We start from the raw sequence: 57,671 nt of genomic DNA, 5'->3' as shown, positions 1-57,671 counted from the left end.
TGAAACGTAACGCAACAGCCGTATGGAACGGATCGGGCAAAGAAGGTAACGGAACACTTACCACCCAGAGCACAGTTTTAAACCAAACGCAGTATTCATTCAACTCCCGTTTTGCAGAGGGTGTGGGCACTAACCCGGAAGAACTGGTAGCTGCTGCACATGCCGGCTGCTTTACCATGAAGCTGAGTTTTGTACTGGGTGAAGCCGGTTTTACTCCAGAATCGCTGGAAACCCAGTGTTTCATCAATTTTGAGAACGGCGCTATTACCAATTCTCATCTGGTATTAAAAGCAAAAGTACCTGGTATTAATCAGGAGCAGTTTGATACTGCTGTGGCAGATGCTGAGAAAAACTGCCCTATCAGCAAACTGCTGAACACTGATATTACGGTGGAAGCCTCATTGGTGTAGGAATTCAAAAGTGAAAATTCAAAAGTCAAAATTCAAAACGGATAACATACTCCATTTGACTTTTGACTTTTGAATTTTGAATTATGACTTATTTCTTACACCAAATAGCTTCTGATAAACCATGCCCACTTCTCATGCTGCTCCATCAGGCCGGTAATAAAATCGGCGTTGCCTTTATCATGATTATCTTCCAGTTTGTCTATATCGTTGCGCAGTAAACGGATGATAGTTTCATGATCGTCCAGCAGGTTTTGCAATTGTTTGCGTTGATCGTTGGTGTATTCTTCTTCCAGCAGGCTGGTTACCTGTAAAAAATCCTTAAGGCGGCCCTGCGAGTAATGGCCCAGCATACGGATGCGTTCTGCTACGTTATCAAATACATCATCCAGCTCGTTGTACAGGCGCTCATAAAACTCGTGCATGGCCAGAAAGTTTACACTTTCAATGTTCCAGTGGTAGTTGCGGGTTTTGGTGTACAGTACAAATTCGTCGGCCAGAACCCTTCCCAGAATTTGTGAGGATGTCTGTTTCTGTTCTTCCGTTAATCCAATATTTGCCTTCATAAGAAAAATGTTTTTGTCTCTATAAAGTAGTAATACGGAATACGTCACAAACAACAGGCCGAAATGTGTTGACTGTTAATGTAGCAGGGAGGCCAGTTGTAACAATTCCTCCTGTTTGTACTGGTTAATGGGAGAGGAGAAGCAGCGCGAAAGCTCTTTCAGCAGCAGCTCAATAATGTCTACGTGATTATAGGGTTTGAAATAATCAGGCTGCGGTATGGTGTCTGTTCTTTTGAAGTAATGTTCCAGATCGTTATGGCTGAATGCCTGGCCGGTTTTACCATCTACATAAAAATGGATTTTATGTTGCGGATTGCCTTTGAAGGTGGAGGCATCGTAATCGGTGTGGAAAAATGCCAGCACAAACTGGTTGGGTACATGAATGGCTTTTACCATAATATCCAGTTGTTCTGCCAGTATCAGATACAGAATACCGTTAGATACGGAGTTGCCTTTTTTGTTCTGTAATACCTGATGGATAAAAAAATGATCGGGATTGGTATAATCCAGATCGGCCCCTTTTAAACTGTAGTAGTTGTAAACAATGCTGGAGATAACATGTGCCTGCTCCAGCGGGGTGAGGTAGCTGTTCAGTTCCAGCCAAACGTTGCGTCTGATCTTTTCCATTTCCTGTAATACAGGGGCAGTATGCAGATCGGGATACTGAAACTTGGCAACCAGTAAGGCTCCAAAGAGTAAATCGTGATAGGCACTGTCGCGCCATTCGGTAAGATCGTTCACCAGATCGCTGTAATGGAGGCGGTGAATCAGCATTTCAATCCTTTCCTGAATATCTTCCCGGGGCGAGTTTTCCCACAGGTTTTCCAGGTTGGGAATAATGTTCCGGCCATAATGGACAATCCGCTGCGACACCGATGTAAAAACCTCTTCATCGGGATCATCGATCAAGTTAAACAGCGCAGATATTTCTCTGTTTTCCTCCATAAGCCAGAACACACTTTATGATATACAAACTACGTATTTTTTTGATAATAATGCTAAATTAAGTTATCCAGTCATGTGGATAAGGGGGATGGTTTTCATACGATGTGTGTATGTTTTTAAAACCCGGTTTTCTATACACAGAAGGGAACATTGTAACACCCTTTCGGTAATATTGTTCAAATCCTTTACAATGAAAAACCGAGTAACACTCGCTCTGTTACTGTGTGCCCTTACCACAGTAGTACATGCCCAATTTTACAAGTCAGTATTACCTGCGCCGGCAGGGTTTAACAACGCCCTTGAAAAAATTGTACTTGATTTCCGGTACGATTACAAAACCATCCAGGGCCAGCAGTTATCCCGCGAAACCGAGGTGGAAAGTTACACATCGGCGGTGCAGTTACCCGGGGCAAAGGAGTGTGTTATTACACGTTTCCATTCCAAGCAGGATACTACCGCCAGCTGGCAGGGAGTTATGTACCGGGGTGACAATTACAAAGAAGCGGTACGGGTGTACAAAAGTCTGGTACGCCAGGTAAAGAGAAGCCAGATGCAGTGGCTGGATAACAGTGCAGTGTATTTTCTGGGCGATCTGGAAGAGCCGAAAGAAGAGGTGGGTTTTGCCAATACCGTTTTATCGCTGGATGTGGCCGATGCGGTGTACCGCCAGTTTGTGGCAGAAGTGGAATTATCGGGCAACGATGTTGACTGGACTGTTACGCTGAACTTTCACAAAAAGCGCGACGACCGCGAGCAGTAGTTATTTACTCAGTAACATAACTGCAATCAGAATTCCTGCAATCAGAATGGCTGCAGGAATTTTATACCGGTTCCACAGCCACTGGTTCTTTTTTTCCGAAAGGCAGTTTTGAATAGCTGCCTCTGTTTCGGGCATCACCGGCGTGATGGATTGTAACAAAGCACTTACCTCCTGTACAGCAGTGTACGACAGCAGGTAGGTGCTTTGTAGTATATTACTCACCACGGCACTGTTGGCATGTACATCGCCTGTTTGCTGCAGCAGTGTAATATGCCGCGGGTTCAGTACCTGTACTATCTGTGCATACAGCATATCCTGGTTAATGCGAAAGGGATCCTGACTGCTGTATTTTTTAAACAGGCGTATACTCTGCTGTAACACATCATCTGCACTAATGGCCGTTATGGTATTGGTTTTATGATAGGCATTGTAATACTGGTAATGCCAGGCTTCCCTTTTCTTTTTATCTCCCAGCACTTCCCATGCTTCTTTAATTTCCCGGAAACGGGTAGCGGCAAACGGGTTGTCTGCATTTTTATCGGGGTGGAAGCGCAACGCAAGGGCCCGGTAGGCTTTCCGTATTTCATCGGTGCCTGCGGTTGGTTTTACTTCCAGTATACGGTAATAGTCTTTCGTAATCATGAGTTTACCGGCCCTTAATACGCAGTTTTACAAACTTACGGGTTAATTGTGGGTATGTGGTTATCTTTAGGCGTGATGAGGCGGAAATTACGGATAGGCGCAATAGCAGCGGGCTGCTGGCTACTGGCAGCTTTGCCAGGCAGCATACGCGCGCAGCAAAATACCCTTACGTTACAGTTGCTGGCCCGTGCCGGGCAGCAGGCGCTTACTACAGAAGATTCCTGCACCAATGCCGCCGGCGAAACCTTTGCCGTACGCAACTTCCGCTATTACCTTTCTCACATACAACTGGCTGGTGCCGATGGCCGGTATTATGAAGCAGCAGAAACTGCGGCCTATCTGGCAGATATGCGCGACAGCAGTTCGCAGCAGATTATGCTTACCACCAAAGGGCCTGTACAAAGCATCCGTTTTTTACTGGGGGTAGATAGCATGGCGAATGTAACCGGCGTACATACCGGTACGCTGGACCCTGCAAAGGGCATGTTCTGGACCTGGAATAGCGGCTACATCATGGCGAAGCTGGAGGGCAGAAGCCCGCAGTCTACCGCACCGGGCCGCAATTTTACCTATCATATTGGTGGTTATAAAACGGGGCAGCAAACTGCCCGTTGGATTACCCTGCCCGTAACCGCTACACCTGCAAACCGCCTTGTGCTGGCAGCAGATATTTTACAATGGTTTGGTGGCAGCGCTGGTGTAACTATTGCCTCGCATCCCGTATGTCACGAGCCGGGACCGCTGGCAGTAGCCATTGCCGATAATTACACACGTATGTTCAGTGTGGTGAAAGAGGGGGAGCAGCAGCCATGAAATTGCGTGTATTGCTGCCGGTATTACTGGCGCTGATAGTGGGTGGCAGCTTTATAGCACAGTATGGCCCACGGCCTGAAATTACCCGCGTACCTTTTCCGCAACCGAAAGGCTGGCCAAAGCCTTTATACGATTTTAAAGCCAACCCGCTAAGCAAGGAAGGTATTGAACTGGGGCGCAGGTTATTTTATGATGGCCGGCTGAGCAAGGATGGCAATTTTCCCTGCGCCAGCTGCCATCAGCAGTTTGCAGCCTTTACTACTTTCGATCATAACCTGAGTCACGGTATCAATAACAATCTTACCACCCGTAACGCACCGGGCCTGTTTAACCTGGCCTGGCAGCGGGAGTTTATGCAGGATGGCGGTGTAAATCACCTGGACCTGCAACCGCTGGCTCCTTTAACGGCACCCAATGAAATGGGGGAGGAAATAGACAGTGTACTGGTAAAGCTGCGTACAGATAAACGTTATAAAAAGATGTTTGCTGCGGCCTTTGGCGATACGGCTGTTACCACACAACGCATGACCAGGGCTTTAAGCCAGTTTATGCTTACCATGGTAAGTGCCAACAGCAAATACGATAAGGTAATGCGTGGTGAAGCGCAGTTTAATTTGCCGGAGCGCCTGGGCCATGGCATTTTTCAGCAGAAGTGTGTAGCCTGCCATCCGCCGCCGTTGTTTACCGATTTCAGTTACCGCAACATAGGCATACCGGATGACCCTTTTAACAGCGATAAAGGCCGTATGAAGATTACAGGTAAAAGTACAGATTCGTTGAGTTTTCGGGTACCCAGCCTGCGTAACGTAATGATTACGGCACCTTACGGGCACGATGGCCGCTTTTTCAGCATGATAGAAGTAATGGAACATTACCGGAAACGGCTGAAAGTAATGCCTGCTACCGACAGCCTGATGCGTAAAGGAATTCCCTTATCCAACTTTGAAATAGGACAGCTGACCGCTTTTCTGTACACCCTTACCGACAGTAGTTTTATTGCCAACCCCCACCTGGCCGCTCCGGCAGATATTACGGTGCCAGTGGCTGCGGATGCTGCTGACCATCAGAGAGTTCGCTAATTGTTGTTCGGTATAAAGAAGGCATGGCACAGATTTTGGCTGTGACACTTCAACAACAATCACTCTTAAAAGAATAACTATGAAAGCACATCACGTGTTGCCCATTGCAATGACAACTTTGTTATTTGCCTGTAACGGAATTCTGGATCAAAAAGAAGAACATACTACGGATACGGTAATACAGCCGGTATTAATTGATACCTCAAGCGGCCCTGTTGCTACAAAAGATACTACACAACCTGTGTTTAATATCAACAGCATTCCTGTAAGCGCGCAGGACCTGGGTACTTTTCCTTTTTTCAATGCACCGGAAGGTTATAAGTACCAGAACGCAGATACCAAAGATTTTGATAAGCAATATCTGGCTGTAAATGGTAAGCTGATTCCTTTTGAAGGCAAAGTGTTTAATGCCGATCTGGATATTGACAACGCTAAAAACAAGGGTAAGTTTAATGCACAGTTGCTTGCCAAAAGCTACGACAAGGTAATTGTAGAGCTGGGCGGCGTAAAGCTGAATGCAGTACCTGTTGCTACGGAAGAGATGGATCGTATTGGTAAGGATGAACTGGTTGCTAAAAAATCAGGTTATGCGCTGGACTATAATGGCAGAGATATTCACACCTATGTTATCCGTCAGAAAGATGCAGAGGTATGGATACAGTTTTCTTTACTGGATGGTGAAAGCGGCAGAATGACCATTTTACAGAAAGGTGATATGGAAACACTGAAGATTACGCTGATGAAAGCAGATGACCTGAAGAAAGAAATTGATGCTACTGGTAAAGCCATTCTGCACATCAACTTTGATACAGATAAAACCAGTTTTGGTAAAGAAGGCGATGATGCGGTTACAGAAATTAAAAAGCTGTTACAGCAGGATGGAAACCTGAAATTATCTATAGAAGGCCACACCGATAACACTGGTAATGCCGCTAAAAATAAACAACTGTCGCTGGCCCGCGCCAATGCGGTAATGAATGCACTGGTAAAAGCAGGCATACGTAAAGACCGTTTAAAAGCAGTAGGCTATGGCTCAGAAAAACCGGTGGTAGATAACAACACCGATGAGGGTAAAGCGCAGAACCGCCGTGTAGAACTTGTGAAGTTGTAACCAGGTCAGTTGTACTGACACAATCCAGAGCGCCCCGGCAACGGGGCGCTTTTTTTACGCAAGAGGCCTGCCGTTACCGGCAAGCCCCTTTTCAAACAAAACAACTTGTATTTCCCCTACAAGACACTTGTGTGTCTGACGTTGTTAGTACTCATATTTCCAATGGAAACTAATCTGCTCAATGGACAGATTGTTGTGCCAGCCGGATAAGCCCACCAGTCTTGCGTTAAGCCCATCCGCCAGGTCTCCTGTAAAATGCGCTTTCTCTTTAAAAGTGGGATACGGGAATATATCCGGCCATTCTATGCCGGCTGGTTCTCCGGCTTTGGTGCCGGCTCCTATACGGTTTCCTTTATTGGTATGTAACCACAGACTTTCTACCACAAAGCCCATGTATCCCAGCGTGCCCGAAATGTATTCATCTGCTTTTTCATTCAATATCAGTTCGCTGAAATTTCCTGATGTTTTACCTGCTGTGGTATGTGGCAGACCTCCCTGGTAGGTGAGTCGTAACCCCCTCAGTTCATTGTTTTCATGATAGATGGTAATGCTGCGTATTACCGCATTTGCAGGGCTTGCAAAAGCGCTGGTTTGTTTTATACCGCCAAAGGCACCTACCGTTCTTTCAACTGTTTGGGTTACATATTTTTTTGCATCAGGGTCAAAGTTGTGCCATAAGCGTGCCTGCGCAGTCACTACTTCCAGTTCTGTTTCAAATTGGTTTTTTACCTGTTTTCTGCGGTTAGCAACGGCTTCGTCTGCCAGTGCTTCAAATTCTTTTCTGATGTGTTCTGTGGCGCTGTTATAATGCCATGCCATTGCCCAGCCGTCAAAGGCATCTTCCACCTGTTTAATTACCCCGGTGCTCATTGGAATCAGCGTGGTATTTACCGGTTTAATCAAATCTAACCGGTTCTTTAATAAACTGCTTTCTGCTTCTTTTACCGCAGCGGAAAGCTCACGTATCATATCTTTCAGCAGCTTCAGATTTGTATTATGGTCTGCTGCTCCGGAAGGTTTTCCGGCAATGTCTTCATATTCTACAGCCAGTTGATATTTAAGGCTTAATAATATAGAACCGTAGCTTACCAGATAAGGAAGTACGTTGGGTTTGCCAACAAACATGTCCAGATTGTGCTGCGCCGATGTAATGGTTTCTGTTAGCTTCCGGGCTTTTTCTTCACCTTTCTCATAGGCATCAAAATCCTTCACGTTTCTAAGCAGGCCTGCAATCTGATCTCTTAAATCATTCAGCTGTTTACGCTCCAGTATTTCGTGAATACGCTTATCTACATAGGCTTTCATCTGGTCCCATAAGGCAGCCAGTTTGTCTTCTTCCGTCCAGAAAAAAGCTATGATACCCGCGGCAGCACTACCTACTTTAGGTATAATGCCTACGCATTTCAGAATAAGAGATCTGCCTCCGTCGTTGTTTTCAATCAGTGTTGCGGTACTGGGTGTAAGTGAATCTTCAATTACCGGTACCATTTTAAACAGCTGGTTGTCGGTTCCTGACAGCCTCACCTGTTTTACTTCGGCCCCATCATCTACAGACGCATATATTACATCCAGATATTTATCGCTGTGCAGTACTCTTATGCGGTAATAGCCATCACCCGCCTGATCAAAGTGGAAATGATGGTTAGCTTTATTGGGCTCAAAATGCCACTGAATAATAGCGGCTTCGTCTTCCCGCGATTTATTGTTTACAGCCAGATACCGCTGCCGGTAAGAAGGCATGATCCAGAAGAAGTTATTCCCTGCATCAAAAGAGAATTTCTGATTTTCATCGGTTGGGTCCAGTGTCTTCTGGATCAGTTTGTCGCCGAGCGAGTCGGTTTTAAAGCCAATGGCTTTGTTGCTGTGTTTGGCAAGCAGGTAATAGCGCTGACCAGCTAAGGGCTTAAATGCCATAACTTTTGGTTTTAATTACTGTAATAGGTTATTGAATAATAATGCCGGTAAACAATCGGGCGGGGAACACCGGTTTACCTTTGGGGGTTAATAACAGTCAGCGCGCTTAACGGGTACTAAATTAGGGAATAGCGGAAGGTGGTTCATGTACAAGTTTGTCCTGTTTATTAAACAGGACTGCCGGCAGCAATTGTTTGGGCATATTGTAACGGACTGGTGCCCGCCAGTTTTTTAAAAGCATTATAAAAAGCACTGCGTGATGCAAAGCCTACTTCGCTGGCCAGCGCTTCTATGGTATAACTCTTCAGATTATCTGCGCTGGCCATTTGTGCCTGAATGTGCCGGATACGGTGGGTGTTAATAAAGTCTGTAAAGTTGAGGTGATAGTGGCTGTTCAGCAATACGGATAATTCATGGGTGGTTAACCCCAATGCTGTAGCCAGTACAGGTAAGCTTATGTTTTTGCTGGTATAAGGTTTTTGTTGCTGCATGTAAGCATCTATCTGCCTGCACAGGTCATCAGCACTTGTTTTGTGTAAAGCGGCGGCTTCTGCCTGTTTTTTAATGCGCAGCAGCGTAGCGGGTTTCATATCCAGAAATGCCGCTACGCAGTCTGCAGGTAATCTTTCTATATACCCTGGCTTGGTATTGGTAAAGTAGGCATACCGTTCTGTAGCATTGCCAATGCGTATAATGTGCGATCGTTCCTGTGCATCCCGGTAATACTTCTCCACCATTACGCGAAACAGATAGTTAAAGTCGAAATGTACCTGAAACAACTCCTGCATTACATCATTGTGCATGGCCAGCAAAGTGGTTGGTTCAACCGCTACCATGGTTTCCATGGCAGGTGCTGCACCGTGCAAGCCATTGATAGAACTTACAAATTCATTTTCTACAGAAATATAGGTTGTTATCTTTTTGCGGTTATGAATGGAATAAGCGGTAATAGCACCGCTTTTAATAAAATACATATACCTGCATATCTCTCCCTGTTTTACCAGTACGTCGTTGGGGGAAAGCTGTAGTGTTACTATATGCTTATAAAACGCCTGCTTTAGCGCATCGCTTAAGGGGTAGATGGTGTTAAGCAGGCTGATAATAGTATCTATATCTTCCCTGGCGGCAACAGAATATGGTTCAGTGGAATTCACGATGAATGGAAAGGTTGAAATGTTTTTCAAATGTACTAAATGATTGATATGTGTGCGGGCGTGCACAGTGCCATGCTACAGGCAGGGCAGCATAAAGGCAGTAAAACAAAAGCCTTTGTAAATAAAAACGGCATGGTAACACAAGGGGTACCATGCCGTTTTATAAAAGTAAACATGCTTGTTATTTCATTTCCCAAACCAGCGCGCTGGCGCCGAGGATGGCTGCGTCAGACTCTTTCAGTTCGCTGAAAATGAGTTTTACCTTGTTTTTGAATATGGGCAGCAGGTTGGCTTCCATATGCTCACGCGTAGGGTTCAGCAGCAAATCGCCTGCTTTACACAAACCGCCGAACAGAATAATGGCTTCCGGTGAGGAGAACATGATAAAGTTAGCCAGTGCCATACCCAGTATTTCGCCGGTAAAGCGGTATACTTCATTGGCAATTTCATCGCCCTGCATAGCGCAGTCGTACACCACGCGGCTGTCTATTTTATCCTGCTCATAATTACGCAACAGGCTGGGTTTGTCAGCATGCTTTTCCAGCATTTCCAGTGCCGTAAAACGTACGCCGGTAGCAGAAGCGTAAGCTTCTACAGAACCGTGTGCACCGGTAGAGTAGTGTTTGCGGCCACCCGCCACCACAATAGTGTGGCCCAGTTCGCCTGCAAAACCATCATGCCCGTAAATCAGCTGACCGTTGGCAACAATACCGCTACCTACACCGGTACCCAGTGTAATAACAATAAAGTCTTTCATGCCTTTGGCCGCGCCGTACGTCATTTCTCCTACTGCTGCTGCGTTGGCATCGTTGGTAAGGGCAGCAGGTACGCCAAACTTCTCCTTCATCAGATTAGCCAGTGGAATAACACCGTTCCATCTTAAGTTAGGAGCGTAATCAATAGTGCCTGTGTAGTAGTTGCCATTAGGGGCACCTACGCCAATACCTTTTATTTTATCTATGCCCCCCGCATCTTTAACAGCAGGGGCTATAGCTTCATATAATTCGTCAATATAGTCTTCTATGCGCTCATGCTTTTTAGTGGAAATGGCACCACGATACAGGATATCACCTCTGTGGTCTACAATACCAAATACAGTGTTGGTACCGCCAATGTCAATTCCTAAAGCCAATTGCTGTGAACCCGCACTCATGTGTTTGTGTTTAAAACTGTGTTTTGTATGTTATAGTGTCTAACCGTATTAATGGCTTTTTTCAATCTGCTGATCAAAGTCAAGCCCCTGTGCTTTCAGTACCCCTCTTAACTTCAGCGCCAGAAAAGCCAGGAAGGCAAAACCAGCAGCTGCTACATAATAAGAACGGTGCATGCCGATAGAAGAGAAGTCGCCCAGTACGCCCTGGAAAGGCGGAATTACGGCGCCACCTAATATCATCATGATAAGGAAGGCGGAACCCTGACTGGTATATTTACCCAAACCGGCCACACCCAGTGCAAATACACAGCTCCAGATAACAGAGCAGCATAAACCACCGGCGATGAAAGCATACACACTTACAATACCATTGGTAAAAATACCAATAAGCATAGCAGCCGTAGCCAGTAACGATACGGTCAGCAGCGTTTTAACCGGCTTATCCTGCCCATAAAAGAAAGCGGCAATAATAATGGCAATGCATACCACATAACCATACAGGTCGCTTACATCACTTCCGTTCAGTCTGTTTACATACAACACCACAGCAAAAGCAATAAAAGGAACAACGATGGTAGCTATTTTTTTACCGGTAGCGCTCAGGTTAAATACACTGATGGCACCTGTCCAGCGGCCGATCATCAGGCTACCCCAGTACAGCGATACATAGCGGGATATCTGGCTTTCATCCAAACCTTCTGCGGTAAGGTAACCAGGTATGTGCAGCAATGCACCAAAGTTGTTATCAATAGTTACTTCCACACCCACGTACACAAAAATGCCAATCATACCGTAAATCAGCTGGGGGTACTTCATAGCGCCCCAGCCTTCCGGGTTTTTAACGGCGGCGCCGTTGCTGGCAAACAGGATGGCTACCACACCTACAATAATGGCAATCAGCAGCGCCAGTTTAGACACCTCTGTAAACTGCCCAATCAGAATAATAGCAATTACCAAACCGGTAAGCCACATCAGCGAGCGGGATGCTTTGGGGGCTTTTTCAAATGCCGTATCGTTTTTACCATCGGGTAGTTTGGAAACCGCGAAAATAATGGCCACCAGCGCAAACACGCCTGCCACAATCATGTACAGGGTTTTGATAGAGCTGACCGAGGTACCCTCTACACTGCTGCTAACCGTACCAAACAGAAAAAAGCTTACAATAATAGGCCCTACCGTAGTACCAAAAGAGTTTACGCTGCCGCCCAGGTTAAGCCGGGTAGCGCCCGTAGCGGGATCGCCCAGCATCAACGCAAAGGGCTGTGCACAGGTTTGCTGCAACGAAAAACCTAATGCAATAATGAATAATGCCAGCAGAATGAACGGAAAGTTGCCAAAAGCAATCTGTTCACCCTTCAGGGCCTGAACAATAGCGCTTACCTTATTATCGCTGAATGTAGCCGTTAGTTTACCCGATTTGTCCTTTTCTGCAACATGAAAAGGTTCGTTCAGGTTAGATGTAATGGCCGTATTGGCAATATGAGGCTGACCTTCAGCATTGTTGGCAACCGTAATGCTGTAACCTGTTTCTTCTTTCTTCAGGGTAACTGCCTTGTCGGCAGTGGTTACCTTCTGGTCTTTCTTCAGCTTTTGCACTTTGGCCACATGCTGCTCAATCGGCTGCAGGTTTTCATTGCTTACCGCCGGAATCATGAGTAAGGCACCCACAATAGAAATAACCAGGCCCAGAATAATGCCTTTTTTGTAACCTATTTTGTTAAGTAAGTCTTTACCACGGGCTTCGGAAATAATGTACAACACAAGCGAGCCGATAAAATAAGCACCGTAAAAAGCCGTACCAATCAACTGAGATTCAAACTGGGTAAGGTTAAAGAAGGTTTTGCAGAAGGGGATGAAAATGCTGTTGGATGCAGCAATAAACCCCCAGAAGAAAAAGACAAGCACCAACGTAGCTAACGCGCCTCCATTGGTTTTTTGAGAGGATGCAAGATTCATGGGAATGTTGGTATGAAATTTAGATTTAAAAAAAGCCCAAAATAAGCAAAATTGCATTGTGAATTATTTTTGAAGGCGTAACGCCGGTATTCGTTTGATGCTTAACTTGTAATCGTATGGAAATTGTTCATGTAAGTGCGGAATGTTATCCTGTAGCAAAGGCCGGTGGATTGGGAGATGTAGTGGGCGCGTTGCCCAAGTATTTAAACAAGCTGGGGCACAATGCCAAGGTGGTAATGCCCATGTACCGTACCCGTTTTCTGTATCAGAATGAATGGGAGGTGGATTTTAAAGGCCGGGGCCAGATGGGTAGCTACTGGTTCGACTACACCATTATTAAGGAAAAACATAATAAACTCGGTTTTTCCCTGTATCTTGTCGACATAAACGGTTTGCTGGACCGGGAGAAGATTTACGGCTACGGTGATGACACCGAGCGGTTTACGGCCTTCCAGATTGCAGTGGTTGACTGGATTAACCACTGGCAGCACAAGCCGGATGTACTACATTGTCATGATCATCATACCGCACTGATTCCTTTTATTGTTAAACATAGTTATCAATACAACCGCCTGGCCGATGTGCCAACGGTATTAACCATTCATAACGCCCAATACCAGGGCTGGATGGGATGGGATAAAGCAGCCCTGCTGCCTGTATTTGATACCTGGAAAGCCGGGCAGCTGGAATGGAATAAAACCATTAACCCGCTGGCTTCGGGCATAAAATGCGCCTGGAAGGTAACCACCGTAAGCTGGAGTTACCTGGAAGAGCTGCGCACGTACGCCAACGGCCTGGAAAAGCTGCTGGAGTACGAAAAAGGCAAGTGTGTGGGTATACTCAACGGTATTGATACCGATGTATGGAACCCTGCAACCGACCCGTTTGTAAACCACCATTACAATTACAGTACGGTGGATGCCGGTAAAGCGGCCAACAAACTGGAACTATGCAAGGAGTTTGAACTGGAACAAACCAACCCGTTAGTGGTGTTTATAGGCCGCCTGGTGGGCGAAAAAGCGGCAGACGTTTTGCCTGATGCGGTGCTGTCAGCACTGTACGGGTTGCAGGGGAAAGTTAATTTCCTGATATTGGGCAATGGTGAGCCACATGTGGAATGGCAATTGAATCAGTTAAAGGGAAATTTCCCTGGCAACTATAATGTGTTCATTGGGTATGACGAGGCTTTGAGTCACCGTATTTATGCCGGGGCAGACTTTTTGCTTATGCCCAGTAGGGTAGAGCCCTGCGGGCTGAACCAGATGTATGCGATGAAGTATGGTACCGTACCTATGGTGCGCAGTACCGGTGGATTAAAAGATACGGTAGTGGATATGGGCGACTGGCAGGGATGGGGCATCCGCTTTAACCATGCCAGCGTAGGAGATATCGCTTACTCTGTTACCAGAGCGGTGGATGTATATGCTGATAAGAAACAAATGACTGCCATGCGCAGCCATATGATGCAGATAGATCACAGCTGGGAGCATTCCGTACAGCAATACGTGGACATTTATCAAAGTTTGAAATACTAGTAACGTTTATGTTTAACATCTCTACATCCGTTCTCGCTGTCATTCTGGGTGGCGGCGCCGGTACAAGGTTATATCCTTTAACGGCGAGCAGATCCAAACCGGCAGTGCCCATTGCGGGGAAATACAGACTGGTGGATATTCCCATCAGTAACTGTATCAATTCCAATATCCGCCGCATGTTTGTATTAACACAGTTCAACTCGGCCTCTCTGAACAAACACATTAAAAACACCTATTCTTTTAATGCATTCAGTTCCGGCTTTGTTGATATTCTGGCGGCGGAGCAAACGCCTGATAACCCGGGGTGGTTTCAGGGTACCGCAGATGCAGTAAGACAAAGCCTGCGTCATATTTACAATTTCGACTTTGAGCATTTGCTCATTCTGAGCGGCGACCAGCTGTATCAGATGGATTTTCAAACGATGATTGAAGATCACCGTGCGCGTAATGCAGACATTACCATCGCCACTATTCCCGTAACCGATCGCGATGCTTCTGACTTTGGCATTCTGAAGGCAGATAATGACCAGCTCATTACCTCTTTTATCGAAAAGCCGAAGAAAGAACTGCTGCCTGATTGGGTAAGCGATACTGGTGAAGACATGCAGAAAGTGGGGAGAAATTACCTCGCATCAATGGGGATTTATATCTTCAACCGCAGTACGTTACAGCAGATTCTGAAATCGGAGTTTCCTGATTATCCCGACTTTGGAAAGGAGATTATTCCGCAGAGTATCTCTAAGTACAAGGTGGTAAGCTATCAGTATGATGGTTACTGGACAGATATCGGAAATATCCATTCTTTCTTTGAAGCAAACATTGCACTTACGAAAGATATTCCTGAGTTTAACCTGTTCGACAGAACCAAGACCATCTTTACCCGTGCACGTATGCTGCCCCCTGCTAAAGTAAGCGGGCCGCGCATTATTAACACGGTTATTGTGGAAGGCTCCATTATTCTGGCCAGCGAGCTTACCAATAGTGTAATAGGTATAAGGGCGCGTATTGGCAAAGGCACTGTTATTACCTGTGCGTATGTAATGGGTAACGACTTTTACGAAACCCTGGAAACCATGGAGCAGAACCGCCAGAGTGGTACCCCCGAACTGGGAATTGGCGAAAACTGCTACATAGAAAACGCCATTATTGATAAAAACTGCCGCATAGGTAACAATGTAACCATAAAAGGCAGTCCCGACCTGGAAAATACCGACCACCCGCTGTACACCATTAAAGATGGTATTGTGGTAGTGAAGAAGGGGGCGGTACTGGAAAATGGCTTTACCATAGGTGCATAAACGCAAACTTTATAATTAACATCCCGCCCGGGATGTTTTTTTATTTTCCTTTTGGTAATATGTAGTTTTTACACACTTTTGTAGTCTAAACGATTGTTATGGCTGATTCCTCCTTTCGTGTTTCTTCCCTCTTGCCCAAACCCCGCCTAAGCCTTACGCAGATATTTACCATGAGTTTTGGTTTTATGGGTATTCAGTTTGGTTTTGCTTTGCAGAACGGAAATACCAGCCGCATTCTCCGCTCCTTCGGGGCCGATGTAGAGCAGCTGCCTATGTTCTGGATAGTAGCGCCGCTGGTGGGTATGATTGTACAACCGCTGATAGGCCATTACAGCGATCGTACCTGGAACCGTTTGGGCCGCCGGAAGCCCTTCTTTCTTGCTGGTGCCGTTTTATCTTCTCTGGCGCTTATTTTCCTGCCCAACTCTGCCGTTTTATCCGCACTGATACCGGCGTTGTGGGTAGGTGCCGGTACCGTTATGATAATGGATGCCTCTTTTAATGTGGCTATGGAACCGTTCAGGGCGCTGGTGGCAGATAACCTGCCCGATTCGCAGCGTACACAGGGCTTTTCTATACAAACCTTTTTAATAGGTATAGGTGCGGTTGCCGGTTCGGCATTGCCCGGCTGGCTGGCTTCGGCTGGTGTATCGCAGGTGGGCGATGAAACGCATGTAGCTAATAATATCACCTGGTCGTTTTACATAGGTGCCCTGGTAATGATAGGGGCTATACTGGTAACGGTATTGTTTTCAAAAGAATATCCACCTGCGGAATACGAAAAGTATCACGGCGCGCAGGAACCCGGATCGCACAAAGGGCTCAGGCAGATACTGAAAGATTTTACCACCATGCCGCGTACCATGCGCCAGCTGGGGTTAATGCAGTTTTTCAGCTGGTTTGCACTGTTTAGTATGTGGGTGTTTACTACCGATGCAGTAGCCACACATGTATACAAGCTATCGCCGGATGATGCGCATTCTGTTGCTTATAACACTGCGGGTAATACCGTAAGCGGAGCCTTTGGTGTGTACAATGCCGTGGCAGCGGTATATGCACTGTTACTGCCGCTGCTGGCAAAGTATATAGGCCGCAAAGCCACACATGCTTTTTCGCTGGTGGCAGGCGGTGTGGGGCTTATCTCTATATACTTTATTAAAGACCCTGCTATGCTTACGTATTCCATGGTGGGCGTGGGGCTTGCCTGGGCAAGTATACTGGCTATGCCGTATGTAATGCTCAGTGGTTCTATACCTGCGGGTAAGCTGGGTATTTATATGGGTATCTTCAATTTCTTTATCACCCTGCCGCAGATTATCAATGGCTTGCTGGGTGGATTGATTGTAAAATATATATACAATAGTCAGCCCATTTACGCCATTGTAATGGCAGGTGTTTTTCTGTTATGTGCAGCGGTGAGCGTACTGTTTGTAACAGATGAAAGTAAAAAAGAATTCATAAAGTAAGAAGAACGTACTATGAAGCAGGTGAGTGTATTGTTTGTATGTCTGATGCTGGCCATGGCCGGCGTGGCGCAAAATGCCAGTGTTTACCCTGGTAACTGGTGGGTGGGAATGAAGTATAACAAAGTGCAGTTAATGCTGCGCGGCGATAATGCAGATTTTAAGCAGCAGCAGGTGCGCATTCAGTACCCTGGTGTAAAAGTTACCGGTGTACATACTGCGGAAAACGGTAAATATCTGTTTGTAGATGTAGCGGTACAGCCCACTGCCAAACCTGGTACGGTAGCCATTGAGCTTACCGGTACAAATAAAAAGAAACAAGCCGTTTCCTGGCCACTGCTGGCGCGCCGCAAAGGCATTGGTACGAACTACGCCCGTGGTGTTACTTCAGAAGATTTTATATATTTTCTGATGCCGGACCGCTTTAGCAACGGTGATACTACCAATGATCATGTAGCAGGCATGCGCGATCAGTCGCTGAACCGCGAAGATATTGGCGCACGACACGGCGGCGACTTACAGGGCATTATCAATCACCTGGATTATTTTCAGCGCATGGGCGTTACCGCGCTGTGGCTTACGCCCATACTGGAAAACGATATGCCGGAGCGTACGGAGCATGGCTATGCCTTTACAGACCACTATGCTATTGAAAGAAGGGTAGGGGGCGCAAAAATGTACCAACAGCTGAGTGATGAACTGCATAAGCGGGGTATGAAGCTGATACAGGATGCGGTGTATAACCACACCGGCTCTTACCACTTTCTGGCTATGGACCCGCCTGCCAAAAGCTGGTTTCATCAATGGCCTTCCTTTACACAAACCAACTTTAAAGAGCAGCCAATATTCGATCCTTATGCTTCTGCCAGAGATCGCAGCATTACTACCGATGGCTGGTTTGTACCCTCCATGCCCGATCTGGATCAGACCAACCCATATGTAGCAAATTTTCTGATACAACATGCGCTGTGGTGTGTGGAGATGTTTGGGGTAGATGGCTGGCGTATTGATACCTATATCTACAACGATCTGCCGTTTATGAACCGCTGCAACAAAGCACTTACAGATGAATACCCACGTATGACTATGTTTGGCGAAGCATGGGTAGGCGGCACCGCCAACCAGGCTTACTTTGCAGAAAACAATATCAATACTGGTTTTAAAAGCAACCTGCAGGGGGTAGTAGATTTTCAAACCCTGTTTACCGGTATCAAACCTGCCCTTACAGATACTGCCAGTGGCGATGGCGTGCAAAAGTTATACAACACACTCAGCAACGACTTTTTATACAAGAACCCCATGCGCAACGTGGTGTTTTTGGATAACCACGATATGAGCCGGTTTTTCTCTGAAATACAGGAAGACCCCAAACGCCAGAAAATAGGCATCGGCTGGCTGCTTACCACCCGTGGCATACCTCAGCTATATTACGGTACCGAGGTGCTGATGAAAGGTTTCAGCAACCCCGATGGCCTGGTACGGCTGGATTTTCCCGGTGGCTGGGAAGGCGATACCCGTAATGCCTTTACCGGCAAAGGGCTTACCGCTACTGAAACCGCCATACAGCAGTACACACAAAAGATGGGCATATTCCGTAAAAACAGCAGCGCTATTAAAACCGGTAAGCTGATGCAGTACCTGCCTGCTAAGGGCTTGTATATATACTTCCGGTACAATGCGCAGCAAACGGTAATGTGTGTTATGAATACCTCCGGTAAAGAAGCTGCTGTTAACTTCAGCGATTATGCAGAACGTACCAATGGATTTACTAAAGCAGTGAATGTGGAAACCGGCAGTATAGAGCATACAGGAAGCGCTTTAACTGTGCCTGCAATGAGTTTTACTGTATTAGAACTGAAGAAATAGGGCGGGGGGCTACACCCTCCCTTTTTTACTTTTTCCTTTTCCCTTTTGAATTTTACTATATCTTCGCACTTTAATGAAACTATCTACTCCTCATCTCCTTGGTATTAAAGATCTTACGCGGGAAGATATTAGTCTGATTCTTTCCACAGCCCAGCAGTTTAAAGAAGTTTTACAGAGACCGGTAAAGAAAGTGCCGTCCTTACGGGATGTGACTATCGTGAACCTGTTTTTTGAAAACTCTACCCGTACGCGCAGTTCTTTTGAGCTGGCGGAAAGGAGGCTGTCGGCCGATGTGCTGAACTTTACTGCAGGTGCTTCCTCGGTAGCCAAAGGCGAAACGCTGCTGGATACGGTGAACAACATCCTGAGTATGAAAGTGGATATGGTGGTAATGCGCCACAGCGCCAGTGGTGCACCGCACTTTCTGGCCAAACACATACCTGCCGCAATTGTAAATGCGGGCGATGGCATTAACGAACACCCCACACAGGCTTTACTGGATGCTTTTTCTATGCAGGAAAAAACCGGTAAACTGGAAGGGCTGAAGGTGGCCATTATAGGTGATGTAATGCACAGCCGCGTTGCGCTGAGCAATATATACCTGCTTACCAAAATGGGTGCAGAGGTAACCGTTGCGGGTCCGCCAACACTCATTCCCAAATACATGGCTGATGCATTGAACGTACGCGTTGAGTACAATGTAAAAAAGGCCTTACAGTGGTGTGATGTAGCCAATGTGCTGCGCATACAGCTGGAGCGCCAGAGCCAGCCACTGTTCTCCTCTCTGCGCGAGTATAGCCTGGCCTACGGCATCAACCGCCGTTTGCTGGAAAGCCTGAACAAGGAAATCGTGATTATGCACCCCGGACCTATTAACCGTGGTGTGGAACTGGATAGCGATGTGGCCGATGGTCCGTCTTCTATCATCCTGAATCAGGTAGAAAACGGGGTAGCCGTGCGTATGGCAGCATTATACCTGCTGGCCAACCGGCAGAATTAATATTCTGCCGCGGTTTGGCCCGATACCCTTAACTTGCGCAAAACATACTGCAATTATGCAACGTATTTGTTTATTTCCGGGCACTTTTGATCCTTTTACACTGGGCCATCTGGACATTGTAAACCGTTCCGTAAACCTGTTTGATAAACTGGTGATAGGTATTGGTAAAAACATCAACAAAAAGCCTATGTTCAGCGATGAGCAACGGCTAACCTGGGTAAAGGAAATATTTAAAGAAGATCCGCGTATTGAAGTAATCATTTACGAAGGCTTAACCGTACAGTGTTGTAAAAGCATCGGCGCCAAATACATTATCCGCGGTATCCGTTACGTAAACGATTTTGAATACGAAAAGGTAATTGCCGATATGAACCGCAGCCTGGATGCAGAGGTGGAAACCGTATTCCTTACCTGTTCTCCCCAGTTTACTTCAGTAGCTTCTACGCTGGTGCGCGATGTGTTGATGAACGGCGGCGATGCCAGTCAGTTTTTACCCGAGCCGGTAAAAACACATATCCGCAACATGAAAAAAGGATAACAACCCTACAGGTTTTTCTGGTCTTGTATTTGTATTTCATAGCCGAATCGTAAAACGTAGCTAATGGATAAGCATTTATACCAGACTGGCCTCATCGGAAACTGCGCCTACCTGGCGCATGTACACAAGAATACCAATATTGAATGGCTTTGCTGGCCGCGTTTTGACAGTTCGTTTATGTTTGGCGGACTGCTGGACCGGCAGAAGGGGGGCGAGTTTAGTATATTGCCACAAGGGGAGTATACCAGTTACCAGTATTATCTGGAGAACACCAATATCCTCTGTACTGAAATTGAGTGCGAAAGCGGTAAGTACCGGGTAACCGATTTCGCCCCGCGTTTTTACCAGTATGAGCGTTACTTTAAACCGCTGATGCTGGTGCGTAAGGTAGAAGTATTGTCAGGCTCACCCCGCATTTGCGTTACCTGCAAGCCGGTGCGCTGCTATGGTAAAGAACAGTTTGAAGCCCTGCGCGGCAGCAGCCACGTAGAGTATGTAGGGGAAGATGAAAAGATACGCCTTACCACCAACGTACCTATTAATTACGTATTCGATCACCAGGAATTCACCCTCAACGAAACCAAGTATCTGGTGCTTACCTACGGCAAACATCTGGAAGCACCACTTGTAAGTACTATGGAATCGTTTTTACGCGAAACCATTATGTACTGGCGCACCTGGATTAAACGTACCAGTATAGCGCAGTTTCATCAGGAAGTAGTTATCCGTTCTGCATTGGTGTTGAAAATTCACCAGTTTGAAGATACCGGTGCCGTAATAGCCGCCAGTACCACCAGCTTGCCTGAGTTTCCGGGTAGCGGCCGTAACTGGGATTACCGGTATTGCTGGATGCGCGATACCTACTACATACTTACCGCACTCAACCACATTGGCCATTTCAGCGAAATGGAGAATTACTTTAATTATATTACTGATATCTCTTTTAACGAACTGAACCGTTACCAGCCTTTGTATGGTGTAACCGGCAAAAAGCAGTTGATAGAAAAAGAACTGGAGCTGGATGGGTATCTGGGTAACAAACCCGTACGCATAGGCAACCAGGCGTATGAACATATACAGAATGATATTTACGGACAGGTATTGATTTCTGTACTGCCGCTGTATACCGATCATCGTTTTATTTTCTCTGAACGGAAAGATTCGGCCCGTGTAGTTGAATACCTGCTGAAGAAGATAGAATTTACCATTGACGAGAAAGATGCAGGTATATGGGAGTTCCGCAATTTTGCCAACATACATTGTTATACCAACCTGTTCCAGTGGGCGGGCTGTATGGCTGCCGCTAAAATGGCCCGCACCATAGGCAATGCCGATCTGGAACAGCGGGCACTGGCGCTGCGCGACCGCGCCGCTGCGCATATTGAAAGCTGTTACAACGAAGAACGGCAGGTGTATACCCATGCCGCTGGCAGCGATCACCTGGATGCCAGTACGCTTCAGCTGATTATGATGGGTTATCTGGACCCTGCATCGGAAAAGGCGCGCAAGCACCTGGAAGCATTGGAGAAAGAACTGAAAACACCGAAGGGCCTGTTTTACCGTTATCTGCATGCAGATGATTTTGGTAAGCCGAAAGCTACTTTCTTAGTGTGTGCCTTCTGGTATGTGGAAGCGCTGGCCTGTGTAGGACGTATTGAAGAAGCACAGGAAGAATTCTCCAAACTGTTACAATACAGCAACCACCTGATGCTGTTTAGTGAAGATGTGGATGAAGAAACCGGCAGCCAGTGGGGCAACTTTCCGCAGGCATACAGTCATGTAGGATTAATGAATGCCGCTTACCGCATTGCCATGAAACTGGATAAGCCCAGTTTTGCATAAGTAGGTGCAGCAATGCCTATTTTTGCGGCATGAATTATAATTCGTTAGAGGAGTGCCTGAAAGATCTGGAAAGCATAGATCAGCTGGTGCGAATTACGGAAGAAGTGGATCCGCACCTGGAAATGGCAGCTATCCATTTGCGTGTGTACGAAGCAGGCGGTCCCGCCCTGTTGTTTGAAAATGTAAAAGGCTCTCCCTACCGGGCAGCATCTAATATTTTCGGTACGCTGGATCGCAGCCGTTTTATATTCCGCACCACAATGTCAAAGGTGCAGCAGTTGGTTGCCCTGCGGGATAATCCGGTGCAGGCGTTGAAGTCTCCTTTTAAAAATATATCCACCGGTTTGGCGGCTATGAAAGCGCTTCCTTTGCGCAATCCTTCCGCCAAACCGGTTATGGATAACCAGATACAGATTAGCGATCTGCCGCTGATACAGCACTGGCCTAAAGACGGTGGTGCTTTTGTTACCCTGCCACAGGTATACAGCGAAGACCTGAACAAGCCCGGTGCTATGAATGCCAACCTGGGCATGTACCGCATACAGCTGAGTGGTAACGATTACCAACTTAATAAAGAAATAGGATTACATTATCAGATACACCGCGGCATTGGCGTACACCAGTCTATTGCCAACGCCAAAGGGCAGCCGCTAAAAGTGAGCATATTTGTAGGAGGCCCTCCCGCACATACTTTAGCAGCCGTAATGCCCCTGCCGGAAGGACTGAGCGAACTTACTTTTGCCGGTGTACTGGGCGGCCGTCGTTTCCGTTATACGTATGAAGATGGCTATTGCATCAGCACCGATGCTGATTTTGTAATTACCGGTGATGTATACCCCGGCGAAACCAAACCTGAAGGCCCGTTTGGCGATCACCTGGGTTATTACAGTCTTACCCATCCTTTCCCGCTAATGAAAGTGCGTAAGGTATACGCCCGCAAAAATGCCATCTGGCCCTTTACTGTGGTTGGTCGTCCACCGCAGGAAGATACCAGCTTTGGCGCCCTGATACACGAACTTACCGGCAAAGCCATTCCCAAAGAAATTCCCGGTTTACAGGAAGTGAATGCCGTAGATGCTGCGGGTGTACACCCGCTGTTGCTGGCTATAGGCAGCGAGCGGTACACGCCTTACCAGCGCACACAGCAACCCGCCGAGTTACTTACCATTGCCAACCGCGTGCTGGGTACCGGGCAGCTGAGCCTGGCTAAATTTCTGTTTATTACCGCAGACGATACCCGCCAGTTAACCACCCACGATATTGAAGCATATATCTGTTATGTATTGGAGCGTATACAATGGCAGCGGGATATTCACTTTTACACCCATACCACTATAGACACGCTGGATTATTCCGGTACCGGCTTAAACACCGGCAGTAAAGTAGTGTTTGCTGCCTATGGCGAAAAAGTACGTAACCTGTGTACAGAAGCGCCTGTAGCGTTAAAGGAATTACAGGGTTTTGTAAATGCCCGTGTGGCCTTACCCGGCATTGTAGTGCTGCAAACCGGTGCTTTTGCTGATTACGCTACGGCCGCTGCAGAAATGGAAACGCTGAATGCTCAGCTGAGCAGTAAAATGGAGGAATTAAAAGAGGTGGCCATGATTGTGGTGGCAGATGATGCCGGTTTTACCGCAGAAACGCTGAATAACTACCTGTGGGTAACTTATACCCGCTGTAATCCTTCCCATGATATTTATGGTATAGGCAGTTTTTACGAGCACAAACATTGGGGTTGTAAGGGGCCGCTGGTAATGGATGCGCGCATAAAAACACATCATGCACCACCATTAATACTGGACGAGGCTACGGAAAGAAAGATAGACCGGATATTTAAGAAAGGAGGAAGTTTGTACGGGCGGGTGTAGTTAGCTGTTATAAATCATTGACTTATATAAAAAAGAAGAGGGGCCATGGGAAACCATCGCCCCTTTTTCAACCCTAAACCCTTAAAAAACATTATAAAAATACAACAACCGGCTGATATTACATAGCCGGTTGGTAATTAATTTATGCTTAGAAGCGCTCCAGGCCGGAGAAGAAGAAGTTGCCTTCGATAGCAGCGTTTTCGTCGCTGTCGCTACCATGTACTGCATTTTCACCGATAGAAGCAGCAAAGTTCTTACGGATAGTACCTTCTTCAGCTTTGGAAGGATCAGTTGCGCCAATCAGTTTTCTGAAATCAGCTACTGCGTTTTCTTTTTCCAGAATAGCCGCTACGATAGGCTTGCTGCTCATAAACTGAACCAGCTCACCGTAGAAAGGTCTTTCTTTATGTACTGCGTAGAACTCGCCCGCCTGTGCCTGGCTCAGGTGAATCCATTTCATAGCCTTAATAGTGAAACCAGCTTTGATAATCTGGTCCAGGATAGCGCCGGTATGTCCTTTAGCAGTGGCATCCGGTTTAATCATTGTGAAGGTTCTGTTGCTCATATACCGTTTTATAAACTTTTCGCGGCAAAAGTAGTAAAAAAAGCGGTGGGCCTTTGCGGGGCAAATAATATTTGAAGGAATGCCCCGAATCCCTGAATTTTGCCGGCACCGTATGCAAAGTATTGATCAATTCTTCCCCCTGCTGGCTACGCCCCAAAAGGCAGTGATAACCATGCACCAGAAACCAGATGGCGATGCCATGGGTTCTGCGCTGGGTTTATACCACTTTTTACAGGCGTTGGGGCATGAGGTTACCGTAATTTCCCCCACCAACTGGGCTTCTTTTCTTAACTGGTTACCCGGTTGTGATAAAGTGGTGGACTATGAAACCAACCGCGAAAAATCGGCCCAGATAGTAAACGCCACAGATTGGCTTTTTTGTCTGGACTTCAACGTATTACACCGCACAAAAAATATGGAGCAGCTGCTTACACAAGCCAGCTGTACCAAAATATTAATAGATCACCACCAGCAACCCCAGGAAGAAGCGTTTCAGTATGGCGTAAGCAATACTGCCAAAAGTTCTACCTGCGAAATGGTGTACGATTTTATAGCAGCTTCCGGTTATGCAGATAAGCTGGATATTACCATGGCTACCTGCCTGTATACGGGTATTATGACCGATACCGGTTCGTTCCGTTTTCCGGCTACCTCGGCGCATGTACATCGTGTGATTGCCCATTTTAAAGATCTGGGTCTGGAGCATACGCTTATTCATCAGTATATCTACGACAGCTCGCTGGAAACCCGCCTGCGTTTACTGGGTAACACCCTGTTAAACCGCATGGAGGTATTATATGAGTATAACACCGCTATTATGGTAGTACCTAAAAGCGATCTGTTACGCTTTGATGCCAAAACGGGCGATACCGAAGGGCTGGTAAATTATCTGTTATCTATACAGGGTATTAAGCTGGGCGCACTGGTAATTGACCGCGATGAAGAGCGTAAATGGAGTTTCCGCAGCAAGGATGGTTTTGATGTGAATGCTTTTGCACGCGAGCATTTTGAAGGTGGCGGACACAAAAACGCCGCAGGCGGCCGCAGCAGCGACAGCCTTGACCAGACAGTACGCAAATTCAAACAAGTTTTACAACAATACGAAGCACAACTACAGTAACATGAAAAAATTACTACTTGTAGCAGCAGCTGCCGCTACATTTACTGCCTGCCAGGTGAAATACGAAAAAACAAAGTCTGGCATACAGTACAAGATTTCTAAAGGCAAAGGCGGTGAGAAGCTGAAAGCCGGTGAAATTGCCAAATTCCAGCTCACTTTTAGTATCCCTGACAACAAAGACACTGTTATCAAAACTACCGTAGGTGGCCTTCCTGGCTATGTAATGGTAGATACCAGTGCAAGAGCGCAGTATACTTTTATGGAGTTAATGCCATTACTGTCTGTGGGTGATAGCATCACCTTTAATCTGAATGTGGATTCACTGAAAGCAAAAGGTCAGATTCAGGACTATGACAACGTGCTGAAAAAAGGTTACACACTTCAGGGTAAAGTGAAAATCCTGGCCCGCTTTAAAACAGAGCAGGAAACCATGGAAGATCACAAGAAAGAAATGGAACTGAGCAAAGTTGCTGAGGTGAAAGCGGTAGAAGACTACCTGGCTAAAAACAACATCAAAGGCGCACAGAAAACTAAAAACGGTGCTTATGTACTGGTTGAGGTGCCTGGCGATCAAAGCTTAAAAGCAGATTCAGGCAAGCAGGCTTCTGTTATGTACAGAGGTAAATTAATGAAAGATGGTAAAGTGTTCGATACCAACATGGATACTTCTATGCACCACACCGATCCTTTTAAAATGGTAGTAGGTGCCGGTATGGCTATTCCAGGATGGGATGAGGGCATTACTTACTTTGGCAAAGGCGGTAAAGGTAAAATCTTCATTCCTTCTGCACTGGGTTACGGCCCTCAGGGTTCTGGTCCTATTCCTCCGGGCGCAAACCTTATTTTTGAAGTAGAAATTATAGATGTAACTACACCTCCGCCACCAGCAGCTCCTCAGGGCATGCCAGGTATGCCGGGCGGTGCTCCTCAACATGGAGGCCACGGTCACTAATCAGTAAAAGTCTTAATAATCAAAAGGGCCGGCCGCAAGGTTGGCCCTTTTGTATTTGGCACGCTGGCACAGGCAAATGTTGCATCGCGCTGCTTTTGTATTATACACTTGCCCGCCCTGTTTTTCAAACTCATCTGAACAAAATGAACACCCGTTTATAAACGCGCCGGTTTATTTTAGTTACTATGAACGCCAACCAATTGCTACCTTCTACAGAACCTGCGGTACAAAAAAGAGACATACTGTGGAAGGGAATTATGGAAGACCTGTTTGCTGATTTTCTCCGCTTCTTTTTTGCACATGCAGACAGCATATTTGATATAGACAGAGGGTTTGAGTTTCTGGATAAAGAACTGCATGAGATAACGCCCGATAGCAAGGTTAAACACCCGCGGTTTGTAGATAAACTGGTAAAAACCTGGTATAAAGACGGTACTGAAAAGTGGTTGCTGGTGCATATAGAAGTGCAGGGATATGCCGATAAAAGCTTTCCGGCACGTATGTTCACTTACTTCTACCGGATATGTGATAAATTCCATCAGGAAATAACCTCCCTCGCCATTTTTACAGATGAAGATGATAAATACCACCCCGACAGATATGAGTACAACTGCTTTGGCACCAGTTTGCTTTTCCGGTTTAACACCTATAAGGTAAAAGCGCAGGATAAGAGGTTATTGGAAGAGAGCAATAACCCGTTTGCAACTGTTATTCTAATGGTACTAAGCACTATTGAGCGCAGAGGGGGCGACCCCGTGCAGCTGCTGGAATCTTCACTGGCCCTTGTGCGCCGGTTGTATGAAAAGGGTTTTCCTAAAGAGAAAGCAGGGCGATTGTTACAGTTTATTAAGCGGTATGTGAATTTTGGTGATTCCGGGCTATTACTTAAATTTGAAGAAGAGATTAAAGCGATTACTGATAATCCTGATAATATGGGAATTTACGAGCAAATATTACAGATGGAAAAGGCGGAGGTGGAGGAGCGTAATAAAACAATGTTTGTCCGGAATTTACTTCGCAATACCAGCCTCTCTATTCAAACTATTGCTGAATCGGCAGAGGTATCTGTTGATTTCGTAATTGAAGTTAAAAACAGCTTATCCGAAAGAGAAAACGGATAATAGTAATACTTATAAGTATCGTATACAGGCCCCTTATCTAACTGGTAAGGGGCTTTTTAATAGCTGGTAAATGAATTGTTTTGCCTGCTTTTCTGCCATTATGCCTCAATGTTTTCCTTCGCCTTTTCTTCGGTGTAGGTTCGCCACGGGTTCGCTTCCCCTTCGCTCAGCTGTATTTTTCAGTTTTACAGCTTTTGTGTCAATTTGGCATTCATAGAATGCCGATTATTTAACCGCTGCATAAAAATGCTGTTTTTTATACTACTCCCGGGCTTGTAAGCCTTTATGAAAAAGGGTTTTACTGGTTACATGCAGCAACCACGCGGCTTTCAGCCGCTGTTATGTCGATTACCCCTCAAAAAACGTCGATTACCCCGTGAATGATGTTGATTACCCCTTTTCCTCTGAAAGCCGCGTGTAGTGCGGTGTATATTCGCAAAGTCAGTCCGGGTAAGGGTTTCCGGCGTTTGGGTGTCGTTTGCATACAGTAAACTGTCGTTTGCATACTCCAAACTGTCGTTTGCCTACTTTGATGGCAAAATGGCCTTTGCCGGGTTGTATATTGTAGCGTTGCTGCCCGTACCAGGGCAACGCCCAAACGGGCTGAGGGAGAGGCGTCTCTCAGCCCGTTTACCTGGTGCGGATGGCAGCCAGCTCTTTGACATAAGAACAAGGGAATAATAATGAATAACAGGGGAGAGGCCTGATTATGGGTGGGCCCGGTGGCCGGCCGGGCTCATTCCTTAATCGGCTTTGCATGTTTTTGCCCTCAATTCAGGGGACATATATGCCAGGGCTTAACGCTTATTTTTAATAGCTTGTTTATGGAAAGAGGATTGTTTAAAAAAGGATAATTATTTGATTACCATTTTTTAAGCAAAGTTTCAGGTGGGTTAATATTCAGGCAACACAGAAACCGGTATTTTGTAAACACAAATCCAACTATGCAATCCGGAACCTCCTTCCTGAGAAAATTGCTATGTATATGCATACTGGCCGTGGGCTACAAGCTGCATGCCCAGGAACCCATACCCTTAACAAATGGTTTTTCTCACAACGATTACTGGCGCAAACGCCCTTTATACGATGCGCTGCAAAACGGATACAGCTGGGTAGAAGCAGATGTATATGTGCGCAGAAAACGGCTGGTGGTAACACATATGCTGCCGTTTTTTAAGAAGCGCCGCACGTTAGACAGGCTGTATCTGGAGCCATTGCTTACAGGCAGAGACCGCAGGGGCGATTCATTACCGGATGTGCCGGTAACGCTGCTGGTAGATATTAAATCAAAATCGCGCAGAACCTACCGGACGCTGGATGCACTGCTGCAAAAATACCAGAGCATTATCACCAGCTGCGATAGTGGAGTGGTTACCCGCCGTAAAGTAACCATAGTGGTTTCCGGCAAAAAGCCTGTTTCGATGATTCGTTCGCAGCAATGCCGCCGGGTGTTTATTGATGAAGACCTGCGCCGGTGCGACCGTGACTCTTCCACTGCTCCGGTAAGCCTGATGGCCAGCTGCCGTTATTCGCGCCTGCTGCGCTGGACCGGAAAAGGAGATATGCCGGCAGCAGAAAGAATCCGCTTGTGCAACTACGTTAAAACCGCACACCGGAACGATGAAAAAGTACGCCTGTGGGCTGCACCGGAAAATGCACAGGTATGGAGGGCGTTGCTGGATTGCGGGGTAGACCTGATTAATACCAATCAACTGATAAAACTCAAAACCTTTTTACAGTCCGATATTGCACAGAGCCGTGAAGCGCTTGCGGGCGGCCAGTAAGCGGTAATAACTACAGGTGGCTAAGCGGCTTATTCAACCTTATGCTTTAGCAGCAATGTATAGCGTTGGCTTACGCTCTATAAATGCTCCAGCAGCTTTATCACCTGCATGGCTTCCTTTACATCGTGTACCCTTATAATATCTGCACCATGCTGTATACCCACGGTATGCAATACGGTGGTGCCGTTCAGTGCTTCCTCCGGCGTAATACCCAGTGTTTTGTGAATGGTAGATTTGCGGGAGATGCCCAGTAGTAATGGCTTTTCCAGTATGCTGAACAACTGCATCTCTTTCAGCAACTGAAAATTATGGGCAATGGTTTTGGCAAAGCCGAAGCCAGGGTCAATAATCACATCATGTATACCCGCCACGCGGCAGGCTTCTATACGGGTAATAAAAAAGTCCAGCACTTCCCTGGTCACGTTTTCATACTGTGCGTGGTGGTGCATGTTTTCGGTAGTGCCTTTCATGTGCATGCATACATAAGGCAGGCGCAGCTTACCTACGGTTTGCAGCATATGGGCGTCCAGCGTACCGCCACTTACATCGTTAATAATATCAGCGCCTGCTTCCGCAGCCTGCCGGGCTACTGCCGAGTAATAAGTATCAACCGATAAAAAGGCTTCCGGAAAACGCTGGCGTATGGCGGCAATAACCGGTATTACCCGCTCTGCTTCGGCAGCAACATCTATTTGCGGTTTGCCGGGGCCGGTGCTTTGTCCTCCCAGATCCAGTATGGTAGCTCCCTGGGCAAGCATTTCTTCTGCCTGTTCCAGTGCGGCATCTACAGATTGTTTGCGGCTGCCGGTGAAGAAAGAATCCGGCGTGGTATTGATAATACCCATTACCACAGGACGGGTTATGGGTAGTAAGCGGCCGTTACAATTAAGGGTAAACTGCTTGTTTTCAGACTGAATCATTAGCAAAAGTAATAAACTCCTATTTTTGAACTCTTCTAACAGTACAAACCAACCGATTATGGCCGATACCAGTGCCCAGTACGATGCAATTGTGGCAGCAAGCAAGGATATTTTTGTGAAAAAGACGAAGGATTACGGTACCTCATGGAGGGTGTTGCGCACCATTTCGGTAGTGGACCAGATTTTTATTAAAGCGCTGCGTATCCGTACCATACAGGAAAAAAAGCAGCAACTGGTGGCGGACGATATTGGTTCTGAATTTAAGGGGATACTTAACTACAGTATAATTGGTCTGGTGCAGTTACAACTGGGGCAACCATCGGTAGAAGACCTGCCGGCAGAAACCGCCGCCGCCCTGTACGAAGAGCAGGTGCAGGTAGCCAAAGCCACCATGCTGAACAAAAACCACGATTATGGAGAAGCCTGGCGCAGCATGAGCCAGGAAAGCTTTGCCGATCTGATTCTGGTAAAACTGCTGCGTATTAAGCAGATACTGGCGAATGACGGAAAAACCCTCATCAGCGAAGGAATTGACGCGAATTATATAGATATTGTGAACTACGCGGTGTTTGCCCTGATATTATCTGCCGGAAAGGCGTCCTGATTGAGAACATTATTAACTTAAGAAAAATCGTTGCAAGAATGAAGGGTTTATTGACTGTTATACGTTGGGTAGTAGGGCTGTTGTTTATTTTTTCAGGGTTAATTAAGGCCAATGATCCGCTGGGCTTAAGCTATAAAATGCAGGAGTTTTTTGAAGTGTGGGGCTGGGATGCCTTTCACAACTACACCCTGTTTTTTTCTATTGCAATGAACCTGTTTGAGGTGCTGGCCGGTGTGGCCATCATCGTCGGCTGGCGTATGCGCCTGTTTTCCTGGCTGCTGCTGCTGCTGATTATATTCTTTACTTTCCTTACCGGCTATGCGTTGTTATCGGGTAAAATAAAAACCTGCGGCTGTTTTGGCGATTGTTTGCCATTAACACCGCTGCAGTCTTTTATGAAAGATCTGTTTTTACTGGCGCTGATTATTGTACTGTTTGTAAAACACCGTGCTATACAGCCCTGGCTGCCTTCGCAGGCTTCTGCTGCGGCGCTGGCATTAACGGTAGTAGCTACCGGTTTTTTACAGTGGTACGCGCTGCAATACCTGCCTGTGGTAGACTGCCTGCCTTATAAAAAAGGTAACAACCTGAAACAGCAGATGCAGATGCCTGCGGGAGCGGTTACGGATAGTGTTGCCATCAATTTTTTATATAAAAAGGCGGGTAAGGAGTATCTGTTTGCGATGGATAGTTTACCAAAGGACATTGAGACCTACGAATATATAGATCGTCGTGAGGTAAAAATAAGAGAAGGCAATGCGGTTCCACCCATTGAAGACTTTAAACTCATCAGCGCTGCCGGCAACGATACCACCGATGCCATACTGAGCCAGCCCGTGCCTTACATACTGGTATTGGCGCAGAACTTTAACAAATGGGAAAAAGCATCTGTGGTATTTGATCAGGTAGTGGCCGAAGCCAGAACCTGGAACATGCCAGTGGTAGTAGCTACGCCTATGCCCTCCGATGCTGCCAAATTGCTGGACGCCCGTAAAGTAACCATAGTAAGCTGCGATGCCACCGTGGTAAAAACGGCCGCCCGTGTGGTACCAACTTTCTTTCTGATGAAGAAGGCAGATGTGCTGGAGAAGAAGAGCTACGCCAGCGGCGAAGCCTTTCTGAAAGCCATGCGCAAAACACATCTCTAAAACGTAATTGCTATGCTTCAGCTACTCCTGCGCAAAAGTATCTATGGCCTTCTGGTGCTGGCGGGAGTAGTGATGCTGGTGTTTATGTTGTTTCAGGGCTTTGGCGATCCTGCCCGGCTGGTGCTGGGCCAAACCGGCGACAGCGCCACTATTCAGAATATACGTAAAGAGCTGGCGCTGGATAAACCCCGCTGGAAGCAGTTTGTGTTATACCTGAACGATGTTTCGCCGGTAAGTGTATACAGCAAAGACGATATACAAACACGCCAGCTGAAAGGGTTGTTTATAGGCGGGGATACCAAAGTAGGATTGAAGTTTCCTTACCTCCGCCGATCGTATCAAACTAAAAGACAGGTGTCTGATATGTTATGGGATGCCCTGCCCCAAACCATTGTGCTGGCACTCGTTGCCATGTGCATTGCTACCGTACTGGGTATTTTTCTGGGCATTCTGGCTGCGGTAAAACACAATACGTGGTGGGATGGCGCCGCTATTTTCACCAGCATTCTTGGTATTTCTGCGCCTTCCTTTTTCATGGGCATTGTAATAGCTTATTTATTCGGTTTTGTTTTAAGCGATTATACCGGCCTGCACATGACGGGCAGCTTATACGAGGTGGATACGTTTAACGGCGTTCACCTGCAGTTACGCAATGTGCTGTTACCGGCTATAACACTGGGTATCAGGCCACTGGCTGTAATAGCCCAGCTTACCCGCAGTGCCATGCTGGATGTGCTGGAGCAGGACTACATACGCACCGCATATGCCAAAGGATTAACCCAATGGCAGGTAATTACCCGCCACGCCCTGCGCAACGCCTTAAACCCTGTTGTAACAGCAATTACTGGCTGGTTTGCCGAGCTGTTAGCGGGGGCTTTTTTTGTAGAATACATCTTTGGCTGGAACGGTATAGGCAAGCTTACCGTAGACGCACTGGAAAAACTGGACTTTCCCGTAGTAATGGGCAGCGTTTTAATAACGGCGTCTTGTTTTATTGTTGTAAATTTATTGTCCGATCTGTTGTACGGCATTATTGATCCAAGAGTAAGATTGAATTAATCGCATCCGCAAGGCTTTTATACATCAGCAACTGGCTTCCTTTTTGTGCTCATCCTCACACCTCACTTCGTTTATTTTATAAATCGCTGGCGTAACTGCCGGCATAAAACCAAGCGCTATGTGCACCGTATCAAAAATCCTGTCACGGCAGGGACTTCAAAACCATTCTATAGACGCAAATGCAACTGTACTGGAAGCTTTAAGTGCTATGGAGTGTGAAAACCTGAGCTACCTGGTAGTGCAGTGTGGTGGTAAGTATGTAGGAATATTTTCTGAACGGGATTATGCCCGAAAGGTAATACTGAAGGGTAAATACTCACAGACAACGCTGGTGAAAGAAGTGATGACAGCCGATTTACCTGTGGTTAGCAGTACCGATCCGGCTGAGTATTGTATGATGTTGATGAATGCCTATCAGGCCCGCTACCTGCCTGTATTTGACGAGTTTGAATTTAAAGCAGTAGTTACCGTAAATGATCTGGTACGCGAAGCACTGAAAGATAAGGAACTGGCGCCGATTGTAGAGGAAACGATTAACAGAGGCTGGGTGGGAGAGGGCTTTAGCTCGCGGCAGTGGATATATTAGTTAGTCGGGAGTTGATAGTTTGAAGTTGTGAGTTAATGCCGCAATAAAACTATCAACTCCCAACTTCAAACTGCTAACTAAAACTCACTGTATCACCACCTCAGCAATCACTTTCTCCCCCAGTGCTTCATTCACCCGCTCAATAATCTGTGGCTTTTGGTAATGCAACTCCTGTTTCAGAGGGCCTACACTGGTTTTGATGAAGAGAGTTTGGTTGATGATCTGTATTTTTTCGGTGTATTTGGAAATGGTTTTGCCCATCAGCTGCTCCCATACGGTTTCAATCTGTACAGCGCGTATTCCATTCTTTAATCTGCTTTTCTGAATAAAAGCCTTCATTGCATCGCCTAGTGATAATTCTGCCATGTTGCAAAGGTAGTTTACAATTGTACGAGTTGATAAGGAACCGCTAAATCTATAAATGCTTTTTCCAGCCTTTCGTTGTGTGTGTCGGTAATAAATACCTGGCCCTGCTCTTCCACGCATACACGGTGCAGCAGGTTGTGCATGCGTCCGGCGTCCAGCTTTTCAAATACATCATCCAGCAGCAAAACAGGCGTAAATCCTTTTTGCTGTTTCAAGGTAAGAAATTCAGAAAGCTTCAGGGCAAATAATAAGCTTTTCCGCTGCCCCTGCGAGGCTATGTTTTTAAACACCAGCCCGTTCATGTGCATGTCAATGTCATCTTTATGTATACCGGCGCCGGTGCGGGCCAGATACATATCGCGCTGGCGGTTCTGTTGCAGTAGCTCTGCCATAGAGGCGTTGTGTAACTGACTATCATAAGTAAGCTGCACCTGATCGTCTTTACCGGCAATGCTGATGTATTGTTGTTGCACCAGCGGAATAAACTCTGCGGCAAAGGTTTTTCGCCACTGGTAAATTACATCGCCTCTTTCGCACAGCTGCATATCCAGAATTTCCAGCAGGGAGGTATCCAGCCGTTTGTGTTCTGCCGCTGCTTTCAGCAGGCTGTTACGCTGCTGCAGAATTTTGTTGTAGGCAATCAGCTGCTGCAGGTAGCCAGGGTAAATCTGCGATAACAGGGTATCTATCATTTTCCGCCGGTCTTCACTGCCCCCGGTAATCAGTTCCGTATCGTCCGGGGCAATCATTACGGCAGGATAGAGGCCTATATGGTCAGAGAATTTTTTGTATTCCTCATCGTTGGCGTAAAACTCTTTTTTGTTGTTTTCGCGTACTATGCATACCAGTTTGCCCGCTTCATCGTTTTTTAACAGCTGCGCTTCCAGGCGCATTCCCTGCTGACCGTGGTGGACGTTTTGCGCATCGGTACGGGAAAAATAGCTGCGGGTAAAGCACAGGTAATAAACGGCATCCAGCAGGTTGGTTTTTCCGCTGCCATTTTCGCCCGAAATGCCCACAATACGCTCTGTAAACGAAAACGACTGGTAGAGGTAGTTTCTGAACTGGGTTAATACAATATGCCTGAAGCCGAACATGGTGCAAAAATAGATAATATAGAATGCCAGGGATATTAAGGGGATATAATAAGCAGCCAATTAATTTATCGTATGCTTTTTAAGCTTTAACTCCTATATTTGCCCCTCAAATTTTAATAACTGTGGCTACAAAGTTTTCCAAAGAAACTTATTTATACTGGTACGAGCTCATGCAGCTTATTCGCCAGTTTGAGTTGAAAGCAGAAGAAATGTATAAGATGGCAGGTAAGATTCGTGGATTTTTCCACGTTTACAATGGCCAGGAAGCTATTGCCGCCGGTGTAATGACCGCTACCCGCCAGGAAGATCCGTTTACCACGGGTTACCGTGACCACGGTTTGGCGTTAGCAAAAGGTATGCACCCTAATGCGTGTATGGCTGAGTTGTATGGTAAAGCTACCGGTTGCGCAAAAGGCAAGGGTGGTAGTATGCACTTTTTCAGCAAGGAACATTATTTCTTTGGTGGACATGGTATTGTTGGTGCTCAGATTGGTACTGCTACCGGTTTGGCTTTTGCTGAAAAGTATAAAGGCACTGATAACCTGGCTGTAGGTTTCTTTGGTGATGGCGCTGCCCGCCAGGGTATGCTGCACGAAACCTTTAACCTGGCTATGACCTGGAAGCTGCCCGTAATTTATATTTGTGAGAACAACCAATACGCAATGGGTACTTCTATTGAAAGAACCTCTAACGTAGTGGACATTTATAAACTGGCTGACGCTTATCAGATGCCTTCTGAGAAGGTTGATGGCATGGTACCTGAAGCTGTACACGAAGCGGTTGCCCGCGCTGCTAAAAGAGCACGTGCCGGTGAAGGTCCAACCTTACTGGAAATTAAAACTTACCGTTATAAAGGTCACTCTGTTTCTGATCCTCAGAAATACCGCACCAAAGAAGAAGTGGAAGAGTACAAAGCAAAAGACCCGATTAACCTGGTACTGTCTACTATTAAGAAGAACAAATACGCTACGGAAGCTGAAATAGCTGAGATTGACGCACGTATTGCGGCGGCTGTAGAAGAGAGCGTGAAGTTTGCTGAAGAAAGCCCATGGCCGGATGACAGCGAGCTGCTGAAGGATGTGTATGTAGACCAGAACTATCCGTTCATTGTTGACTAAGGTTAACCGCGAAGGATACCCAATTAAGTATTTAAAACAACAAGTATACATATCATGTCTGAAAAGCATGTTCCTGAAGTTGCCATATCTAACGACCCTCTGCTGAAAGCACAGGGATTCTGGTACAAAAACCAAAAAGCTATCCTGGGCGCTGTTGTTGCCGTTGTGGTAGTAGTAGGCGGTTATTTCGGTTACCAGCAATTTGTGGTAAAACCAAAAGAAGAAAAAGCCGGCGAAGCTATATTTAAAGCGCAGCAATATTTTGGAATAGACTCCCTGCGCAAAGCGCTGGATGGAGACGGTTCCGGCAAAGGCTTCCTGTATATTGCCAATAACTACGGCGGAACCAAATCCGGCAACCTGGCGCATTATTACGCCGGTGTTTGTTACCTGCGTTTAGGCGATTATAACAATGCAGTAAAGTTTTTGAAGGAATTCAGCACCGATGCGCCTCAGATTCAACTGATGGCTTACGGTTGCCTGGGTGATGCGTACAGCGAGCTGGGTAATAAGCAATCAGAAGCAATAGATGCTTACAAAAAAGCAGCTACTACTTTTGAAAAAGACGAAGCCAATTCTTCTGAGTACCTGTTCAGAGCCGCTATGTTAAGCGAAGTGGCAGGTAAAACCAAAGAAGCGCTGGAACTGTACAAGCAATTGAAAGAGAAATTTCCAAGAACAGATAAAGGCTTTCAGGCTGATAAATTCATCAATCGCCTGGAGGTTGGTAAAAATGAGTTTAGCGTAAAATAATGGCTACAAAAGGAAATAACGCATTGCTCAAAGGCATCCCTACTACAAAGGATGCCTTTGTAGTTATTGTGAAAACAGAGTGGAACGCCCCCATCATTAACAAGCTGGAAGCGGGCGCCAAAAGAGTGTTGAAAGAAGCAGGTCTAGGTGTAAAAGTACTTACCGTGCCCGGCGCGTTTGAAATACCCTTTGCGGTAAAAGCATATGCAGAAAGTAACGAACCCAAAGCCGATGCGTTTATTGCTTTTGGCACGGTTATAAGAGGAGATACGCCACATTTTGATTACGTGTGTAAAGCCGTAACTGATGGCGTGGTAGCATTAAACCTTACGCTGAATGCCCCGGTTATTTTTGGTGTACTTACCGTAGATAACGAGCAGCAGGCGCTGGAAAGAGTAGGTGGTGTACACGGCCATAAAGGCGAAGAAGCGGCTGTTACCGCATTAAAAATGATAGCCCTGAAGAGAAAGCTGAAGTAAACTTCTGTTTCGTTCTTCACTGTCATTTTTGACTTTTGATTTTTGACTTTTGAATGGATACCATGACTGTACAGATTTTTGTTCCGTGTTTTGTTGATCAGCTTTACCCCGATGTGGCTTTTAACATGGTAAAGGTGCTGGAGAAAGCAGGCTGTACGGTTCAATATAATGGCAATCAAACCTGTTGCGGCCAGCCCGCGTTCAACGCCGGTTTTCATGATGAGGCACGCGCCGTATGCAGCAAGTTTCTGAAAGACTTTGAAGGCGCGGAATACATTGTGGCACCCAGTGCCAGCTGCGTAGGTTTTGTACGCAACTACTACCAGAAGCTGTTTGAAAACTCATCTGTACACAACGAGGTGAAACACCTGAGCGATCGTACCTACGAACTTTCTGAGTTTCTGATAAAGGTATTGGGTAAAGATGATTTTGGCGCAAAGCTGCAAGGCAAAGCCACTTATCACGATAGCTGCGCCGCCCTGCGCGAATGCCGTATTAAGCAGGAGCCACGGCAGCTGCTGAGTAAGGTAAAAGGGCTGGAATTGGTAGAGATGAACGACGTGGAAACCTGTTGCGGTTTTGGCGGCACCTTTGCTGTTAAGTTTGAACCTATCAGCGTTGCCATGGGCGATCAGAAGATTACCAACGCCGCTAATACCGAAGCACAATACCTCATCAGCACAGATATGAGTTGTCTGATGCACCTGGATGGTTGCATTAAAAACAAAGGCCGCAACTTAAAGGTGTTACACCTGGCCGATGTACTGGCCAATGGCTGGGAAGAGTAGAGAGAGTGGGGAGTTGTTAGTTTGATGTTGGGAGTTATTAATAAAGTGGTTAGTTTAAAAATAGAATAGCGATGGCTTCTTACTGGTTAGTAAAATCAGAACCTTTTAAATACAGCTGGGACCAGTTTGTAAAAGACGGACAAACCTTTTGGGATGGTGTGCGTAACTACCAGGCCCGCAACAACCTGCGCGCCATGAAAAAAGGCGATCTGGTATTCTGGTACCACAGCAATGAAGGACTGGAAATTGTAGGCATTGCCAAAGTGGTAAAGGAAGCCTACCAGGACCCTACCACAGAAGATACTAACTGGGTGGTGGTAGATTTAAAGCCCGTAAAAAAGCTGCCTAAGCCGGTAACGCTGGCGCAGATGAAGGCAGATATACGGCTGGAAAAGCTGGGCCTGATAAAACAGGGAAGATTATCCGTTTCTCCCGTTAGCGTGGAGGAATGGGGTGTAATAGAAGAAATGGCCGGGTTTTAACTCCGGCCATTTTCTTTAATACGCTACATCCTTTAACCCCCCGCATGCCACAGCCGCTTTTAACCGGCTGCTCTCTTGCGCCAGCTCTATCAGCCGGATAGTATTAAAACCATGCTCCGGCCTTTCGCAGAGAGGCTTGCCATTTACCAGTGTATCATGCAAATGCTGGTAGTATAAACCAAAGTTGCCACGCAGGGATGGATATTTATCTTTAAACTCTTTTCCGTTTACTGTGGTGTGCAGCAGACCGTATGCATCCATCGGCTCAGAGCCCCAGTCTGATGCTGTAGGCAGCTGACCGGTTTTCAGAATGGCCTCCTGAGGGTCTTCTCCATATTTGATGAATGAACCGGCAGTACCGTGAATAACATAACGTGCACCGGGCTCGCGTACCAGCATGCCTGCTTTCAGTACTACTTTGGTAAAGCCGTAGTCCAGTTGCAGTTCAAAGTAATCGTCTACTACGGAGTGTGGGCGTTGTTTACGTATATCGGCATAAATATGTTTAGGTAATCCAAACAGGCATAAAGCCTGATCTATCAGATGCGGGCCCAGATCGTACAGCACACCACTGCCCGGTATATTCTCCTCACGCCAGGCATTGGGTTTGGGATCGGGTCGGTAGCGGTCGTAATGGGCTTCAAACTCATGTACATCTCCCAGCAGTTGCTGCTGCAATACCTGGCGCATGGTTAAAAAGTCTGCCACATACCTTCTGTTATGAAATACACTCAGCACCCGGTCTGCCTTTTTAGCCGCATCAATCAGTAATTGTGCATCTGCGGAGGTAACGGTAAAAGGCTTTTCCAGTACCACATGCTTACCGGCAGCCAGTGCCTGTAACGTATATGGTACATGGGTTTCGTTAGGCGTGGTAATTACTACCAGTTCCACATCGGTAGCCAGCAACTCTTCCAGTGTGCGGGCTACCTGTACTGCGGGAAACAAGGCTTTAGATGCTTCCCGGTGGCGTTCCAGCACGGTTACCACTTCGTATTGAGGAGAAGTATATAAAAAAGGTGCGTGCATAACCTGTGCCGCCATACCATACCCTACCAGTCCTGTTTTTATTACTCTGCTCATGCGTGTTGTTTTACGGCTGTTCTGTTACCAATAATCATGCACAGATTACAATGCGCTATGTATTAACCTGTTAAGCCTACGGTAACATCTACATCCGGGTTATCCATCAGGTAAATAGCCAGTTCATCATTCATCTGAAACCCTTTTTCCATACTATACAGGCCAATTTTGATATTCTCTTTTGGCTCATTAATAGTAAACCGGATGGTAGAGTTTCCGGGGTTGGCGTTTACGTTTTTCTCCAGGAAGGTTACAAACTCTTCCGATACCGCGGAAGGATGCATAGACAGCTCTATCTGCCTGGTAAGGTTTTGTTTCAGTGTTTCCAGCAGGGTAAGGCTGGTTACCTTAAACTCATACGTACCGGAGTTAAAGCGTTGTTTGTAAGAGCCGTTGATGAGAATGTTCTTGCCCTTCTCCATGTAGTTCTGATACTTAACATAGTCATCGCTCCACAGCATCATTTCCGTTCTGCCGGTAAGGTCTTCAATGGCAAGGATGCCAAAGTTGCGCCCTGTTTTGGTAACGCGGTGCTGCGCATCAATTACCAGACCCGCCAGGCGGAAGTTACGGCTGCCCACCGCAGCCTGCAGCGTAGTGGAATCCTTCACTTCATTAAAGTCTGCCAGTGAAGTAATGCCATAGTGCTTCAGTTCAAAACGGAAGTGATCTAACGGGTGGCCGCTGATATAGATACCGGTTACATCTTTTTCATGTTCCAGTTTTTCGGTCAGTGTCCATTCCTCACACGGCGTCATTTTCGGCGGCGGAATTTCCTGCATTACCGAATCGCCAAAGAGGCTGTTGTTGCTCTGGTTCAGGTTGGCCTGGTACTGGTTGCCGAACAGTACAATACGCTCCAGGTTGTTCTTGGTATCATCTTTAGGAATGAAGAAGAACTGACCACGGTGCATATCTTTAAAGCAATCAAAGGTGCCGGAGTAGACCAGACTTTCCAGTGATTTTTTGTTAACGGTACGCTGGTTAACACGCTTGATAAAGTCGAAAATGTCTTTATACTCGCCGTTGTTGCGCTCTTCAATAATATTTTCAATGGCTGCTTCACCCACGCCTTTCAAACCACCTAAACCAAAACGTATTTCACCACGGCGGTTAGGGGAGAAGCCTTTTTTAGATTCGTTGATATCCGGACCCAACACGGTAATGCCCATACGTTTACACTCTTCCATAAAGAAGGTGATTTTTTCAATACTACCTGCGTGGTTAAGTACGCCGGACATATATTCCGCAGGGTAGTGGGCTTTCAGGTACGCAGTCTGGTAGGCCACGAAGGCGTAACAGGTAGAGTGCGATTTGTTAAACGCGTACTGGGCAAACGCTTCCCAGTCGGTCCATACTTTATCCAGTACTTCTTCGGGGTGGCCTTTTTCTACCGCCCCTTTAATAAACTGGGTTTTCATTTTATCCAGTACGGCCTTCTGTTTCTTACCCATGGCTTTACGCAGTACGTCCGCATCCCCTTTGGAAAAGCCTGCGAGTTTCTGCGACAGCAGCATCACCTGTTCCTGATATACGGTAATACCGTAGGTATCGGCCAGATCGCCTTCCATGTCAGCAAGGTCATAGGTAATTACCTCACGCCCGTGTTTACGGTCGATAAAGTTGGGGATGTACGCAATTGGGCCGGGACGGTACAAGGCGTTCATGGCAATGAGATCCGCAAACTTATCCGGCTTCAGTTCGCGCAGGTATTTTTGCATACCCACACTTTCAAACTGAAACGTAGCGTTGGTTTCGCCTTTCTGATACAGATCGTAGGTGAGTTCATCATCCAGCGGAACATCATCTATCGTTATCTCAATATTGTGGTTCTGCTTAATCAGATCCAGTGTGGTTTTGATGATGGAGAGGGTTTTCAAGCCCAGAAAGTCCATCTTGATTACACCGGCATCTTCAATAATACTTCCTTCAAACTGCGTAACCCAGAGGTCGGAGTCTTTGGCGGTGGATACCGGCAACAGATCTGTAAGGTCTCTGGGGGCAATGATGATACCTGCCGCGTGTATGCCGGTGTTACGTACAGAGCCTTCCAGCCTTTCTGCTTCGTGCAGCACCTCTGCGCGCATATCGTTGCCGTGGTATACCTCGCGCAGTCGTTTTACGTTTTCTATATCGTCAGGGCCAATACCGTCTTTTTCTTCCAGCGATTTGGGGCCGTCTTTAGCAGTAAGTGGCGCCTGTAACACACGGCCTAATTCAATACCCGGTTTATCAGGTACCATTTTAGCCAGTGCGTTAGATTCTGCCAGCGGCAGGTCCATAGCACGCGCCACATCCTTGATACTCATTTTGGCGGCCATGGTACCATAGGTAATAATCTGGGCTACCTGATTTTTACCGTATTTATCAACTACGTAGTTGATAACCTTTTGCCGGCCTTCATCATCGAAGTCCGTATCAATATCCGGCATCGACTTACGGTCGGGGTTCAGAAAACGTTCGAACAGCAGGTTGTACTTAATGGGGTCGATATTGGTAATACCAATACAATAGGCCACCGCACTACCGGCAGCCGAACCACGACCGGGCCCTATGAATACCCCCAGATCGCGCCCGGCCTTAATAAAGTCCGATACGATAAGGAAGTAACCCGCAAACCCCATGGTTTTAATGGTGAACAGCTCAAAGTCCAGACGCTCGCGTACATGCTCTTCAATTTCACCATAGCGTTCTCTGGCACCCTCGTAGGTAAGATAGTGCAGAAAGTTCCACTGGTTCAGGTTGGCATCATCACCGGTAATAAACTCTTTAGGTAGCGGGAAGGCAGGCAGCAGGATGTCCTTTTTCAGGTTCAGTACCTCCACCTTGTCTACAATCATGTTGGTATTGTCAATAGACTCCGGCACATCACTGAACAGCTTTTTCATCTCTTCAGTGGTTTTAAAATAGAACTGATCGTTCGGGAATTTAAAACGGCGGTTTTTTACCTGCGTATCATCGTTTACAAAGTCGTCAAAACCCGGTGTACTCTTTTTTTCGCCGGTGTTTATACACAACAGAATGTCGTGGGCGTTGTAATCTTCCTGGTCGGTATAGTGGCTATCGTTGGTGGCAATAACCGGTACATTGTATTTTTTAGCGTACTGCAGCAGGGTGTAGTTGATCTTCTCCTGCTCTTTTATTTCGTGACGCTGAATTTCAATAATAAAGTCCTCCCCAAACAGGTCTAACCACCACTGAAACTCTTTTTCTGCTTCTTCTTCACTTTTATACAAAATGGCTTGCGGAACAGAGGCACCTATACAGCAGGTGGTGGCAATCAGCCCTTCATGGTATTTTACAATCAGGCTTTTATCAATACGCGGGTATTTGCTATACATACCCTCAATAAAACCTGCGGAGGTAAGTTTAACCAGGTTCTGGTAACCCTGTTTGTTTTTAGCCAGCAGCACCTGATGAAAACGCTCATCGCGCTGCTCTTTAGAGAACGATTTACGAAAACGGTCTTCCACCACATAAAACTCGCAACCCACAATAGGCTTTACCACCGGCTCGGTAATGTCTTTACCTTTTTCATCCTTACCTATAACCCGGGTATTTTTCCATGCCTGGTTTACAAAGTCAAACACCCCAAACATATTACCGTGGTCGGTAATAGCAAGGCCGGGCATATTGTCTTTGGCGGCTTTTTTATAAAGGCTATCAATAGAAGCAGCTCCATCCAGCAAAGAGAACTGCGTGTGTACGTGTAAGTGAGAGAATTGGCACATGCTGCAAATTTCGGCTAAAAATATTGTCTGGAAAAGGTGAAGAAATCCACATTATGCGTGCCGGTTGTGATTTCTATTTCTTAACGAAAAGCAAAAAAGAGGCATATAAATGTTACGTGTAAAAAACGGGGGGCTATATTGCAGCGATGTTACTATTATATAGATGCAGAAATGTAATATGTGCTTGTTTAACACTGGCTTCTGTTGCCAGCTGTAAAAGCATTAAAAATATAGGTGCGAAAGACCATTCCACAACCAAAACCGGTAAGAGCAGTACCCGTACGCGCTCTGGCGATGGCAGGTTTATAGATGATATTGAGGTAAAACCCGGTTCGGTGGTAACTTCTAAACATGCCTCCAGCGGTGGCAAAAAAGGTAAGCTATACCAGCCGGAAGATGATGTGCCGGCTACCGGAATGAATATAGAGCGGGCAGAATGGCTGCAACTGAAGTTTGCCATTATACTGGACGCCTCGGTAGAAAAGCTGACCAATATGGCGCTGCTGCGCTCGCTGGACCAGTGGTGGGGTACCCGCTATTGTTTAGGCGGCAACACACAAAATTGTGTGGATTGTTCCGGCTTTACCCTGGCGGTAATGCGCGATGTGTATGGTGCTACGGTACCCCGCACTGCGCAGGAGCAGTACGACCAGAGCAACCGAATTGATATGGAAGACCTGAAGGAAGGGGATTATGTGTTTTTCCATACCTCCGGCCGTAAAATATCGCACGTAGGTATTTATCTCTTCAACAATAAGTTTGTACACGCTTCTACCAGTAACGGTGTAATGGTGAGCGACCTGAACGATGCCTACTGGAAACCCCGCTACCGTGGTGCGGGCAGAGTTTCCAGAAAGTAAGGTTGCATTTATGCTTCGACAGAGGTTATGGCTTTCTCTTTTGCACAGTTACGTAATAATACCGCGTAATAAAATCAGGTACCGTTAATGCCTGCTGATTTGCCTGCAACGTTACTGATTGCCAGCTTTTGGTGGGCTTCAGCTGCAAGGTGGCTTTGCCATTATCCAGTACCAGTGGCATATCAAACCCGGTTACGCAATTGTTCCAACGATAGTGGAATTGGTTGCCTTTCTGATAATATTCCAGCTCCGGAATAGCTGTGGTACGCAGATACTGATGAAACACTTTAGCCAGCGAAAAACCTGCGCGTGTACTTATGTAATCTTCTACCTGCTGTGTAGTAACTGTTTGGTGGTAAAAGGTGGTGTTTAAGCCGGTGAGTATGCTGCGGAACAACGTATCGTTATGTATACAATGGCGTATGGTGTGAATAAGATTACCGCCTTTGTAATACATATCGCCACTGCCTTCCTGGTTAACGCCATAGGGGCCTATGATGGGTTTATCGTTCACTATTTTTTTACGGGTGCCCAGGCAATAATCTGTACCGGCTTCTTTGCCATAATAGTATTCTGTAAACAGTGTTTCGCTGTAGTTGGTAAAGCTTTCATGAATCCACATATCTGCTATATCCTTAGAGGTAATGTTGTTGGCAAACCACTCATGCCCGCTTTCGTGAACGATAATAAAGTCCCATTTCAAGCCCCAGCCCGTACCGCTTAAATCGCCGCCCAGGTAGCCGTTTTTAAACTTGTTGCCATAGGCAATAGCGCTCTGGTGTTCCATGCCCAGGTGTGGGGTTTGTATAATCTTATAGCCATCCTCATAAAACGGGTAGGCGCCAAACCAGTATTCAAAAGCGCGTAGCATCAGTTTTACCTGCTGGTATTGTTCTTTTGCTTTGGGCATATCATAATCCAGCGCCCAATAGCTCAGGTCCAGTGTGCCTTTAGCGCCTTGCAGGGTATTAGTATAGTTTTCGTATTTACCAATGTAGGGTATAAGGTTGTAGTTGTTAATAGGGTTTACTACCTGCCACTGCCAGGTGGTAAGGCCATTGCTGCTTTGCTTGCCTGCCAGCCTGCCATTGCCTACGGCTACCAGTGCATCGGGTACGGTAATGTTGAGATCAGCACCTGCATCGGGTTCGTCGCTCTGATGGTCTTTACAAGGGTACCAAACGCTGGCACCCAAACCCTGGCAGGCAACGGTTATCCAGGGGTTGCCTTTGGCATCGCGCGACCATATCCAGCCACCATCCCACGGCGGGGTTACGGCTTTGCGGGGTGTGCCGTGGAAGTAAACGGTAATTTCTCCGGTGCTGTTGAGCACCTGTTTGGGGGCCTGTACATGCCAGGCATTGCCTTCGCGGGTAAAACGCATGGGGCGGCGGCTGTTGCCAAACAGCACACTGTCAATTAACATAGGCTCCTGCAGGTCAATCTGCATAAAAGCAGGGTAACTGTCGCTGACTACTTTGTAACGTATTGTGTTTTTACCGCTGATGGTTTGTTCTTTTATATCGGGCTGTACGGAAATGGCGTAATGCTGCACATCCCACCAGGTTCTTTCGGCGTTGAGCGAGCCGCGTAACGAATCGGCATGTGTACCGGCAGGTTTATCAGTCATCAGTTGCGCCTGGGTAATAGAAGCGGTAAGTAAAAACAGAGCAGAAAATAAGCGTTTCATACACTAAAAATAGGATATTCGATATAATGAAAGGAGTGCAGGCATTTACAGGGGCAAAGCGGTGGGGTGTAATACTTACAGGTAGCAAAAGCACCTGCCTTGCCTGTATCTGGTGTTTATGCCTTTTGCTGGCTGGCTGTAAAGGTGGCGATGCTACCAATAAGCAGGTATTCTTTTACAACGAGGCTACCGGCATAGCTACCCTGGACCCGGCTTTTGCCAAAAACCAGAGTATTATGTGGGCTACCCATCAGTTGTATAATACACTTGTTGAGGTAGACAGCAATGGCAGCATTGCCCCTTCGCTGGCGTTACGCTGGGATATAAGCCCCGATCGGTTACTATACACTTTCCATCTGCGGCAGGATGTATTTTTTCACGACAATGAAGTGTTTGCCGGTGGCCGTGGGCGCAGAATGACGGCGCAGGATGTGGTGTACAGCCTGCAACGTATTACAGATAAAACCACCGCCAGCAGTGGTGCCTGGATATTTAACAACCGCATTGCGGAGCAGGGTTTTACTGCTGTGGATGATAGTACTTTCTGCCTGCGTTTGCTGCAACCTTTCCACCCTATACTGGGTATACTGAGTATGCAGTATTGCAGCGTAATACCGCGCGAGGTGGTAGACCATTACGGCCGTGACTTTCGCCGCCACCCCTGTGGTACAGGCCCGTTCCGGTTTAAGTTTTGGGTAGAAGGGCAATCGCTGGTGCTGGAAAAGAACCCGCAGTATTGGGAAAAGGATAGCATTGGTAAACAGCTGCCTTATCTGGATGCGGTGCATGTGAGTTTTTACGATAACCGCGCTACCGAGTTTCTGCAATTCAGACAGGGGCGCTTAAGTTTTATCAATGATATAGAACCCTCTTTTAAAGATGAAGTGCTTACCAAAACAGGCACCCTGCGGCCGCAGTGGAAGGATAAGATACTATTGCATAAACATGCCTACCTGGCCACAGAATACTTTGGCATTTTAACGGATGAAGAGAACCCGCTGCTGAAAGGTTCGCCCCTGCGCAGCAAGGCCATACGGCAGGCTATTAACTACGCTATTGACCGGCGCAAGCTGATGATGTACCTGCGCAATTCTATAGGCTTGCCGGCAGAAGCGGGCATGGTACCCGGGGGATTGCCTTCGCAAAATGAGCAGTTGGTTAAAGGCTATCCGTATAACCCGGCCAAAGCCCGCGAGCTGCTGAAACAGGCAGGCCTGGGCAATGCAGCCACCTGGCCGGTAACCAAACTGCTTACTATTCCGGTATATGCTGATATGGCCAGCTTTGTGGCCCGCGAGCTGGATGAGGTAGGCATTAACGTGCAGGTTGAAGTGGTGCAGAAAAGCCTGTTGCTGGAATTGACTTCGCATTCCAATGCTTTGTTTTTCCGGGGTAGCTGGATAGCGGACTATCCTGATGCGGAAAACTTTATGACGCTGTTTTACAGTAAAAACCCCGCGCCACCCAATTATACCCGTTATAAGAACCCTGCCTTTGACCGCCTGTACGAAGCGGCACTGCGGGAAACCAACGATTCGCTGCGGTATATATTGTACCGCCAGATGGATCAGTTGGTGATTGACGATGCGCCGGTGGTGCCTTTGTTTTATGATATGGTAATTCATCTGGTAAACCCCGATGTACACAACATGCAACCCAACGCCCTGAATCTGCTGGAACTACGCAGGGTGTACATACAAAACCCCTCTTAACTAAACACATGAAAATACTTGTTACCGGAGCTAACGGATTTTTAGGGCAGCATCTTTGCCTGTACCTGCAACAGGCAGGGCATGAGGTAATAGCCACAGGCCGCGGCAACAGCCGTTTGCCGGCTACCTTTGTGCAAAAGTATGCTGCGGCAGACTTAACCAACGCCACAGAAGTGCATGCCCTGGTGCAGCAGACACAGCCCGATGTAATTATACATTCTGCTGCCATGAGCAAGCCCGATGAATGCCACGTACAGCGCGAAGCCTGTTTGTTGCACAACGTAGAGGTAACACGCTATTTAACGGATGCTGCCAACAGCCTGAACAAGCCTGTTCATTTTATATACGTATCTACCGATTTTGTGCTGCCCGATAATGGCCCACATGATGAAACGGTTACCCCTGCACCGCTGAACTTTTACGGGGAAAGCAAGTTGCAATCTGAGCAACTGGTAGCCTCCGCAATGAAGCACTATGCTATTATACGCCCGGTATTTATGTACGGTGCGGTATGGGAAGGATTGCGTGGTGGTTTTGTGCAGTGGGTAAGGCAAAGCCTGGAGCAGGGTAAGCCTATAAAAGTGGTAAACGATCAGCTGCGCACACCTACGTATGTGGGAGATATTTGCCAGGGGCTGGAAGCCATAGCGCGGTTACAAAAAAACGGCATTTATCATTTGTCGGGCAAGGAAGAAATAACGCCTTACCAGATGGCGCTTGCTGTGGCCAACGAATTACAACTGGATAGCGCTGTAATAACACCTGTTACAGCAGATACCTTTCCGGAGATTGTACAACGTGCGAAGAAAGCAGGGCTGATTATACGCAAGGCGGAGCAGGAGTTGGCGTTTGCGCCGGTGGGCTTTGCCGCAGGGATAAAAGAAAGCCTGTCTGCATAAGCAAACAGGCTAGGGCCTTACTATATTAAAAAACTTCTGCCAGCATACAACGTGCGCTGCCGCCACCATTGGTTTCAATAGTATCCAGTGGTGCGTGTATTACTCTGTTATATTGCTGTAATTGCTGCTGCTGCTGTGGGTTTAACGAGGTCCATGCCTGTGTACTCATTACCAGCAGCCGCTCTGCCTGCGTGCTTTGTACCTGTAGCATGTTACCGGCAAAGTGGTTCATCTGTTGCCAGCTTATGGGTATTATTTCTTTACCATCGTTTTGCAGAGAGGCAGTTACTGCTGCTTTTTCTGTAGCATCAACAATGGCGTCCAGGCATACCACCGCGTAATTATCAGCAATACACATTACCACGTTGGTGTGGTAAATGTCCTGGTTGTTTTCATCTACCGCGTGGAATACTACCGGCGTATAGTTCATCTGCTCGCCAAAAATATGTAACACGTTTTCATCTGTCCGGGGCGATAGGCAGGCATAGGCTTTACGGGCTATACGATCCAGTACCATGCTGCCGGTACCTTCCAGAAACAGGTTTTCCTTTTCGTAATATGAAAAGTCGAGTACAGGCAGCGGGCCACTCTCTTCCAGTATTTGCGCAATAATAGCGGGGTTTCTTTCCTGCCGTCTGTTGGCGGCATACATGGGGTATAAGCAAATACGCTCTTCGTGAAAAGAAATCCAGTTATTGGGAAAAATAGAATCCGGTGTATGTGGTTCCGGGGTATCGTTAATAATGGTAACCCTTACTCCGTTCTCACGCAGCAGGTGTACAAAATTGTCAAATTCGGCCAGGGCTTTGGCTTGTGCATCTGCCTGGTGACCGGCTTGCTGAAAGGCATTGTTTACCGCCGTTTGCTCGTTAAAGGTGAACTGAACGGGGCGTATCATTAAAAGGTGATCGGTAAATTGCATGATAGTATAATTAGGGTAAAGAACTATAGCTTATCTCTCAGTAAGGGCATACTCATACAATGTGAGCCGCCGCGGGCGCGTGATAATTCCGCCGATGGCAGCAGTATCAGTGTGTTTTCCAGCGACTGTGGTTGTACACCGCTTTCAAACAACGTAAATGCCTGTTCGGTAGTCATTATCTGAAAACCGGCCCCGCGGAAAGCTTCTGAGGTTTTATCGTTACGGTCGTAACCTATTACCACGCCTTCTTTCAGGGCTACCACGTTACAGGAGTCTGTCCATTGCTCACGATCATCATGCGGAAAGTCGTTACCGCCACTGTAGATAATTTTTACGTCCTCTGGTTTGCAGCCGTAATCCTGTGTGCTTATCTGCACCAGTAACGATTCTATGCCTGTGGGGTTGTTGGGGCAGCTATAGTCTTTATTACGCTGATAAGGTTCTGATGCTTTTTTAAAGAATTGCAGTATCTCCGGTGCTTCTTCTTTCTCTGCATCAGCACGGTGTGCCAACCTATCCAGGTAAGACTTTTTAATGTTGTTTTCCGCCTCCATAATCTTTTCAGAGTAGCGGCCGTACAGTACCCATACGTTCCGTTTTACCTGGGTAAAGATGGTATCAATGTGCATTTGTGCACGCTTGCGTGGTATTTTAACCACCGATATTTTTTCAATACCCAGCTCTTCGCGGCTGAACAGTGTATGGATGATTTCATTAACGGCGTTGGAAGAAGTACGCTCGCTGCAACCTACCACCAGGTGGCGCGGGTGCGTCATCATAATATCACCCCCTTCAATGGTAATAATGCGCTGGCGCCTTTCCTGCTCTTCGTACAGGAAGAAGTCGCTTTCTTCAATAATTTCAATTACTTTCTCCGGTGTGTCTTTAAAAAAGTAATACAGCGCCAGAAATTTGGTAATAAGCGATTCGCGTTTGCGCGCACTGGTAGCCATGCGGCTGAGCAGAATATGATCTTTCAGCATAATGCCAATATCCCGCGTAAATATAAAGTTGGGAATAGGGGGGAAGATATACTGATCTTCTCCTGTTCCGTTTTCCGCGGCAGGTAATATACCGGTGATGATGATTTTGGCCAGCAGTGCCGGGTTTTGTATGGCTTCCAGCTTTTGCTGTATGCTCAGGCTGCTTTCTTCATAAGAACAAATAGCAGAGATAAGGCGCAGCTTTACCTTTTCATCTTTTACTATTTCTTCCAGCAGGTTCTGGGCTTCCAGTACTTTGTTTGAATTGAAGTATTCTTTTTTACCGGGTATAAAGCAGTTGGCCTGTACTTCTTCACTGGCACTTTGCTGGCAGTTGTTTATATAAGCCACCTTTTCAGGGTCCAGAAAGTACAGCAGCAGCTTTACGTAATGGTTGTATTCTTTCTGCATCTTTTTCAGGTGTACAATATCATCGTACAGGTTATCCTGAAAAGTGCTGGGTATAATTTTACCGATGCCTCCATCGGGACTATGAATTAATAGTTTGCGCAGCGCGCCTAATTCTGTTTCTACATACAATGACTGTTGGGCAGACGACATACGGATCTGTTTTAATACATGAATAAACGGGTGTGCAGGAAACAGGCAATAAAGTATTACTACCTGTTACAGAGAACAGGTACAGCCGTATCAGTAGTCCGGAGAACCGCCGCCATCTGCCGAAGAAATCAGATTGAGGAAGTAGGCGAGCAGCAGAAAAGGAATGATATGTTTAGCCTTAAACATACTGCAATATAGCATATTGGTTACAAATGAACCAGTTAGATACCCGCTAAAAACCGGATGTTTTTTGACGGGCGGGTGAACCTTGTGCCTTTTCTACTGTTACCGTAGTGAGTTTTTAACCGTATAAATGAAAACAATTATGAAAAGAAAGTTACTCCTTTCTGCGTTTGTGCTCTTGTCTGTTATGGGTGTTAAGGCCCAGATTCAAAAAGGTAATGTAATGGTGGGCGGTAACCTGGCCAACCTGCAACTGGGATTGAACAGTGCTAAACAGTTCAGTTTTGACCTTACCCCTAAAGCTGCCTGGTTTATTAAAGACAATGTAGCCATTGGTGCCTATGTAAACTTTAACCTGTACACTGCCAAAGATTATGGTGGAAGCGATGTAGGCTATGGTGTTGGTGCGCTGGGCCGTTATTATGTAAACGATGAAAGCGTGAACCTGCTTAAACACTCCCGCTTTTTTGTAGAAGGTACCGTAGGTATTGAAGGTAATAACCCTGCCAGCGGTGGAAGCACCAACGGCTTAGGGCTGGGCTTTGGACCAGGTATTGCCTATTTTATTACGCCTAACATAGGTTTGGAAACCATGCTGAAATACAATGGCATTATTGGTTTTGGCGATGCAGTTACCACTAATGTACTGAGCCTGAACGTAGGTTTTCAGATTTACCTGCCTACCAGCAGAATCAGAGCGGCTGTTAAGGACCAGCGTTAAGAATTTTGGTTTTTCAGCTATAAACAAAAGCGGGCTACCTTTTGGGTAGCCCGCTTTTGAATGTGTTTTATTACTACATGCGTTCTGGTACGCGGATACCCAGTAACTGCATGGCGTTGTGTATGGTTTGTGCTACAAACTGTGATAACTGTAAACGAAGGTCTTTTTTCTCCTGACTCTCGGCATTACCTATTGAAAGCTCGCTGAAGAATGAGTTAAATAACTGCGCCAGGTTGAATACGTATATAGCTACTTTAGATGGATCATGCTCTGCTGCCGCCTCTGCAATGGTGGCTGGGAACTGTTCCAGCTGAATAAGCAGGCCTTTTTCCATAGGGAGCAAAGTGGAGGCAGAATGACTGCCCGCTACTCCAAAATTGCGAAGAACGCTTTTAATGCGGGCATGTGTATATTGTACAAACGGACCAGTAAAGCCATGTACATCTATACTTTCTTCCGGGTTAAAGATCATTTTTTTCTTAGGATCTACCCTAAGCAGGAAGAATTTCAGGCCCGCAAGGCCAATCATCTCAAACAGGTTATCCAACTCTTCCTGTGTAAAATCACCTAGCTTGCCTATTTCGGTAAGCTTTTGCATGGTGATTTCTTTGCTGGTATCTATCAGACTTGCCACAAGATCATCCGCATCGACCACGGTACCTTCCCGGCTTTTCATTTTACCGGTTGGCAGTTCCACCATACCATAGCTCAGGTGATAAATACCATCCGCAGAAGGTAAGCCCAGTTTCTGGCAAATCAGTTTCAGCACTCTAAAGTGATAGTTTTGTTCATCACCTACCACATAAATGCTTTGTTCTGCGCCGTATTCTTTCTGTTTCAGTTCGGCCAGGCCAATATCCTGGGTAATATAAACAGAGGTGCCATCTTTTCTTCTCACCAGCTTTTCGTCCAGGCCATCGGCGGTAAGGTCAATCCATACACTGCTGTCTTCTTTTTGAAAGAATACGCCTTTTTTCAGGCCTTCTTCCACCAGGTCTTTACCCAGCAGGTAGGTATTGCTTTCATAATAGGTTTTCTGAAAATCGCTGCCAATACGCTGGTAGGTGGCGTCAAAGCCTTTGTATACCCAGCCATTCATGCGTTTCCACAGGTCAATAACTTCAGGTACACCGTTTTCCCAATCCAGCAGCATTTGCTTGGTGGCTTTCATTACCGGGGTGGCATTAGCTGCTATATCGGTAATTTCTTCGTTTTCGCTTTTGATCTTTTCCTTCAGCGAGTCGCCTTTTTTAGCCATCTGATCTGCCGGAACCTGTTGCAGTATGCCTTCCAGCTCTGCTATTTTTGCCCGGTGTTTAGCTATCTGCTGTAACTCAGCTTCGGTAAAGGCACTTTTATCGCCCTGCTCAAAAGCGGCCAGTAAGGTTTTGGTTTGCTTTTTCAGTTCATCGTTAAACAGTACGTAATAATGGCCTACCAGGTGATCGCCTTTTTTACCCGTACTTTCCGGCGTTTCGCCATTGCCAAACAGCTGCCAGGCAATCATGCTTTTACAAATATGAATGCCACGGTCGTTTACCACGCAGGTTTTAATTACTTCCTGTCCGTTGGCTTTTAGTATTTCGGCAATGCTCCAGCCCAGAAAGTTGTTACGCAGGTGCCCCAGGTGCAGGGGTTTATTGGTATTGGGGGAGGAATATTCCACCATTACCTTTTTGCCCGTTTGCGGCTGAAAGCCGTAAGATGGGTTATTATATTGCTGTTGCAGAAATTGCAGCCACCAGCTGGCGGCTACTTCCAGGTTTAAAAAGCCTTTGATAACATTGAAAGCCGTAAACAAATGAGGATTGTTTTCTACCAGGTAAGTACCCAGTTGCTGGCCCAGCTCGTCAGGCGATTTTTTCAGTTGCTTTACAAACCCAAACAGAACAATAGTGTAGTCGCCGGTAAATTCAGGTTTGGTGGCATTAATGGTAACGTCTTTTTCTTCTACAGTTACACCGTATAACTGGGTAATGGCTGCTGCCGCCGCCTGTTTTATCTGCGCTGCTATGCTCATGAGGTATTATTTGGCCGGCAAAAATAAGCATGTAAAACGACAGGTTGAAAATTGCCTTACCTTCACGCGCGTTTATGAGGCAATTGCACGAAAATATCAAAGCATTCATCCTGCGGGTGATCGATTTTTTCTACCCGTTGTTTAAAAGGGTGATGCCATTGCAAACCTTCCGTTATGCGGTTTGCGGTGGTGGCAATACTGCTTTGAACCTGTTGATATTTGCCGCCAGCTACAATTATCTTTTTCAGAAACAGGTGGTGTACCTGCCTTTGGGTATGGCTATGGAGCCGCATATTGCCGCCTATGCCCTGGCTTTTATGGTAACTTTTCCTTCCGGTTTTTACCTGAGCATGTTTGTGGTATTTCCAGAATCGCACCTGCGCCGCCGTATTCAGTTATTTCGCTACCTGCTGGTAGTACTGGGCTCCGTTATACTCAATTATCTATTGCTGAAAACCTTTGTAGAAGTGTTTCACTGGTATCCCACACCTTCTATGATACTCAATACCATTCTGGTGGTTACTTTCAGCTATGTGAGCCAGCGTTATTTCTCTTTCCGCACTAAAAAGACGTTGAATCAGGAGGTGTAATTACCTGGTATAACTAATATTTAAACGCTTCAGCTATAATTACGTGCCATAAGACCTGGCAGAGTAATGGCTACCCCGGTGGGCATAATCTTGCCACGAAATAAAAATGATCGATACCAGATGCTGTATAAAATATAGGAGTCTGGTTTAAAACTGTAGCTTAAAGCTTCCGAATATGCCAAACTGCTGTGTTTGATTGCCGGGCAGATGTACCCGCACCGGTGGTGCAAAGCGCCATACAAAATCAATACGGAAGAACTTGTAGATATTATCAAGACCGGTTCCTACTTCCATGTACCGCTGGCCGTTCAGCGTGCGCAGGTGGTAAGTACCGTATTCGATACGGTTGAACTGGCGGTTTTGTTGCGACAAGTTACCCCAGGTGGCTTTTACGTTCCAGAACTGGCGCATGCGGGTTTTACGCATAAAAGGCAGCAGGTTCAACAGTTTCTTTTCAAAGTTATGTTCCAGATTAATGCCCGCAAACCGGTCGCTCACGTATTCAAACCGGTTCATGAGGTTAAAGGCATCTTTGCTGTAATAATAAATTTCGTTGCCGGGGTGAATTTCCAGCAGCATAAAAGGTATCTGTTTGCCCCAGATGCGGCCTGCATAAGCCATATACGATACCTGGCCCCAGCGGGGAATGCGGAAATTCTGGCTTATGTTCAGGTACAGCTTATCATAATGGTATTCACTGCCCATAATATTGGGGCGGGCTGCGCTGTATTTTAATTCGGTTATCGGCAGCCAGCTTTTTAGTGCGTGCACTTTGCGGTGGGTGCGTATGGTTTTTTCTCCGGGCGCATACCGCAGTTTTATGCTGGCTTCGGCATTTACCACGGCGCCGTTATCGCGCAGGGAGAAAATGGCTTTGGGCGGCAGGGGGGTAAAAGTTTCAAAATCGCTGCGTAAACCTGCTACCTGTATGGAGAAGTTGTTGTGATAGGTTTTGGTAATGGCCAGTCTGGCCTGCGAGGTGCGGATAAATTTTTGTTTAATACCCTGGCGGCGCAGCAACTGGCTAAAAAGGTTATCGGTGCTCACATCTTCATCGTTAAAGCGCGTTCGGCCATTATCCAGATCATGAATAAACGAAGGGCTGATGTTCCAGCCACCATGGCCGGGTACATTATAAGAAGCGCCGGCCTGGCCTTTCCAGGCACCATCGCGCCAGCCGTAGGCAAGGTAGCCGTATAAGCGTAAATGTTTGCTGAAGGCTTCGGTAGTACCCAGATCAAACCGCAGGCGTACCTTTTCCAGCTGATTGCCACTGAACCAGCGGTACCAGGGGCCTATTTCTACTTTGCCCAGTTTTTTATGGCCGTCTATTACAAACGTAACGGTATTGCTGAGCTTTTTAAAAGCAGGCAGTTCGCGCAGGGTATCAATCAGGCGGTAGGCGTGTTGCTCGTTCAGGGTAAGTGGTTCGCTGCGTTGCTCTGCCCAAAAGGTTTTGCTCTGGTCGTGGGCGCTGTCAGGTATTATCACTTCTTCCCGCTTACTGCTTTGGGCCAGTCTGTCGTCAATAAAAGGTTGATTTACCTGCACTTTACGGTAAGTGCTGGTTTTACGGCCTATAAAAGAAAGTTTGTCTTTACTAAAGGGGGATAGCGCTACAATAAATTTATCCTTTGCTACAATCCATTGTTTCTGGTTCAGCCGGGTAAACTCCTGCGAAATATTCAGGCGGGTAACAAAGTTGATGTTGGCGGTGGCAGATGCTTCCAGACTTATTTTCTGCAATGCCCAGGTGGTGCTGTGTAGCCAGCAATCGCCGCTGAACACGTTTTCGCCATCGTGGCGGGGGGTAAACAACAGGTGAAAGTATTTTTCGCCATTGATTATCTGGGTATCAGCGCCTTTATAATTATAGTATTTATCACCAAAACTGCTGGTAGGGCTAATAAACTCCTTACCAAACAGGGTTATATAATCGTTATAGGTATTTACTTTCTGGCTCATACCGCCCAGGTATTCCATAACCGATTCGTTTTTAATACCGCTGGTATGCAGGGCTTTTATCTCTTCCCGCTGTTTATCGGGGTGGGGCGTGCTGTAATAATCGGAGAGGGATTCGGTTAAAAATACCGGCAAAAATGGCTTTGCCTCGCTGGTGCTATCTACATCGTTCCAAACAAAAGCCAGTGGCTTCAGTAGCTTTCTTTTATCAAACTCCTCTTTTTTCAGGTTGCTGATGTCTATTTCCAGCTTGTTATACAGCTCGCAATAGTAAGAGGAGAACTGTGCGGGAGAGTTTTCTTTTTTATGCGCCACCAGCGCCTTCCACCAGCGCAGGCCTTTGTTGAATTTTGTTTTTACCACCGCACCTTCTGTAACAGGGGCTGTTTCCATAGAAATAATTAACTCCTGCTGCTTAGCTGCCAGTTGGGAGTGGGGGAGTTTTACCTCTTTATAGCCTACAAAGCTGATTAGTAAGGTATCCTGTTTATGCAGGGAAGGTTTAATGGTAAAACGGCCAATGCTATCTGTAACGCCACCAAAGCCTGCTATTTTCCAATGCACGCTGGCAAACGATACCGGATCTTTAGTAAAACCATGAATAACAACGCCACTATAAGAGGCGTGTTGTGCCAGTGAAGGAAGGGTTAGCAGAAGGGATAGCAAATATGTAAGACCTTGCTTGTAAATGGGTTGAATATGTTTTTGCCGCCTGATCAATCTCTACCTGTTTAAGGGAATAATAGTAGGCAATGAAAGTATGTTAATTTTTGATTAATCACTCATTTGGCTGGATATTTTGGCCAGTTTTAATGCCGGTTTAAGTGAAAGCGCGGTATAGAAAAGCCCCAATGGATGGGCTTTCTACACCGCGCTTATATAGAAAGGTTACTTTTTACGGA

50 protein-coding genes (2 of these 50 running past the window's edge) are annotated in these 57,671 nt (G+C 46.5%); 31 read left to right on the top strand and 19 right to left on the bottom strand.

Annotated features, from left to right (window positions below):
• Positions 1–410 carry the 3' portion of an OsmC family protein gene (locus tag IEY13_RS12090; protein WP_188952304.1) on the top strand. Its footprint begins 1 nt before the window's first position, so 410 of the gene's 411 nt are visible here — the last part of the coding sequence; the start codon is cut by the window's left edge — 2 of its three bases fall inside, at positions 1–2; its stop codon occupies positions 408–410.
• 95 nt (positions 411–505) lie between these two features.
• Here the strand turns inward: IEY13_RS12090 and IEY13_RS12085 are convergent, their stop codons facing one another.
• On the bottom strand, positions 506–973 hold the full coding sequence (locus tag IEY13_RS12085) for a Dps family protein (protein WP_188952302.1): 468 nt from the start codon (positions 971–973) through the stop codon (positions 506–508).
• 75 nt (positions 974–1,048) lie between these two features.
• On the bottom strand, positions 1,049–1,918 hold the full coding sequence (locus IEY13_RS12080) for a transglutaminase family protein (RefSeq protein WP_188952300.1): 870 nt from the start codon (positions 1,916–1,918) through the stop codon (positions 1,049–1,051).
• Between the two features lie 190 nt (positions 1,919–2,108).
• Between IEY13_RS12080 and IEY13_RS12075 the strand changes: the two genes are divergently transcribed.
• A complete protein-coding gene (locus IEY13_RS12075) occupies positions 2,109–2,678 on the top strand; it encodes a hypothetical protein (protein ID WP_188952298.1) in 570 nt (189 codons plus the stop codon).
• Here IEY13_RS12075 and IEY13_RS12070 read toward each other — a convergent pair whose 3' ends face one another.
• A complete protein-coding gene (locus tag IEY13_RS12070; RefSeq protein ID WP_188952296.1) occupies positions 2,679–3,320 on the bottom strand; it encodes a J domain-containing protein in 642 nt (213 codons plus the stop codon). It lies immediately after the preceding gene.
• Between the two features lie 75 nt (positions 3,321–3,395).
• Between IEY13_RS12070 and IEY13_RS12065 the strand changes: the two genes are divergently transcribed.
• The 3 genes from IEY13_RS12065 (at position 3,396) to IEY13_RS12055 (ending at position 6,323) form a co-directional block, all read left to right on the top strand.
• A complete protein-coding gene (locus IEY13_RS12065) occupies positions 3,396–4,133 on the top strand; it encodes an MbnP family protein (protein ID WP_188952294.1) in 738 nt (245 codons plus the stop codon).
• Positions 4,130–5,212: a cytochrome-c peroxidase gene (locus tag IEY13_RS12060; RefSeq protein WP_188952292.1), complete on the top strand. Its 1,083-nt coding sequence runs from the start codon at positions 4,130–4,132 to the stop codon at positions 5,210–5,212. The genes IEY13_RS12065 and IEY13_RS12060 overlap by 4 nt, the downstream gene beginning before the upstream one ends.
• A gap of 79 nt (positions 5,213–5,291) precedes the next feature.
• Positions 5,292–6,323, top strand: coding sequence for an OmpA family protein (locus tag IEY13_RS12055; protein WP_188952290.1), 1,032 nt, complete (start codon positions 5,292–5,294; stop codon positions 6,321–6,323).
• A gap of 144 nt (positions 6,324–6,467) precedes the next feature.
• Here the strand turns inward: IEY13_RS12055 and IEY13_RS12050 are convergent, their stop codons facing one another.
• The 4 genes from IEY13_RS12050 to IEY13_RS30155 all read right to left on the bottom strand — a co-directional run bounded on the left by IEY13_RS12050 (position 6,468) and on the right by IEY13_RS30155 (position 12,500).
• Positions 6,468–8,237, bottom strand: a complete 1,770-nt coding sequence (locus IEY13_RS12050; protein ID WP_188952288.1) for an RICIN domain-containing protein — start codon at positions 8,235–8,237, stop codon at positions 6,468–6,470.
• Positions 8,238–8,404: 167 nt separating this feature from the next.
• Complete coding sequence (locus tag IEY13_RS12045) at positions 8,405–9,391, bottom strand: helix-turn-helix domain-containing protein (RefSeq protein ID WP_188952286.1); 987 nt, start codon at positions 9,389–9,391, stop codon at positions 8,405–8,407.
• A gap of 181 nt (positions 9,392–9,572) precedes the next feature.
• The gene (locus tag IEY13_RS12040; protein WP_188952284.1) at positions 9,573–10,544 is read right to left on the bottom strand and encodes an ROK family protein; all 972 of its coding nucleotides are present in this window, start codon (positions 10,542–10,544) and stop codon (positions 9,573–9,575) included.
• A gap of 48 nt (positions 10,545–10,592) precedes the next feature.
• A complete protein-coding gene (locus IEY13_RS30155) occupies positions 10,593–12,500 on the bottom strand; it encodes an MFS transporter (protein WP_229687831.1) in 1,908 nt (635 codons plus the stop codon).
• Positions 12,501–12,616: 116 nt separating this feature from the next.
• Here IEY13_RS30155 and IEY13_RS12030 point away from each other — a divergent pair, with 116 nt between their 5' ends.
• The 8 genes from IEY13_RS12030 (at position 12,617) to IEY13_RS11995 (ending at position 23,910) form a co-directional block, all read left to right on the top strand.
• Positions 12,617–14,035: a glycogen synthase gene (locus IEY13_RS12030; protein ID WP_188952283.1), complete on the top strand. Its 1,419-nt coding sequence runs from the start codon at positions 12,617–12,619 to the stop codon at positions 14,033–14,035.
• A gap of 8 nt (positions 14,036–14,043) precedes the next feature.
• Complete coding sequence (locus tag IEY13_RS12025) at positions 14,044–15,333, top strand: glucose-1-phosphate adenylyltransferase (protein WP_188952281.1); 1,290 nt, start codon at positions 14,044–14,046, stop codon at positions 15,331–15,333.
• Between the two features lie 98 nt (positions 15,334–15,431).
• Positions 15,432–16,799 carry an MFS transporter gene (locus IEY13_RS12020; RefSeq protein ID WP_188952279.1) on the top strand — a complete coding sequence of 456 codons (1,368 nt, stop codon included), beginning with the start codon at positions 15,432–15,434 and terminating at the stop codon, positions 16,797–16,799.
• 12 nt (positions 16,800–16,811) lie between these two features.
• Positions 16,812–18,662 carry a glycoside hydrolase family 13 protein gene (locus IEY13_RS12015; protein WP_188952277.1) on the top strand — a complete coding sequence of 617 codons (1,851 nt, stop codon included), beginning with the start codon at positions 16,812–16,814 and terminating at the stop codon, positions 18,660–18,662.
• A gap of 73 nt (positions 18,663–18,735) precedes the next feature.
• The gene (locus IEY13_RS12010) at positions 18,736–19,662 is read left to right on the top strand and encodes an aspartate carbamoyltransferase catalytic subunit (RefSeq protein WP_188952275.1); all 927 of its coding nucleotides are present in this window, start codon (positions 18,736–18,738) and stop codon (positions 19,660–19,662) included.
• Positions 19,663–19,717: 55 nt separating this feature from the next.
• The gene (gene coaD, locus IEY13_RS12005) at positions 19,718–20,200 is read left to right on the top strand and encodes a pantetheine-phosphate adenylyltransferase (RefSeq protein WP_188952273.1); all 483 of its coding nucleotides are present in this window, start codon (positions 19,718–19,720) and stop codon (positions 20,198–20,200) included.
• Positions 20,201–20,263: 63 nt separating this feature from the next.
• The gene (locus IEY13_RS12000) at positions 20,264–22,042 is read left to right on the top strand and encodes a glycoside hydrolase family 15 protein (protein ID WP_188952271.1); all 1,779 of its coding nucleotides are present in this window, start codon (positions 20,264–20,266) and stop codon (positions 22,040–22,042) included.
• A 29-nt stretch (positions 22,043–22,071) separates the two neighbouring features.
• Positions 22,072–23,910, top strand: a complete 1,839-nt coding sequence (locus tag IEY13_RS11995) for a UbiD family decarboxylase (RefSeq protein WP_188952269.1) — start codon at positions 22,072–22,074, stop codon at positions 23,908–23,910.
• A gap of 148 nt (positions 23,911–24,058) precedes the next feature.
• Here IEY13_RS11995 and IEY13_RS11990 read toward each other — a convergent pair whose 3' ends face one another.
• Positions 24,059–24,475 (bottom strand): nucleoside-diphosphate kinase, encoded by a 417-nt coding sequence (locus IEY13_RS11990; protein WP_188952267.1) that lies wholly within the window; start codon positions 24,473–24,475, stop codon positions 24,059–24,061.
• 112 nt (positions 24,476–24,587) lie between these two features.
• On the opposite strand from IEY13_RS11990, the gene IEY13_RS11985 reads away from it, so the two are divergent.
• The 4 genes from IEY13_RS11985 (at position 24,588) to IEY13_RS11970 (ending at position 29,452) form a co-directional block, all read left to right on the top strand.
• Positions 24,588–25,595, top strand: coding sequence for a DHH family phosphoesterase (locus tag IEY13_RS11985; RefSeq protein WP_188952265.1), 1,008 nt, complete (start codon positions 24,588–24,590; stop codon positions 25,593–25,595).
• Between the two features lies 1 nt (position 25,596).
• Entirely contained in the window at positions 25,597–26,547 is a 951-nt protein-coding gene (locus IEY13_RS11980) for an FKBP-type peptidyl-prolyl cis-trans isomerase (protein ID WP_188952263.1), read from the top strand.
• A 185-nt stretch (positions 26,548–26,732) separates the two neighbouring features.
• Positions 26,733–27,668, top strand: a complete 936-nt coding sequence (locus IEY13_RS11975; protein WP_188952261.1) for an RpnC/YadD family protein — start codon at positions 26,733–26,735, stop codon at positions 27,666–27,668.
• 944 nt (positions 27,669–28,612) lie between these two features.
• Complete coding sequence (locus IEY13_RS11970) at positions 28,613–29,452, top strand: phosphatidylinositol-specific phospholipase C/glycerophosphodiester phosphodiesterase family protein (RefSeq protein ID WP_188952259.1); 840 nt, start codon at positions 28,613–28,615, stop codon at positions 29,450–29,452.
• Positions 29,453–29,529: 77 nt separating this feature from the next.
• On the opposite strand, the gene folP is transcribed toward IEY13_RS11970, so the two are convergent.
• A complete protein-coding gene (gene folP, locus IEY13_RS11965; RefSeq protein ID WP_188952257.1) occupies positions 29,530–30,372 on the bottom strand; it encodes a dihydropteroate synthase in 843 nt (280 codons plus the stop codon).
• Positions 30,373–30,430: 58 nt separating this feature from the next.
• Between folP and IEY13_RS11960 the strand changes: the two genes are divergently transcribed.
• The 4 genes from IEY13_RS11960 (at position 30,431) to IEY13_RS11945 (ending at position 33,769) form a co-directional block, all read left to right on the top strand.
• Positions 30,431–30,976, top strand: coding sequence for a DUF1599 domain-containing protein (locus tag IEY13_RS11960; protein ID WP_188952255.1), 546 nt, complete (start codon positions 30,431–30,433; stop codon positions 30,974–30,976).
• 38 nt (positions 30,977–31,014) lie between these two features.
• Positions 31,015–32,124: a BT_3928 family protein gene (locus tag IEY13_RS11955; RefSeq protein ID WP_188952253.1), complete on the top strand. Its 1,110-nt coding sequence runs from the start codon at positions 31,015–31,017 to the stop codon at positions 32,122–32,124.
• Between the two features lie 12 nt (positions 32,125–32,136).
• Complete coding sequence (locus IEY13_RS11950; RefSeq protein WP_188952251.1) at positions 32,137–33,183, top strand: ABC transporter permease; 1,047 nt, start codon at positions 32,137–32,139, stop codon at positions 33,181–33,183.
• Between the two features lie 118 nt (positions 33,184–33,301).
• Entirely contained in the window at positions 33,302–33,769 is a 468-nt protein-coding gene (locus IEY13_RS11945; protein WP_188952249.1) for a CBS domain-containing protein, read from the top strand.
• 84 nt (positions 33,770–33,853) lie between these two features.
• Here IEY13_RS11945 and IEY13_RS11940 read toward each other — a convergent pair whose 3' ends face one another.
• Together IEY13_RS11940 and recF are read right to left on the bottom strand one after the other, a co-directional pair.
• Complete coding sequence (locus tag IEY13_RS11940) at positions 33,854–34,135, bottom strand: DciA family protein (protein WP_188952241.1); 282 nt, start codon at positions 34,133–34,135, stop codon at positions 33,854–33,856.
• A 14-nt stretch (positions 34,136–34,149) separates the two neighbouring features.
• The gene (gene recF, locus IEY13_RS11935; RefSeq protein ID WP_188952239.1) at positions 34,150–35,232 is read right to left on the bottom strand and encodes a DNA replication/repair protein RecF; all 1,083 of its coding nucleotides are present in this window, start codon (positions 35,230–35,232) and stop codon (positions 34,150–34,152) included.
• 122 nt (positions 35,233–35,354) lie between these two features.
• Between recF and pdhA the strand changes: the two genes are divergently transcribed.
• The 5 genes from pdhA to IEY13_RS11910 all read left to right on the top strand — a co-directional run bounded on the left by pdhA (position 35,355) and on the right by IEY13_RS11910 (position 38,852).
• On the top strand, positions 35,355–36,350 hold the full coding sequence (gene pdhA / locus IEY13_RS11930; protein WP_188952237.1) for a pyruvate dehydrogenase (acetyl-transferring) E1 component subunit alpha: 996 nt from the start codon (positions 35,355–35,357) through the stop codon (positions 36,348–36,350).
• A gap of 54 nt (positions 36,351–36,404) precedes the next feature.
• Entirely contained in the window at positions 36,405–37,103 is a 699-nt protein-coding gene (locus IEY13_RS11925; protein WP_188952235.1) for a tetratricopeptide repeat protein, read from the top strand.
• Complete coding sequence (ribH, locus tag IEY13_RS11920; RefSeq protein ID WP_188952232.1) at positions 37,103–37,582, top strand: 6,7-dimethyl-8-ribityllumazine synthase; 480 nt, start codon at positions 37,103–37,105, stop codon at positions 37,580–37,582. The genes IEY13_RS11925 and ribH overlap by 1 nt, the downstream gene beginning before the upstream one ends.
• A gap of 62 nt (positions 37,583–37,644) precedes the next feature.
• Positions 37,645–38,370 carry a (Fe-S)-binding protein gene (locus tag IEY13_RS11915; protein WP_188952230.1) on the top strand — a complete coding sequence of 242 codons (726 nt, stop codon included), beginning with the start codon at positions 37,645–37,647 and terminating at the stop codon, positions 38,368–38,370.
• A gap of 71 nt (positions 38,371–38,441) precedes the next feature.
• Positions 38,442–38,852: an EVE domain-containing protein gene (locus IEY13_RS11910; RefSeq protein WP_188952228.1), complete on the top strand. Its 411-nt coding sequence runs from the start codon at positions 38,442–38,444 to the stop codon at positions 38,850–38,852.
• A 15-nt stretch (positions 38,853–38,867) separates the two neighbouring features.
• On the opposite strand, the gene IEY13_RS11905 is transcribed toward IEY13_RS11910, so the two are convergent.
• Positions 38,868–39,935 carry an oxidoreductase gene (locus tag IEY13_RS11905; RefSeq protein WP_188952226.1) on the bottom strand — a complete coding sequence of 356 codons (1,068 nt, stop codon included), beginning with the start codon at positions 39,933–39,935 and terminating at the stop codon, positions 38,868–38,870.
• A gap of 62 nt (positions 39,936–39,997) precedes the next feature.
• Positions 39,998–43,666 carry a DNA polymerase III subunit alpha gene (dnaE, locus tag IEY13_RS11900; protein WP_188952224.1) on the bottom strand — a complete coding sequence of 1,223 codons (3,669 nt, stop codon included), beginning with the start codon at positions 43,664–43,666 and terminating at the stop codon, positions 39,998–40,000.
• Between the two features lie 146 nt (positions 43,667–43,812).
• Between dnaE and IEY13_RS11895 the strand changes: the two genes are divergently transcribed.
• Positions 43,813–44,526 (top strand): C40 family peptidase, encoded by a 714-nt coding sequence (locus IEY13_RS11895; protein ID WP_188952222.1) that lies wholly within the window; start codon positions 43,813–43,815, stop codon positions 44,524–44,526.
• A 25-nt stretch (positions 44,527–44,551) separates the two neighbouring features.
• Here the strand turns inward: IEY13_RS11895 and IEY13_RS11890 are convergent, their stop codons facing one another.
• The gene (locus tag IEY13_RS11890) at positions 44,552–46,216 is read right to left on the bottom strand and encodes a M1 family metallopeptidase (protein ID WP_188952220.1); all 1,665 of its coding nucleotides are present in this window, start codon (positions 46,214–46,216) and stop codon (positions 44,552–44,554) included.
• Positions 46,217–46,242: 26 nt separating this feature from the next.
• Here IEY13_RS11890 and IEY13_RS11885 point away from each other — a divergent pair, with 26 nt between their 5' ends.
• Positions 46,243–47,928, top strand: a complete 1,686-nt coding sequence (locus IEY13_RS11885; protein WP_188952218.1) for an ABC transporter substrate-binding protein — start codon at positions 46,243–46,245, stop codon at positions 47,926–47,928.
• A gap of 8 nt (positions 47,929–47,936) precedes the next feature.
• Positions 47,937–48,827 (top strand): SDR family oxidoreductase, encoded by an 891-nt coding sequence (locus tag IEY13_RS11880; protein ID WP_188952216.1) that lies wholly within the window; start codon positions 47,937–47,939, stop codon positions 48,825–48,827.
• Positions 48,828–48,852: 25 nt separating this feature from the next.
• Here the strand turns inward: IEY13_RS11880 and ctlX are convergent, their stop codons facing one another.
• Positions 48,853–49,749 carry a citrulline utilization hydrolase CtlX gene (ctlX, locus tag IEY13_RS11875; RefSeq protein WP_188952214.1) on the bottom strand — a complete coding sequence of 299 codons (897 nt, stop codon included), beginning with the start codon at positions 49,747–49,749 and terminating at the stop codon, positions 48,853–48,855.
• Positions 49,750–49,772: 23 nt separating this feature from the next.
• Complete coding sequence (locus IEY13_RS11870; RefSeq protein ID WP_188952212.1) at positions 49,773–51,293, bottom strand: arginine deiminase family protein; 1,521 nt, start codon at positions 51,291–51,293, stop codon at positions 49,773–49,775.
• A gap of 325 nt (positions 51,294–51,618) precedes the next feature.
• Here IEY13_RS11870 and IEY13_RS11865 point away from each other — a divergent pair, with 325 nt between their 5' ends.
• Positions 51,619–52,197, top strand: a complete 579-nt coding sequence (locus tag IEY13_RS11865; RefSeq protein WP_188952210.1) for a hypothetical protein — start codon at positions 51,619–51,621, stop codon at positions 52,195–52,197.
• 73 nt (positions 52,198–52,270) lie between these two features.
• Here the strand turns inward: IEY13_RS11865 and IEY13_RS11860 are convergent, their stop codons facing one another.
• A complete protein-coding gene (locus tag IEY13_RS11860) occupies positions 52,271–54,217 on the bottom strand; it encodes an arginine--tRNA ligase (protein WP_188952208.1) in 1,947 nt (648 codons plus the stop codon).
• A gap of 74 nt (positions 54,218–54,291) precedes the next feature.
• Between IEY13_RS11860 and IEY13_RS11855 the strand changes: the two genes are divergently transcribed.
• Complete coding sequence (locus tag IEY13_RS11855; RefSeq protein ID WP_188952206.1) at positions 54,292–54,807, top strand: GtrA family protein; 516 nt, start codon at positions 54,292–54,294, stop codon at positions 54,805–54,807.
• Positions 54,808–54,954: 147 nt separating this feature from the next.
• Here the strand turns inward: IEY13_RS11855 and IEY13_RS11850 are convergent, their stop codons facing one another.
• Positions 54,955–57,435: a DUF5686 family protein gene (locus IEY13_RS11850; RefSeq protein ID WP_188952204.1), complete on the bottom strand. Its 2,481-nt coding sequence runs from the start codon at positions 57,433–57,435 to the stop codon at positions 54,955–54,957.
• Between the two features lie 222 nt (positions 57,436–57,657).
• Positions 57,658–57,671, bottom strand: partial view of a PQQ-dependent sugar dehydrogenase gene (locus IEY13_RS11845; RefSeq protein ID WP_188952201.1) — the end only. The gene runs 1,309 nt beyond the window's last position; only the last 14 of its 1,323 coding nucleotides appear in the window; its start codon lies off the right edge, out of view; its stop codon occupies positions 57,658–57,660.

It is taken from the genome of Filimonas zeae (assembly GCF_014641615.1).
Classification (GTDB): domain Bacteria; phylum Bacteroidota; class Bacteroidia; order Chitinophagales; family Chitinophagaceae; genus Filimonas; species Filimonas zeae.
Note: the sequence above shows the minus strand (reverse complement) of the source record. Positions and strands in the feature narration are given on the sequence as shown.

What these genes read in the sequence shown, in the direction of transcription:
- IEY13_RS12020 (WP_188952279.1), top strand. Translation starts at nt 15,432, where the DNA reads ATGGCTGATTCCTCCTTTCGTGTTTCTTCCCTCTTGCCCAAACCCCGC.
- ribH (WP_188952232.1), top strand. Translation starts at nt 37,103, where the DNA reads ATGGCTACAAAAGGAAATAACGCATTGCTCAAAGGCATCCCTACTACA.
- IEY13_RS12015 (WP_188952277.1), top strand. Translation starts at nt 16,812, where the DNA reads ATGAAGCAGGTGAGTGTATTGTTTGTATGTCTGATGCTGGCCATGGCC.
- IEY13_RS11895 (WP_188952222.1), top strand. Translation starts at nt 43,813, where the DNA reads ATGTTACTATTATATAGATGCAGAAATGTAATATGTGCTTGTTTAACA.
- IEY13_RS12085 (WP_188952302.1), bottom strand. Translation starts at nt 973, where the DNA reads ATGAAGGCAAATATTGGATTAACGGAAGAACAGAAACAGACATCCTCA.
- IEY13_RS12010 (WP_188952275.1), top strand. Translation starts at nt 18,736, where the DNA reads ATGAAACTATCTACTCCTCATCTCCTTGGTATTAAAGATCTTACGCGG.
- IEY13_RS11870 (WP_188952212.1), bottom strand. Translation starts at nt 51,293, where the DNA reads ATGTCGTCTGCCCAACAGTCATTGTATGTAGAAACAGAATTAGGCGCG.
- coaD (WP_188952273.1), top strand. Translation starts at nt 19,718, where the DNA reads ATGCAACGTATTTGTTTATTTCCGGGCACTTTTGATCCTTTTACACTG.
- folP (WP_188952257.1), bottom strand. Translation starts at nt 30,372, where the DNA reads ATGATTCAGTCTGAAAACAAGCAGTTTACCCTTAATTGTAACGGCCGC.
- IEY13_RS11985 (WP_188952265.1), top strand. Translation starts at nt 24,588, where the DNA reads ATGCAAAGTATTGATCAATTCTTCCCCCTGCTGGCTACGCCCCAAAAG.
- IEY13_RS11940 (WP_188952241.1), bottom strand. Translation starts at nt 34,135, where the DNA reads ATGGCAGAATTATCACTAGGCGATGCAATGAAGGCTTTTATTCAGAAA.
- IEY13_RS11860 (WP_188952208.1), bottom strand. Translation starts at nt 54,217, where the DNA reads ATGAGCATAGCAGCGCAGATAAAACAGGCGGCGGCAGCAGCCATTACC.
- IEY13_RS11890 (WP_188952220.1), bottom strand. Translation starts at nt 46,216, where the DNA reads ATGAAACGCTTATTTTCTGCTCTGTTTTTACTTACCGCTTCTATTACC.
- ctlX (WP_188952214.1), bottom strand. Translation starts at nt 49,749, where the DNA reads ATGCAATTTACCGATCACCTTTTAATGATACGCCCCGTTCAGTTCACC.
- IEY13_RS11945 (WP_188952249.1), top strand. Translation starts at nt 33,302, where the DNA reads ATGTGCACCGTATCAAAAATCCTGTCACGGCAGGGACTTCAAAACCAT.
- IEY13_RS12075 (WP_188952298.1), top strand. Translation starts at nt 2,109, where the DNA reads ATGAAAAACCGAGTAACACTCGCTCTGTTACTGTGTGCCCTTACCACA.
- IEY13_RS11905 (WP_188952226.1), bottom strand. Translation starts at nt 39,935, where the DNA reads ATGAGCAGAGTAATAAAAACAGGACTGGTAGGGTATGGTATGGCGGCA.
- IEY13_RS11925 (WP_188952235.1), top strand. Translation starts at nt 36,405, where the DNA reads ATGTCTGAAAAGCATGTTCCTGAAGTTGCCATATCTAACGACCCTCTG.
- IEY13_RS11980 (WP_188952263.1), top strand. Translation starts at nt 25,597, where the DNA reads ATGAAAAAATTACTACTTGTAGCAGCAGCTGCCGCTACATTTACTGCC.
- recF (WP_188952239.1), bottom strand. Translation starts at nt 35,232, where the DNA reads ATGTTCGGCTTCAGGCATATTGTATTAACCCAGTTCAGAAACTACCTC.
- IEY13_RS12050 (WP_188952288.1), bottom strand. Translation starts at nt 8,237, where the DNA reads ATGGCATTTAAGCCCTTAGCTGGTCAGCGCTATTACCTGCTTGCCAAA.
- IEY13_RS12040 (WP_188952284.1), bottom strand. Translation starts at nt 10,544, where the DNA reads ATGAGTGCGGGTTCACAGCAATTGGCTTTAGGAATTGACATTGGCGGT.
- IEY13_RS12080 (WP_188952300.1), bottom strand. Translation starts at nt 1,918, where the DNA reads ATGGAGGAAAACAGAGAAATATCTGCGCTGTTTAACTTGATCGATGAT.
- IEY13_RS11865 (WP_188952210.1), top strand. Translation starts at nt 51,619, where the DNA reads ATGAAAAGAAAGTTACTCCTTTCTGCGTTTGTGCTCTTGTCTGTTATG.
- IEY13_RS11885 (WP_188952218.1), top strand. Translation starts at nt 46,243, where the DNA reads ATGAAAGGAGTGCAGGCATTTACAGGGGCAAAGCGGTGGGGTGTAATA.
- IEY13_RS11855 (WP_188952206.1), top strand. Translation starts at nt 54,292, where the DNA reads ATGAGGCAATTGCACGAAAATATCAAAGCATTCATCCTGCGGGTGATC.
- IEY13_RS12065 (WP_188952294.1), top strand. Translation starts at nt 3,396, where the DNA reads ATGAGGCGGAAATTACGGATAGGCGCAATAGCAGCGGGCTGCTGGCTA.
- IEY13_RS11990 (WP_188952267.1), bottom strand. Translation starts at nt 24,475, where the DNA reads ATGAGCAACAGAACCTTCACAATGATTAAACCGGATGCCACTGCTAAA.
- IEY13_RS11915 (WP_188952230.1), top strand. Translation starts at nt 37,645, where the DNA reads ATGACTGTACAGATTTTTGTTCCGTGTTTTGTTGATCAGCTTTACCCC.
- IEY13_RS11910 (WP_188952228.1), top strand. Translation starts at nt 38,442, where the DNA reads ATGGCTTCTTACTGGTTAGTAAAATCAGAACCTTTTAAATACAGCTGG.
- IEY13_RS11975 (WP_188952261.1), top strand. Translation starts at nt 26,733, where the DNA reads ATGAACGCCAACCAATTGCTACCTTCTACAGAACCTGCGGTACAAAAA.
- IEY13_RS11995 (WP_188952269.1), top strand. Translation starts at nt 22,072, where the DNA reads ATGAATTATAATTCGTTAGAGGAGTGCCTGAAAGATCTGGAAAGCATA.
- IEY13_RS11960 (WP_188952255.1), top strand. Translation starts at nt 30,431, where the DNA reads ATGGCCGATACCAGTGCCCAGTACGATGCAATTGTGGCAGCAAGCAAG.
- IEY13_RS12055 (WP_188952290.1), top strand. Translation starts at nt 5,292, where the DNA reads ATGAAAGCACATCACGTGTTGCCCATTGCAATGACAACTTTGTTATTT.
- IEY13_RS11970 (WP_188952259.1), top strand. Translation starts at nt 28,613, where the DNA reads ATGCAATCCGGAACCTCCTTCCTGAGAAAATTGCTATGTATATGCATA.
- IEY13_RS12060 (WP_188952292.1), top strand. Translation starts at nt 4,130, where the DNA reads ATGAAATTGCGTGTATTGCTGCCGGTATTACTGGCGCTGATAGTGGGT.
- IEY13_RS12025 (WP_188952281.1), top strand. Translation starts at nt 14,044, where the DNA reads ATGTTTAACATCTCTACATCCGTTCTCGCTGTCATTCTGGGTGGCGGC.
- IEY13_RS12000 (WP_188952271.1), top strand. Translation starts at nt 20,264, where the DNA reads ATGGATAAGCATTTATACCAGACTGGCCTCATCGGAAACTGCGCCTAC.
- IEY13_RS11955 (WP_188952253.1), top strand. Translation starts at nt 31,015, where the DNA reads ATGAAGGGTTTATTGACTGTTATACGTTGGGTAGTAGGGCTGTTGTTT.
- IEY13_RS12070 (WP_188952296.1), bottom strand. Translation starts at nt 3,320, where the DNA reads ATGATTACGAAAGACTATTACCGTATACTGGAAGTAAAACCAACCGCA.
- dnaE (WP_188952224.1), bottom strand. Translation starts at nt 43,666, where the DNA reads ATGTGCCAATTCTCTCACTTACACGTACACACGCAGTTCTCTTTGCTG.
- IEY13_RS11950 (WP_188952251.1), top strand. Translation starts at nt 32,137, where the DNA reads ATGCTTCAGCTACTCCTGCGCAAAAGTATCTATGGCCTTCTGGTGCTG.
- IEY13_RS12030 (WP_188952283.1), top strand. Translation starts at nt 12,617, where the DNA reads ATGGAAATTGTTCATGTAAGTGCGGAATGTTATCCTGTAGCAAAGGCC.
- IEY13_RS11880 (WP_188952216.1), top strand. Translation starts at nt 47,937, where the DNA reads ATGAAAATACTTGTTACCGGAGCTAACGGATTTTTAGGGCAGCATCTT.
- IEY13_RS30155 (WP_229687831.1), bottom strand. Translation starts at nt 12,500, where the DNA reads ATGAATCTTGCATCCTCTCAAAAAACCAATGGAGGCGCGTTAGCTACG.